Below are 54739 nucleotides of genomic sequence, written 5' to 3' on the forward strand. Positions count from 1 at the left end.
GGCGCTTTGTGGGTGAACTGAATTTTCAGGGTGAAAACCCGCGTCAGGTTTCCGTCAGGGGCAGGTTCAGGATGCAGGCTTGCGCGCCGCGAGGAGCGACAGGCGCACTCCCGACATCATGTGGCTCGGCACACCGTGCCGCATAAGCGGGCGCAAACGCCCCGGAACCATGTCCGGGGCGCGCAGAAAAGATCGGATCGGATGTCCGGATCAGATCGGGTCATACGGGAAGACGCTGGAGGTCGGACCCATGTCCGTGAAGTCGGCTTTCATGGCGGGCATGCACTGGTCGATCAGCGACTCCGGATCCCAGCCTTCGAGACGGGCGACGGATTTCACCGGGCGCGGCTGGTTGAACAGCACGACCTCATTGCCGCGCACGCCGAAGATCTGGCCGGACACGTCCTTTGCCCGGTCGGCACAGAGCGCGACGGCAAGCTGGGCGACCTGGTCGGCCCGCATGCCTTCCTTCATCCGGTTGACGCGCTGGGCGCCGGCTTCGTCCTTCACCGGGATGGAAGCGATCATGCGCGTCCAGGCGAACGGCGCGATGACGTTGGAGCGGACATTCTTGCGCTCGCCTTCCATGGCGATGATGCGCGACAGGCCGACAATGCCGAGCTTGGCCGCGGCATAGTTCGCCTGCCCGACATTGCCGATCAGGCCGGTGGTGGAGGTGAACAGCACGAAGGCGCCGTCCTCCTTCTCGCGGAACATTTCCACGGCGGCACGGGTGACGTTGAAGCTGCCGCGCAGGTGGACGTCGATCACCGCATCCCAGTCATCTTCGGACATTTTGTGAAACATCTTGTCCCGCAGAATACCGGCCGGGTTGATGACCGCGTTCAGGTCGCCGAACGTGTCCTTGGCCTGTTCGATCATGCCTTCGACGGCCTTCATGTCCGTCACGCTATCGGAGTTGGAGACGGCTTCGCCGCCCGCTGCACGGATCTCGGCCGCGACCTTTTCGGCCGGTCCGGCATCGCCCGGATCGTCGCCGGACAGGCTGCCGCCGAGGTCGTTCACCACGACTTTTGCGCCTTCCTTTGCGGCAAGCAGTGCCGTTTCCTTGCCGATCCCGTTACCGCCGCCGGTCACCAGGACCACTTTGCCCTCAAGCACGCCCATCTGTCGTTTCTCCTTCGATTGTCGTGACTATTCTCTGATCTGGCGCCACCCTAAGACCGGCCCGGCAATCTTCAAGGTTTGAAAGTTCCTTCCGGCGCGGCTAGACGTCTCGCATGACAAAGATTTTCAAGGCCGTAATCTGGGATTTCGGGGGCGTTTTTACCTCCTCACCCTTCGATGCTTTCGCCCGCTATGAAGCCGAGCAGGGACTCCCCAAAGACTTCATCCGCACCGTCAACGCCACCAATCCGCTGGACAATGCCTGGGCCAAGCTCGAGCAGAGCAAGGTCAGTGGCGAGGAGTTCGACGGCTTGTTCCGTGCAGAATCAAAAGCCCTCGGCCATGAAGTGCCGGGCGCCGACGTGCTGAAGCTGCTGTCCGGTTCGCTGCGCCCGCGCGTCGTGGAAGCGCTGAACGTGTGCAAGCAGCACGGCAAGGTCGGCTGTATCACCAACAATGCGCCCATCGGGAAGGGCGCCTCGATGACGAATGACGAGAAGAAGGCCGCAGAACTCGCGCATGTGTTCGACCAGTTCGACCATCTGATCGAAAGTTCTAAGATCGGCATCCGCAAGCCTGATCCGCGGATCTACGCCCTGATGTGCGAGGCGCTGGATGTCGACCCGGCCGACTGCGTCTATCTCGACGATCTCGGCATCAACCTGAAACCGGCCCGCGCCATGGGCATGACCACGATCAAGGTGCTGGGCGAAGACCAGCTGCTCGAAGATCTGAAATCGGCGACGGGATATGCAGTGGTCTAACGCGCGTAACGCGCTTCTGGCGGCTGGCCTGGCCGTGGGGTTTGCAGCGTGTTCGCCCGCCCCGGCAGAACCGGTCTATCCGCCGGAGTCGCTGTCGCAGGATCCGCAGGCGCCGGAGCCGGTGGTCATTCCGGACGCCGTGGCCGCGACGCGCGACGAGATGCTGAAATATGCACAGCGGGGCTCGCTGTCCGGCCTGTCGCGGCTGGCGCGGGAGAATCCGGGCTTTGTCTCGAACCTCGGCGGCGAGGGGCACCGCGAATACTGGGACCTGATGCGCCGGATCGGCGTGGACCCGAACCGCAAGCTGCGGGCGCTGATGGAGCTGCCGGTTGGCGTGCGTGAGGTCGATGGCGTGAAATGGTATGTCTGGCCGGACCTCGCCGCGAAGAATGCCGAGGACCTGATCCCGGAAAAGCTCTCTTTCCGGGACCGCAAGCGGCTGCAGGATCTCGTCGGCGAGGACGGGATCGCGGAGATCCGCGCAGGCAAGGGCTTTCCCGGCATGCGTACTGCGATCACCGAGGAGGGCGAGTGGGTGTATTTCGTGCTCGGCCAGGAAGCGGAGGAATAGATGATGACGAAGACGATCGGTGCCGACGCGGCCCTGGTGGCGCTCAAGGGCTGGACGAAAGGGGAGGGCGAGCGTGACGAGATCACCAAGACGTTCCGCTTCGACGATTTCAAGCAGGCCTTCGCCTTCATGACAGCTACCGCCCTGAAGGCCGAGCAGATGGATCACCATCCGGAATGGTTCAATGTCTACAACAAGGTTGAAGTCGTGCTGACGACGCATGACGCCGACGGCGTAACGACGCGCGACCTGGAACTTGCCGGCTATATGGACGCGCTGGCGGCGCGTTTCCGCTAGTCTTATCGCGACCTAACAAATTTTCATATTTTTCGGCCGCTGTTGCCACGCGGGGCGATTCGCGCCGCGGCAGCAGCTTCCCGTCAAGGTGAAGGTGGGTTTACTATCAAAAATTGCATATTTGTGCTATAATTTCTCTTGAGGAATAAGAGTTACGATAAATGTCCCTTGGTCAGGGGGCATACGGGAGCAGATCTGCCCGTTAGAGTTAAGTATGATTTGGGCACAGGCTTACGAAACCAATCTGGACCGCCTTCGCCGGTATGCAGCCTTCTCTTGCGGCAGCGAGGGGCTGGGCGACGGGGTCGTGTCCAAGGCGCTGTCCCATGTGCTGACGGATGTGTCGACTGCGGAAACCGAAAACCTCATCGCGCTGTTCCAGAAACTCGACGCGACGCTGCAGAAGTCGCCGCCCGCCACCGACTCCCTGTTCGCCGAACTCGGGCGCTGGCAGTCGCTGAGCCCGCTGCAGCGGCGGGTCATCCTGCTTTGCGTTGTCGAGCGCTTCAGCGCCCGCGAAGCGGCGCAGATCACCGGTCTCAGCCGGGGTGAGGTGAAGGCGATTCTGGCGCGGGCCCGCCTGGTCTATGCAGACCGGTTTCCGGCCCGGCTCGGCCTGATCGGCGGCGATGATCGCGTTTGCGGCGTGATCGAGACATCGCTGCTGTCTGTCGGCCACAGCCTGCGCTGGAGGATCGCGGCGGATGGGAAACATGATCCCGCCACGCTGCCGCCGGCAAGCCTGGTCGTGGTTGCGCATGAGGGCGCGAGCCTGCAGCAGGCGTTGGTGCTTTGCGGCGGCTATGCAGGCCCGGTGATCCTGGCCGATGATGGAGCCAGCGAGGACCGGCTGAGCCTGCGGCACTGGACCCTGCCGAAGGACTCGCTGTCAGACCAGACTTTGTTCAGCAGCATGCTGATCCGCGCGCTGCTTTTTTCCGACTGAGCCTACAGCTTTCCCTAAAGAGCATCTTGGCGGGGCCGCCCGCGACCTGTTAGCTGCAGCCATTGAAAAAACAGGAGGATACCGGCATGGGACGGGTTTCAGGCAAAATGGCGTTCATCACCGGCGGCGCGCAGGGGCTGGGCGAAGCGACCGCCCGCATGTTCGCGCGCGAAGGCGCCAAGGTCACTGTGACCGATATCAATGGCGCTGGCGCCGAGGCCGTCGCCGCCTCCATCAACGAAGCCCATGGCGCTGGCACGGCCTTCGCCTGGCAGCACGACGTGACCGATGGCGACCGCTGGCAGGAAGTGCTGAAATCCGCCCATGACGCGATGGGCGGCCTGAATGTGCTTGTCAACAATGCCGGTATCGGCTCGCTCGGCTCCGTCGAGGACGAGAATTATGAGACTTTCAAGCACGTCCAGACCGTGGACGTGGATTCGATCTTCCTTGGCTGCAAATATGCGATCCCGCTGATGCGCGATCACGGCCTCGGCTCGATCGTCAACATCTCGTCCATCGCGGGCATCATCGCCAGCGGGAACTATGTCTCCTACAACACGGCCAAGGCGGCGGTGCGGCACATTTCGAAATCGATCGCGCTGCACTGTGCCAAGACCGGCGGCCAGATCCGCTGCAATTCGGTGCACCCGGTCTTCATCAACACGCCGATCCTGGACCGCACCAAGGAAATGTTCGGCGAGGAAGAAGCCCTCGCGAAGCTCGGCCGCCAGATCCCGCTCGGCAAGGTCGGCGAGCCGGACGACATTGCCTATGCCGTGCTCTATCTCGCCTCGGACGAGTCGAAGCTCGTCACCGGCATCGAGCTGAAGGTGGATGGCGGCATCTCGGCTATGTAACGCGTCAGGTGCCCGCAGGCTCCCGGTGGCGCGCCATGCGCCGCTGGTGGCGTGCGCGCATCAGCGGCGCGATCTTCCACGACAGGGGAATGGCCGCCGCGATGCTGGCGGCGATGACGATTGGAATGGACAGGGCTGCATGGGCTTTCAGGACCGGAATGTAGACAACGGCCAGGATACCTGCGCCGAACAGGACGCCCTGCACCATCCCGTAAATCAGTAGGGAGATGGCTGTCCGATTGGTCATGGCGGTTTCCTTTCGGGTTGCTTCACATGAATCAATCCGTGAAACCTTCGCAGGTTCCGAAATAGCCGCTTCACGTTTTTTTGCGCTTGCCGAAAAAATTGTTCCCGTTATGTTCCGGCACTCAAACAAGGAGGCTGACTCATGATCGGATATGTAATGCTCGGCACGAAAGACCTCGCGCGCGGCGCGAAGTTCTATGATGCCATCGCGGAGGAACTGGGCGCCAAGCGGCTGATGGAAGACAAGCAGCTGATCGTCTGGGGCAAGCCGGGCAGCAAGGCCGATTTCAGCCTGACCTATCCATGGGATCAGGACCCGGCCTCGGTTGGCAACGGCACGATGGTGGCGATTGAAGCGGCCAGTAAGGAACAGGTCGACCGGATCTACGAGATCGCCATGGCCAATGGCGCGAGTGATGAAGGCGCCCCGGGCCAGCGGTTTGAGACTTTCTATGCCGGCTATTTCCGTGATCTCGATGGCAACAAGCTGAACGTCTACTATTCCAGCATGTCAGCCTGAGCCGAGCGGCTGCTTGCCGGTGACCAGCAGGGCATAGGCGCTCAGTATACAGAACACGGCAGCGGACGCCATGAAGGGCAAGCTGGGGTTGGTCATGTAGAGGACCGATCCGAGCAGGGGGCCGACGACAAATCCGGCTGGCGGGGCGGAGGCGAGCAAGGCCGCCGCGCCCGCCTGTTCGGATCGGCCCACGGACAGACTGCCCAGCGCATTGGCTGACGGCACGGCCAGCGCCGCGCCGATGCCGACGATCACGAAGCTGACCATCACCATCCAGAAGGGATGGAACAGGTCAGCGGAAAGATAACCAACAGCCAGCAGGCCAAGGCCGATCGGCAGGATGCGGCGCGGGTCCGGGCTGCGCCGGGAGACATAGCCGAACTGCACGATGATGATGGCGACCGAGGTGCAGGCCATGGTGAGGCCTGTATAGAGCACGACGGCCTGTTTGGCGGTCTGTGCGGCGGTGTCGGTAAACTCGTACCGGTCTGCGATGAACCAGCCGATGGTCTGCTGGATCATGCCGACGGCGACGAAATAGACGAACAGGAAGGCGAGGTGCGGGAAAACACGCGGATCGCGCATCGACAGCGGCGGCGGGCGCTTGTGATGGTGCGGCAGGGGCCGGGTCGGCGGCAGCGCCACCGCGATGAGGACCGCGACGGCGAGGTTGAAAACGATCGTGCCCCAGAGCGGGGCCAGCGCCCCGATCCGGGCGAGGACCGCGGCGCCTGCCGGGCCGAGGATTGAGCCGAGGCTCATCGCGGCGCCCAGCATGCCCAGGCCACCCGCGCGGGTCGCGGGCGTGGTGGCATCGGTCATGGCCGCCATTGCCGCAGGCTGCAGACCGGGGGCGAGAAAGCCGAACAGGGTGCGCACAAAGGCGAGCAGCAGGAAGGCGGCGATGCCTGTGACGAGCCCCGCCAGCGCTGCGCTCAGCGCAAAAAGGAAGGCCATGTTGGCGAGCCCCATGGCCGTCAGCGAGAAGATCATGACGCGCTTGCGTCCGACCCGGTCGGCGATGCGGCCCCAGATGGGCGTGAAGATCGTGTAGAGGACCGATGAAAAGGTCAGGATGCCCGCGATCTCGATTTCGGTGAGGCCGGCCTCGCGGGCGAGGGGGGCGACGACCACGAAATTGATCGTCATGCCCGCGCCCATCGACACGGTGCCCAGCGCAATCATCATTTTCTGGAACCGGGTCAGCGGCAACAGGGGGGTATCGGAGTCCATGCTTTCCGTCACCCGCTGCCACTGCCTCCCTTTGAACCGCACCCCAACCGGGCAACGCTAGAACGCTCCGCGCAGCTTGCCAAACCATTTCCCTGCGACAGGGAGCTGGCTTGCCGGGGTGGGGCACACCAGTTTAAGGACGAACAAACCCTGGCTGAAACCCCGGCTGAAACCACGGACCCCCGCGCATGCATTCCCTTCTTGTGGCGATCTACTCGTACTTCCTGAACCCGATCCTGACGCTGCTGCTGTTCCTGATCTTCGCCTATGTGATCATGAGCTGGCTGGTCGTCGGCGGCGTGCTGTCGATGCGGAACCCGACCGTGCGGCAGATCCAGTACGTGCTGGACAGTGTGATGCTGCCGCTGCTGCGCCCGATCCAGCGCTATGTGCCGCCGCTCGGCCAGCTGGACCTGTCGGTCTTCCTGCTCGCGCTTGGCATCCTGTTCACGCGCGACTGGCTGCTGCCGGTGATCATCGGCATGTTCCGGCCATCCCTCGGATACTGAGGCCGGGTTGCAGCATCGCCTCACCGTCCGCGTCCAGCCCAAGGCCTCGGCCGACCGGATCGAGGACTGGGGGCAAGATGATGCCGGGCGGAAATTCCTGAAAGTCAGAGTGCGCGCGGTGCCAGAGGACGGCAAGGCGAATAGCGCTGTCCAGAAATTGGTCGCCAAGTGGCTTGGCGTGCCCAAGTCTGCGGTCAGAGTCGTGACAGGCGGCAAGACTCGGCTAAAAGGCCTCGAAATCGATGGGCCGCCGGAGCTTGCGGCTCGCTTAAGCGGGGATGAGACATGACCGCCATCCGGATCAGTGGGAAAGACGTCGCCGCCGATGTGCGCGCAAAGGTGGCTGCCGAAGTGGCGAAGCTGCCGGTGAAGCCGTGTCTCGCGGTGATCCTGGTCGGCGAAGACCCGGCCAGCGAAGTCTATGTCCGCGGCAAGCTGAAGGATACCGAGGAGGCCGGCATGGTCTCCGTCCATCACCGCCTGCCGGCCACAGCGTCCCAGACGGAGGTCGAGGACCTGATCGCCGGCCTCAACGCGGATGATTCCGTCGACGGGATCCTGCTTCAGCTGCCGCTGCCGAAGGGGCTCGATGCAGACGCGGCGATCGAGCGGATCGACCCGTCCAAGGATGTCGACGGCCTGACCGAAGTCTCCGCCGGGCGCCTGTCGCTCGGCAAGCCGGGCCTGCGCTCGTGCACGCCGTCTGGCTGTGTCATCATGGCGAAGCGCGCGCTTGGCGACAACCTGTCCGGCAAACATGTCGTGGTGATCGGCCGCTCGATTCTGGTCGGCAAGCCTGCGGCGCTGCTGTTCCTGGCTGAGAACTGCACCGTCACCATCGCCCATTCGCGCACGAAGGACCTGGCTGCCGTCTGCCGCGAGGCCGACATTCTGGTGCCCGCCGTGGGCCGGCCGCAAATGGTCAAAGGCGACTGGCTGAAGCCCGGCGCCATGGTGATCGATGTCGGCATCAACCGGATCGACGCCCCGGAAAAGGGGGAGGGCAAGACCCGCCTCGTCGGCGATGCGGACTATGACAGCTGCGCCGAAGTCGCCGGTTACATCACGCCGGTGCCCGGCGGCGTGGGCCTGATGACGCGGGCCTGCCTGCTGGTGAACACGCTGCAGGCCGCCTGCGCACGCCGGGGTCTGCCGGTGCCGGTCGTCGGATGAGCCAGCCTTACGCCCCGACCGAGACACCCCTGTTCAAGGCCTTATGGGAAGCCCAGGACGGGCGCTGCGCGCTGTGCGGGGAGTCGATGCCGTCCAATCGGTTCGACGTCGCCCATTCGACGGTCTGGAAACACCAGCGGCCGACCTATGACCATATCATCGCCGTCGCCCGCGGCGGGCCGGATTCGGCCGAAAACCTTCAGCTGGCGCATGCGCGCTGCAACAAGGTGAAGGGCATGGGTAATGTCCGCCCGCCCCTCAGAAAAGATTAGGCCAGAGAGACAAGGACGGGGCGAGACGTCTAGGCGAGCCCGGCGTCTTTCGCGACGGTCTGATAGGTCCTCGACACTGGCACGTCGGTTCCGTTTTTCAGGACCAATACCAGCTTGCCATTGTCGCGCCGGGCATCGCTGATCCCCGCCTTCGCGACCCACCAGGACCGGTGCACCTGCACGCCGGGCGCGCCGTCCAGTTCCCGCACCGCATCGGCGAGGCGCATCAGGATCAGCTCCTCCCCGAGATTCGTGTAGACCCGCAGGTAATGGTCCTCCGATGAGATGGCCCAGAGTTCGGCGTGGCGGAACTTCACCGGCAGACGGCCCAGGAAACGCTGCGCCGCATCGGCCGGGACATGCCTGCTGCCCGTGTCAGCGCGTGCTCTCGCCCGGCTGATCAGGAGACCGCCCACGGTCAGCGTCAGGGAAATGGCGAAGACATAAAGATACTGCATCGGCAGCAGCGGCAGCGGTACCCAGGTCCCGTAGGCGCCCATATAGAGATAGAGCGACGCCAGCACCGGGACGGAAATGATCGCAGCGGTGGCGGCGGCCTGAACCGGCACCAGCTTGCCCACCAGTTCCCGATCGAAAATGGCCGGGATGACGAATGTCGATGTGGTGACGCCGACCGTGCAGGTGACGATCCACATCAGGAACCGGGCCCAGACGGGCGAGTCCTGGTCGTACACCCCGAAGAAGGTGAGCATTGCCGCGATACCAAGGATCACCGCCGCATCCCGCAGACGGTTCTTCAGGTAATCCGGCATGATCGCTCCTGTGCATTTCGCGCTTCGTGAACCGTTTTGGCCGTATTTCGCGAAGGATTCCAGCCTCCCGGCGTAGTTGGCGTGGCACGGGCCGGAAGGACTGCGCAATCTCTCCTCATCGAAAGCCGGACAGTCGGTCAGCGAGACCGGACCCGGCATCCAAACGAGGAGAAAAACATGAAACGCATTCTGAATTCCGTCATCGCCGCGGGCCTTGCGGCAGGCATCGTCGGACAGGCCGCCGCTGCGGACCTGACGGTTCGCATCGAGGGTGTGGAAGATGCCGCCGGCACATTCCATGTCGCTGTCTTCGATGCCGATGGCTGGCAAACGAATGATGACGTCGCCGGCGGGCTGCTGGCGGTGCAGGAGGGGACCGAGCTGACCTTCAGTGGTCTCGCGCCGGGCGCCTATGGCATCAAGATCTACCAGGACATCAATGACAATGGCGAGCTGAACCTCGGCCTGTTGGGCATCCCCAGCGAGCCCTTCGGCTTTTCCAATGATGCCTCGGCCCGCATGGGCCCGCCGAAGTTCAAACAGGCGCGTTTCGAGCTGACTGAAGCCGGCGCCGTTCAGACCATCACACTCCAGTAAGCCGTCCGTGCCACTCCTAACAATGGAACAAACGACCATGTCAGATCTTGCCCAGACGTTTCGCCGTAGCGGCCTGCCCAAGCGGATCAGCGGTAACACAGTCATGCTGATAATCGCGCCTGTCGCCTATGGGATCGTCAGCTGGCTTATTCTCCAATCCGCCGGCAATCCGCCGGTCCACTTCCGGATCAATGTCACGCCCTTCATCGAGGCCGCCTTCGTGGTGAAGCTTCACGTGCTGGGCGCGGTGATTGCCTTCATCGTCGGCATCGTGCTGCTGCGCGGGGTGAAAGGGTCGGGCTTGCATCGCAAGCTCGGCTATACCTGGGTGGCGGCGATGGCGCTGACGGCGATCAGCTCTTTCTTCATCACGGGGCTGAACGGCCATAATTTCAGCTTCATCCATGGCATTTCCGCCTGGACGGTCATTACCCTGCCGATGGCGGTCGCTGCCGCGCGGCGCCGTAACTTCCGCAAACACGCCAAAGGCATGACCAGTGCCTTTGTTGGAGGCTTGGTGATCGCAGGTTTGTTCACTTTCCTTCCGGGACGCATGCTGTGGTCGATTTTCTTTGCAGTGTGACGGTGTTGGCCCTTACCGCTTCGCCGAAAGGCCGCTACACGAAGGTGTAGCCAGAAAAGAGAGCGGGAGATGAAGAGGGCAGCCCTATTGGCATCATTGATCGGTCTCGCCGCCTGCCAGGCGCCGGGGCCGATTTCCATTCCGGGGATTACGCGGGCACCGCAGAGTGCCGAAGATGCGCTGGAGGCGTACTATCGCGGACTGCCGGATGACTATTACCCGGTCGCGCCGGAAGGCCTGCCGCTGCCACCTTCTAATACGGCTCTGACGCGTATCCTGGTCGGCTCCTGTCTCAATGAAGAGAAGGGCGACAACCAGACCCTTCGGTCCGTCGCCGCCATGCCAGCCGACCTGTTCCTGATGATCGGCGACAATGTCTATGGCGATACGGACGGCGATGCCTATCGCACCGGGGATGCTGACCTGACGGAGCTGCGCGAGAGCTTTTCAGACCTTGCAGCCCGCGGAGACTTCCAGGCCGTGCGCAAGGCGCACCCGATGATGGTGGCCTGGGACGATCATGATTACGGCCTGAATGATGGCGGCAAGCATTTCGCATTCCGGCGCCTGTCGGAGCGGATCCACGAACGCTTCTGGGGGCTCGCTGACAAGGATGTCGGTGCCTGGCCCGGCACATACTATTCCCGCAGCTTCGGCCCCGAAGGGCAGCGCACCCAGATCATCATGCTGGACACGCGTTTCTTCCGGTCTGACCTGACCGACACCGACGATGCCAGCGTGAAGGGCAAGGAACGCTACATGCCATCCAGCGATCCCAATCAGGACATGCTGGGCAATGACCAGTGGACCTGGCTGGAGAACGAGCTGCAGAAGCCGGCGGACCTGCGCCTGATCGTGTCGTCGATCCAGGTGATTTCGGATGCACATGGCTGGGAGGCGTGGTCGCGCCTGCCGGCGGAGCGCGCGCGGCTTTACAGCCTGATCAACGAGACCGGTGCAAACGGCGTCGTGTTCGTGTCCGGCGACCGGCATACGGGTTTCCTCTACAAGGCGGATGGCCTGCTGCCTTACCCGGCCTATGAGCTGACGGCGTCCTCGTTCAACAAATCCTACCGGGACACGACCGACGAAATGGATGCCAACCAAATCGGTGCGGGATATCCGAAAGAGAATTTCGGATCACTGGATATTAACTGGACCGAGGGTACGGTGACGCTCGCAATTCATGCCAGTGACGGCTCAACTGTCGAGGAAACAACCGACAAATTCAGGTAGGCAGAATGCCTCTCAGTCCCTCGATGTCCGACACGCGTAACGTGATTGTCCTCATCATCGCCGTGATGATCCTGCAGATCGCCGGCGGGTTGATCAGCGTGCTGACACCTCTTGGCCTCGAAGCGATGGGCACGCCGCCCCAGGCGATCGGCCTGATCGCGGCACTCTATGCAGCTGGCTTCATGCTCGGCGCCTGGCTTGCCCCACGCGCGCTGGCGACGTTCGGCCATATCCGCCTGTTCGCTGCGGCCTCTGCCATGAATGCGGTGAGCGTGCTGTCGCTGTCGCTGGTGCATGATGCGGTCTACTGGGCGCCGCTCCGCGTGATCATGGGCGTGACGCTCGCCTTCAGCTTCACCAGCATCGAAAGCTGGCTCGGCAGCGCGGTGCCGCAGAAGTCTCGCGGAAATGTGATGGGCATCTACCACACCGGGGCAAAGCTCTCGCTGATGATCGGTCCGTTCTTTGTGGCGGGCCTGTCGCCGCTGGACACGCGGGCCTACACCTGGGCGGCGCTGTTCCTGTCGCTGGCCCTCGTGCCGGTCTGCCTGACGCGCAAGGAACAGCCGCCTGTGCCAGAGCGCCGGTCCATGCCGCTGAAGGCGCTCTACCAGCTGGCACCTGCCGCTGTTCTGGGCGCGCTGATCGCTGGGACGGTGAACACAGGTACCCAGTCGCTTCTGCCGATCTATTTCGAAGGCTTCGAGATCGGGGGAGGGGGCACAGCCGCGGCCGCCATCGCCAGCGCCTCGGCGTGGGCCGGCGGCCTGCTGCTGCAATGGCCCGCCGGGCGCCTGTCTGACCGAATCGAACGCCGCCTCGTGATCGCGGGCCTTGGCGCCATGTCGGCAATGGCCGCCCTGTTCATTGCATTTTTCGGCACTCGCCTCAGCGAAATGTCCGTCATTATTGCCCTCGGCTTCTGGGGCGCCGGGGCGCTGTCCTTCTACAGCCTGTGCGTGGCGCACGCGATCGACCGGACGCCCAAGGTCCTGATTCCGCAGGTCATGTCCGGCCTGCTGTTCGTCTGGGCCGGAGGATCGATCATCGGGCCGCTCCTGTCAGGCTTTGCCATGCGGGCGGATGGCGAGTTCGGCCTGTTCGGCCTGGCGGGCCTGCTGCTGATCGTGCTGACGGTCGTGATGGTGATGCGCGTGCGCTCCAAACCGGTCGCAATCGAGGACAAGCTGGCGGAGTGGAGCCCCGTGCTGCCGACGCCTCTGGCCAGCGTCAAACTCGATCCGCGCATGTCTGAACGCACTCAGGAACCGGCCGGGGAGAGCGCAGAGGAAGACAGCTCGGAAGAAGCCCCGGAAGATGACCCGGATTCCCCGGCGGTCATTGAGGCGGACACTGAGTCCAAAGTTTAGTACCCAGCTGGTTGCGGCGACACTCAGGCCTGTTATATAGCGGCCCACCACGCTGGGGCAGTGACCCTGCCGGGGCGGACCAGGCAAACAAGGCAAGAGCAGAATGAACATCCACGAATACCAGGCCAAAGCCGTGCTGAAATCTTTCGGCGCGCCGGTCGCGGACGGCGTGCCCGTCCTGTCTCTGGACGATGTCCAGAAAGCTGTCGACTCACTTCCCGGACCGCTCTGGGTCGTTAAATCGCAGATCCACGCCGGCGGCCGCGGCAAAGGCAAGTTCGTGGAGCCGGAAGCCGGCGAAAAAGGCGGCGTCCGCCTCGCATTCAGCAAGGAAGACGTGAAGAAATTCGCCGAGCAGATGCTCGGCAAGCATCTCGTCACCGCGCAGACCGGGCCGGACGGCAAGCAGGTGAACCGTCTCTACATCGAAGATGGCGCCGACATCGATCGCGAACTCTATCTCTCCATGCTGGTTGACCGCAGCACCTCGCGCGTCGCCTTCATGGTCTCCACCGAAGGCGGCATGGACATCGAACAGGTGGCCCACGACACGCCGGAGAAGATCCTGACGCTCAGCATCGATCCGGAAACCGGCGTGACAGATGCAGACATTACCAAGCTCAACGAAGCGCTGAAGCTGGACGGCGCGGCCGCTGAAGACGGCAAGAAACTGTTCCCGATCCTCTACAAGGCGTTCACCGAGAAGGACATGAGCCTGCTCGAAGTGAACCCGCTGATCGTCATGGAAGACGGCCACCTGCGCGTCCTGGACGCCAAGGTCTCCTTCGACGGCAACGCCCTGTTCCGCCACCCGGACATCGTCGACCTCCGCGACAAGACCGAGGAAGACGAGAAGGAAATCGAAGCCTCCGAGTGGGACCTCGCCTACATCGCCCTCGACGGCACCATCGGCTGCATGGTCAACGGCGCAGGCCTCGCCATGGCGACGATGGACATCATCAAGCTGTACGGCGAAGAGCCGGCCAATTTCTGTGACGTCGGCGGCGGCGCCGGCAAGGAGAAAGTGGCTGCTGCCTTCAAGATTATCATGAAGGACCCGAACGTGAAGGGCATCCTCGTGAACATCTTCGGCGGCATCATGAAGTGCGACGTGATCGCCGAAGGCGTGATCGCAGCCGTGAAAGAAACCAATCTGGCGGTTCCGCTGGTCGTTCGCCTCGAAGGCACGAATGTCGACCTTGGCAAGAAGATCATCGCGGAGTCCGGCCTGAACGTCATTTCGGCCGACGACCTCGACGATGCCGCCCAGAAAATCGTGAACGCAGTTAAAGGCGCCTGAGACCAGATATGTCCATTCTCATCGACAAGAATACCAAGATCCTCACTCAGGGCATGACCGGCAACACCGGTTCGTTCCACACCAACCAGGCGCTGGCCTATTTCGGCACCCAGATGGTGGGTGGTATCCACCCGAAGAAGGGCGGCGAAATGTGGAAGGCCGACAATGGCCAGGAACTGCCGATCTTCTCGTCCGTTGCCGAAGGCAAGGAAAAGACCGGCGCTGACGCCTCCGTGGTCTACGTGCCGCCAGCCGGCGCAGCGGCTGCCATCGAAGAAGCCATCGACGCCGAAATCCCGCTGATCGTCTGCATCACGGAAGGCGTTCCGGTGCTCGACATGGTTCGCGTGAAGGCCAAACTGGAGAAATCCAAGTCGCGCCTGATCGGTCCGAACTGCCCGGGCCTCATCACCGCCAACGAGTGCAAGATCGGCATCATGCCGGGCTCCATCTTCAAGAAAGGCTCTGTCGGCGTCGTCTCGCGTTCGGGCACGCTGACCTATGAAGCCGTGTTCCAGACCACCCAGGTGGGCCTCGGACAGACATCCGCTGTCGGAATCGGCGGCGACCCGGTCAAAGGTACGGAATTTATCGATATCCTCGAAATGTTCCTTGCTGACGATGAAACCGAGTCCATCATCATGATTGGTGAGATCGGCGGCAGCGCGGAAGAAGAAGCCGCGCAGTTCCTGATCGACGAAGCCAAGAAAGGCCGCAAGAAGCCGATGGTCGGCTTTATTGCAGGCCGTACCGCGCCTCCGGGCCGGACGATGGGCCATGCCGGTGCCATCGTGTCGGGCGGCAAAGGCGATGCGGAGAGCAAGATTGCTGCAATGGAAGCAGCAGGAATCCGCGTCTCGCCGTCGCCGGCACGCCTCGGTACGACCATGGTCGAGGTACTGAAGGGCTAGAAAGCCCGGATAAATTAGCCAGGACGGCCCGCGGCGGGCCAGCTCTTGGCGTGGCCAGGATCTGACCCCGCCCAGGCCGTCCTCACTTATGCACCCGGTAGGTACCGGGAAACCATTACGTTCCTAAATAGTGGGGAACGGAAATGTCCCAGAGGACGGAATGGACATGGCAGACGACGGCAGCCCGATGAATGGTTCGCGCAGCAAAGGCAATTCGGCCTTGCTGGACACAGCCTTCCTGTATGGCGGCTCGGCCCAGTGGATCGAGCAGATGCAGGCGGCCTATGCGAAGAACCCCAGCTCAGTCCCTGAGAGCTGGCGGGCCTTCTTCGCAGACCTTGGCGACGACACATCGAGCGCCGAGCGCAATGCCGAAGGCGCGACCTGGAAACGCAGCGACTGGCCACGCCCGGCGCTGGACGAACAGGTTGCCGCCTTTGACGGCAACTGGGCGCTGCTGGAGCCGAAACTCGAAAAGAAGATCAAGGGCGCCAAACCGGCCGCTTCCGAAGCGGATGTGCACCGTGCGGTGAAGGATTCGATCCACGCGATCATGATGATCCGCGCATACCGTATGCGCGGTCACCTCGCGGCCCAGCTCGACCCGCTGCGCCTCGATTCGCCCGGCGCCCAGCCTGAACTCGATCCGGCGACCTATGGTTTCGGACCGGACGACATGGATCGCAAGATCTTCATCGACGGCTATCTCGGCCTCGAGACGGCGACCATTCCGGAAATGCTGGAGATCCTGCAGCGGACCTACTGTTCGACGATCGGCATCGAGTTCATGCACATCTCCGATCCGGAAGAGAAATCCTGGCTGCAGGAACGCATCGAAGGCCCGGACAAGGGCGTCGCCTTCACCAATGAAGGCAAGAAAGCGATCCTCGCCAAGCTGATTGAAGCGGAGACGTTCGAACGCTTCCTGCACAAGCGTTATCCGGGCACGAAGCGTTTCGGCCTTGATGGCGGCGAAGCGGCTGTGCCGGCGCTGGAACAGATCATCAAGCGTGGCGGCGCGCTCGGCGTGAAGGAAATCGTGGTTGGCATGCCCCACCGCGGACGCCTGAACATGCTGGCGGCCGTGATGGGCAAGCCCTACGAGCAGATCTTCCACGAATTCCAGGGCGGTAACACGCAAGGTGCCGATGCGTTCGGTTCCGGCGACGTGAAATACCACCTCGGTGCCTCGTCCGACCGTGAGTTCGACGGCAACAAGGTGCACCTGTCGATGAACGCCAACCCGTCTCACCTCGAGGCAGTGGATCCGGTCGTGCTCGGCAAGTCCCGCTCCAAGCAGGAAATGGCGCACCGCGAGACCGGCAAGCTGGACCGCTCGATTGTCCTGCCGCTGCTGCTGCACGGCGATGCCGCCTTTGCAGGGCAGGGCGTTGTCTCCGAATGTTTCGCGCTTTCGGGCCTTCAGGGCTACCGCACGGGCGGCACGATCCACTTCATCGTGAACAACCAGATCGGCTTCACGACCAGCCCGATGTATTCGCGCTCCTCTCCGTACCCGTCGGATGTGGCGCTGATGGTCCAGGCTCCGATCTTCCACGTCAATGGCGACGACCCGGAAGCGGTGACCTATGCCGCCAAGGTGGCGACCGAATATCGGCAGAAATTCCACAAGGACGTCGTCATCGACATGTTCTGCTACCGGCGCTTCGGGCACAATGAGGGCGACGAGCCCATGTTCACCCAGCCGGTGATGTACAAGAAGATCAAGGACCACGTCTCGACGCGTGAGATCTATGCGCAGCGCCTGGTCGATGAAGGTCTTTTGACGGCGGAGCAGGTGGAGCAGCAGGTCGCTGACTTCGAAACCTATCTCGACCGCGAATTTGACGCCGGCAAGAATTTCAAGGCGAAGAAGGCCGACTGGCTGGACGGCGAATGGAAAGGCCTCGGCCTGCCGCACGACGACGAGCGCCGCGGCAAGACGGGCGTCGCCAAGAAGCGCCTGCAGGCGCTTGGCCAGACCATCACGACCGTGCCGGAAGGTGTCGACATCCACCGCACGCTCGCCCGTGTCATCGACAACCGTGCACAGACGATTTCGAAGGGGCAGGGGCTCGACTGGGCCACGGCCGAACATCTCGCCTTTGCGACGCTGGTGGACGAGGGCTTCCCGGTGCGGCTCTCCGGCCAGGATTGCGGCCGCGGGACGTTCTCGCAGCGCCACAGCCACATTGTCGATCAGACGACCGGCGAGAAATACACGCCGCTGAACAATATCCGCGAAGGCCAGGCCCAGTATGAAGTGATCGACTCGCTGCTCTCGGAAGAGGCGGTGCTCGGTTATGAATACGGCTACTCGCTGGCTGACCCGAACACGCTGACCATGTGGGAAGCCCAGTTCGGCGACTTCTCGAATGGCGCGCAGGTCTTCTTCGACCAGTTCATCTCCTCGGCTGAGCGCAAATGGCTGCGGATGAGCGGCCTGACCATCCTTCTGCCGCACGGCTATGAAGGGCAGGGGCCGGAACACTCGTCCGCCCGCCTTGAGCGCTTCCTGCAGATGTGTGCCGAAGACAATTGGCAAGTCTGCAACCTGACGACGCCAGCGAACTATTTCCATGCCCTGCGCCGCCAGATCCACCGTGACTTCCGCAAGCCGCTGATCATCATGACGCCGAAGTCGCTTCTGCGTCACAAGCTGGCCACCTCCTCGCTGGACGATATGAGCTCGAAAACGAGCTTCCACCGCGTCCTCTGGGACGATGCGGAGACCGAAGGCCGCGAAGGCAAGGTCAAGCTGGTCAAGGACAACAAGATCCGCCGCGTCGTACTCTGCTCGGGCAAGGTCTATTACGACCTGTTCGAGAAGCGCGAGGAACTGGGCGTCGACGATGTCTACCTGATGCGGATCGAACAATTCTATCCGGTGCCGCGCAAATCCATGATGCAGGAAATGTCCCGCTTCAAGCAGGCCGAGTTCGTCTGGTGCCAGGAAGAGCCCCGCAATATGGGCGGCTGGACCTTCATCCGCGACGAGATCGAATGGTGTGCCACGCAGATCGGTGCCAAGATCCCGCGTCCGCGCTATGCGGGCCGCGCGCCTTCGGCGGCCACGGCCACCGGCCTCCTGTCGAAGCACAATGCAGAGCAGAACGCCCTCGTCACGACAGCCCTGTCACCCGATCCGGTCGATGACCGCATCGTTTCGCCCTGACTTTCAAAAACATAATAACGCACACGGATCATCTCATGACCGACATTACAGTCCCCACGCTTGGCGAAAGCATCACCGAGGCCACGGTTGGCCAGTGGCTGAAAGCCAAGGGCGATGCTGTGAAGAAAGACGACGTGCTCGTGGAGCTCGAGACCGACAAGGTTTCCGTCGAAGTGTCCGCCACCGAAGACGGCGTGCTGGGTGAAATCCTCGCGCAGCCGGGCGACACGGTTGAAATCGGTGCCCTGCTGGGCCGTCTCGAAGGCGGGGCAGGCGGGGCGAAACCCGCGCCTGCGGCTGCTGCTGCGCCTGCCAAGGAAGAGGCAAAGCCCGCTGCCGCGCCGGCTGCTTCCGGCGGCGGCTCAACCGATATCGTTGTGCCTGTGATGGGCGAGAGCGTCGCCGAAGGCACACTGTCCACCTTCCTCAAGCAGCCGGGCGATGCGGTGAAGAAAGACGAAACCATCGCAGAAATCGAAACTGACAAGGTGGCCCTCGAAGTGCCGGCCCCGGCCGATGGCGTGATTGCCGAATGGACGGTGGCTGAAGGCACGTCCGTGACGCCGGGTTCCGTGATCGGACGGGTCAGCGCGTCTGCAGGGGCTTCGGCTGCACCGGCTGCAGCTGCGCCGGCCCCGAAAGCGTCTGCGCCGTCAGCTGCCCCGGGTGACCGTCCGGTGGCTCCGTCGGTCCGCCGCATCTCGGCTGAGGCCGGGGTCGATCCTCAGAAAATTCCAGGCTCGGGCCGCGATGGCCGTGCCACAAAGGCTGATGCAATGGCATATGTGAATGCACCGAAAGCCCCGGCGGCAGCGCCGGCCCAGAGCGCTCCGCGCGAGACCGGTCCGCGGGAAGAGCGTGTGCGGATGACCCGCCTGCGCCAGACCATCGCGCGCCGCCTCAAAGAGGCTCAGGACACCGCCGCCATGCTGACGACGTTCAACGACGTCGACATGGGTGCCATCATGGACCTGCGGAAAAAGCATCAGGAAAGCTTCGTTGCCAAGCATGGCATCAAGCTGGGCTTCATGAGCTTCTTCGTAAAAGCCTGCGTCAACGCGCTGAAAGAGGTTCCGGCGGTCAATGCCGAGATCGATGGTCAGGACATCATCTACAAGAACTACTATGACATCGGCGTCGCGGTCGGCACGGAAAAAGGCCTCGTGGTGCCGGTCGTTCGCGACTCCGACGACATGTCCCTTGCCGGTATCGAGAAGGCGATTGCCAATCTCGGCAAGAAGGCCCGCGATGGCGAGCTGACCATTGGCGACATGCAGGGCGGCACGTTCACCATCTCGAACGGCGGCATCTATGGCTCGCTGATGTCGACGCCGATTCTGAACCCGCCGCAGTCCGGCGTGCTGGGCATGCACCGCATCGAACAGCGCCCGGTCGTCGTGAACGGCGAGATCAAGATCCGCCCCATGATGTATCTGGCGCTGTCCTACGACCACCGTATCGTCGACGGCAAGGAAGCAGTGACCTTCCTCGTCCGCGTCAAGGAAGCGCTGGAAGATCCGGAGCGCATGCTGCTGGAAGTCTGATCCGTCAGGCACAAGTTGATTTCAAAAAGCCCTCCTGCACCCCGGGAGGGCTTTTTTATTGTCAGGGGGTCTTCACGATAGGTTGAGCGGGTCTGATTGCGCGAGACCTTGCATTGCGCGGCGCGCGCCACAGCTTAAGCTGAACCAAAACGCAGGAAGGAACGCCATGACCGATCCCACTTACACGCCGCCGAAAGTCTGGACCTGGGACAAGGCCAGCGGCGGCCGCTTCGCGAATATCAACCGCCCCATCGCCGGACCGACGCATGACAAGGAGCTGCCGGTGGGCAAGCATCCTTTCCAGCTCTACTCGCTCGGTACGCCGAATGGCGTGAAAGTCACGATCATGTTCGAGGAGCTGCTCGAGGCTGGTCACAAGGACGCCGAGTATGATGCGTGGCTGATCAATATCGGGGAAGGGGACCAGTTCGGTTCCGGCTTTGTCGACATCAACCCGAACTCGAAGATCCCGGCGCTGATGGATCATTCCACCAACCCGCCGACGCGGCTGTTCGAATCCGGCTCCATGCTGGTTTACCTTGCCGAGAAGTTCGGCGCTTTCCTGCCAAAGGATCACAACAAGCGCGCTGAGACGATCAACTGGCTGATGTGGCAGATGGGATCTGCCCCGTTCCTGGGCGGTGGCTTCGGCCATTTCTATGCCTATGCGCCGGAGAAATACGAATACCCGATCAACCGCTACGCCATGGAAGTGAAGCGCCAGCTGGACGTGCTGAACCGGAACCTCAAGGACCGTGAGTACATGGCCGGTGACGAATACACGATCGCCGACATGGCGATCTGGCCCTGGTATGGCGCGCTGGTGACCGGCGCTGTCTATGATGCGGGCGAGTTCCTGCAGGTGCACGAATACACCAATGTCATCCGCTGGATGAAGCAGGTGGGGGAAAGACCCGCCGTGCGCCGCGGCCAGATGGTGAACCGGACTTTCGGCAAGCCGGAAAGCCAGCTGCGCGAACGTCACGATGCCAGCGATTTCGACACGAAGACGCAGGACAAGCTGGAAGCGGAAAAGGCGGGTGAATGAGTCTGTTCGGACTGTTCGGGAAGAAACAGCCCCCATTCGATCCAACCGAAGGTGATCCGAACGTCGCGCCCGGCCTTGGCCTGATACAGGCCGGAGACGGCGCGGCGCTCGGCGCCCTCTATGCGGGGCTGCCGCCGGCGGACCGTGTTCATTTTATTGATAGTGTCGGTCTCCTGTCGGAGATCGCGGCGCTCCTGCCGCCGCTGGACAGCCACCCGGCCATGCCCGCCATTCATGGCGGGCTTTGTTATGTCTGGGCCCATCGCCTGCGCGGCAATGCGACGGCTGACCTGACCAGCGACGGGCAGTTCATGGACATGGCAGAAATGGCCTTCCACGCGCAGGACCTGCTGGCCAGGGCCTCGCAGCAAACGCCCGGCGACAGCGCGCTGCATGCGTTCCGCATCCGGGCGATCATGCTGACAGGTGACGAAGACGGTGTGTTCGAGGAAATCTGCGCCGGCCTGAAGGCAACAGGGGAGGCGAACCTCCTCGCCGAAATGGCCCGCCTGAATTACCTGACCGCAAAGTGGCACGGCAGCCATGAAGAGATGTACGGCGTCGCCGATGCGGCGGCCGCGGATCCGGCGAATGCGGCCTTCCTGTCCCTGCAGGCGCGCGCGTGGATCGAGGAATGGCTGTACGAAACCGGCATGAATGATGTGCGGGAGGAACAAGAAGCGTTCCGGGCGCGCCGGTATTCGGAGGATTTCCGGGCCGAGATTGCCGCGCTGGATGATCGTTTCCACGCGCTGCTGGCTGACCTGCCGGCGCCCAGCCAAGTGGAGCGCCAGTTTGCCCACAACAGTTTTGCCATGCTTTTCCACCTGAACCGCGACAAGGCGCGCCTGAAAGCCCATCTCGAAGCCATTGGCAGCACGCCGACAGGCATGCCGTGGGGGTATATTTTTGGCGAAAATGTTCCGAAGAAGCTCAACAAGTTGCGCAAGTCTGTCGGACTGGCGCAATTCTGACCCCGCTGCTGCGGCACCGCACCTCGTTCCTTGCAGAGGCGCCGTCACCCATATAGGGCAGGACGATCAGACCTGAGAGGCCGCATGACGACCTACACTTCCGACCCTCGCCGGCACACTGCCGAGACCGCAGAGACGATGACCGATGTCCGCTACGAGGTGGACCGGATCGACCGTCTGCTGGTGGAAATCCTGGCTGAGCGCCAGTCCTTCATGGATGCTGCCGCCCGCATCAAGGGCGACCGGAACATCGTGCACGACCGCGCACGGATTGAGGATGTGGTATCGAAAGTGAAGGCGGCCTGCGAGGCGGCAGGCCTGTCACCGGCGATCGCGGAGCCCGTCTGGCGGACGCTGATCGACCGCTGCATCGCCTATGAATTCGAGAGCTACGACGCTTTGAGGGCGCCTTTGCCGGCAAGTTCGTGAGCGGCTTTCGCCACTTCTTCCATCGTCGCCGACAGGCAATCGCGCACATCGCCCAGCAGGACAGCAGCGGCGGTAATGCTCGGCGGTGTCTCTGAACGCCCGGCCTTTTCGGCCAGCTCGCAATAGCGGGCGAGGCGCAACGCACCGAGCGACAGGCAGGCACCTTTCAGCGTGTGGGCCGCATCGGCCCATTGTTTCGGCTCGGCCTTCGGATCCATCAGGCGCATCCACAGCCCGGTCTGCTCGCGGAAAATGTCGATCACTTCGAGCGCGAGATCCTTGTCTCCGCCGGTCATGGCCTTGAGGTGGTCGCGGTCGAGCAAGGCGAGGGTGGAAGACATGAGGTCATCTCCGGTTATCGCGGCAAGTATGACATGGCCTGCTTTGTGACGAGGTTAACGCGGTTAAAATGCGATGACTTATCGTTTGTCGGTGAAAGAATTCCGCGTTATACACCCGAAGCGTGAGGCAAAAATGCTTCCAATCCGAACATTTCTGACGTCATGGGGGCCGTTGTGGCTATCATCATTCTGATCCGGAATCTGGTCATTGCCGGCGTACTTGCCTGGCTTGGCATCGATTATGCTCCGGATGACAAATCGGATATGTCCGAGGCTGGCCCTCAAAGCGCCTTGATTCTCGGGCATTCTATCAAATAACGATCTGGCGGTTGGCCCTTTGCTGTTAAGCATTCCGGTCTCGCGCCGGAAGGTTTGACGCGGTATAAGGGTGGTATGAGCGAAAACACCGAAGCTCGGCCCTCTGGCCGGGATTTGCTGGCCAGGCAAGAGGCATCGGAATATTTCGAGCTGGCACAACATGGTGGCAGCTGGATGGTCGTGGGCGGATTCGTGGCTGCGTCCATGTGGATCGGTGCGGCTGCCGGTGTGATCCTCGGCTTCTATGGTGTCCCCGCGCTGATGGCGCTTAACCCGTTCGTCCTGGCAGGCGGGGCGATGGGCATTGCCGTGCCCGCGCTGTTGCTGGTCATGGCCGGGTATATGGGCCGAACCAACCGGCGTGCGAGTGCGGCGAACGCCCTCGTCATGTCGGCTGCGACCCGCTTGATGGCGCCCGCCCGCGAGGCCGGCACCGAGGGCATTACCTTTGCCGAGCAGATGAAACAGGCCGCTGCCGAGATCGATCATGCCATGGCGCATGCCCTGACGGCGATGAAGGCCATGTCGGGCGAGATCGGCGATGAGCGCATGCGTCTCGAATCCGTCGCTTATGCCAGCGCCGACAATGCCCGCGACCTGACCGAGCGCCTCTCTGCGGAACGCCAGGCGCTGGAAGGCCTTGCCCGTGACCTGCGCAGCCAGCTCAATCAGATGAACGACGCGATCCCGCGCCAGGCCGAGGCCATGGTCGCGGCGGCACGCGCGGCGACCACTGAAATCTCGCAGGCAGATGAGTTGCTGGACAACCAGCTTGAGGCCATGCGCTCGGCCAGTGAAGCGCTGGCCGCACGCCTGCTCGACCTCGATAATCTTGCCCGCGAAGCTGGCGCCCGCACCGAGACGCTGACCTTCGCGATCAGCCAGATCGAGGAGAAGCTCGACCAGTCCCGCCGTACGGTCGATACGGCCGTCCGGGCAGGGGAGATCGCTGCCGCTGCCGCCATGACGACCGGAGACGCGCTCAAGGACGCTGTCTCCTCCGCGATCGAAGGCGCGCGTCAGGCCAATCATGAAATCAACCAGTCGACCCGCGCCGCCGCGGAAGAAGCCGCCCAAGCGCTGGCCCGGCTGCGCCAGGCCGGCCAGGAAGCTGCGGCCTCGCTCCGCAGCACCGAGTTTGCGGCCCGCGCCGAAGTTGCCCGGATCGACCGCTCTGCCGTGCTGGAAGGCCAGAAACCGAAACCGCCGGCTAAAGACCCGCCGCCGGTTGTCCAGCAGGCGGCGCCTGCACCTGCACCGGAAAAGCCGGCTCCGCCGCCTACCGTGACGCCGCAGCCGCGCCCGGAGCCTGCACCAGCACCATCTTCCAGCCGCGAGCCGGTGAATGGTAGCCATATGAACGGCAAGAGCCACACAAATGGCTATTCGATCACCAATGGCCATTCCCTGAAGGACGAGGCGCCGAAACGCCCCGCGCCGCCACGCCGTGCCACCGATCCTGACGAAGACCTGTTCGATGCAGCCGCGGACCTGCTTGCCTCGGCCGGGCAGGAAAAGACGGAAGACAAGGCGCCGGAACCGGACGCAAAGGACGCACCGCTGGAGCTGGGCAAGACCGTCGATCCGAAGGATCCGAACCCGGTCACGCTGCGCCGCCGTTTCGACGATGTGAAGGAAGAGCCTGCCGCACCGCCGCACCCGCTGCGCCGTGCGACGGATTTCCTGCAAGCGGAAGCAGGGGCGGCAGCTGCAACCCCAGCGCCCGAAACAAAACCGGCTGCTGCGGAGCCCCCGCCGGCCGTCGTCACGCCGCCCGCCTCAAAGGCGGAACAGTCCGGCGAAATGGGCTGGCGCGATATCATTTCCGACATGAGCCGGGACGATCCGCTGCCGCGCGACCGCGAGGAAGTGGCCGACCGGCTGATCGCTCGCCTGCAATCGTCCGGCATCCAGCTGCCGGAGACCTTCAAGCCGAAGATGAAGCGCAAGATCGCCGAGGCGGCCCGGAAGGGGGAACAGCAGCGCAAGGCGGCGATCCTCGAACAGGCCGGCCGTCAGGTGGAGCGCATCACCCAGCGCCTGCGCAATGACGATGACCTGCGAGAACTGGCAGCGAACTTCGTTGAGATGGAGCAGGACGACGCGCTGAACGCGCTGGAGCAGACCCAGCGGACCAGCCGCAATGCCAGCCCGCGTCTCGCGGCTTACCTGCTGCTCGACGCGGCGCTCTAGCTCAGACGCCGACCACTTCCGTCTCGGCGGCTTCTGCCTTGATCCATTTGATGAATTCCCGAACGTCGGGGCTGAGGTGGCGCCCTTTCGGCCAGACCAGCCAGTAGCCGAAATCGATGCTTGTCGACCCGTCTGCAAATGGCGCGACGAGGCGGCCGGAGGCAAGGTCAGACGCTGCGATGGCTTGCTTGGCAAGGGCTACACCTCGCCCGGCGGCGGCGGCCTCGATCACGAGGATCGCCTGGTTGAAGCGCGGCCCACGGCTGGCGTCCACGCCCTCTACCTTGCGTGCCCGTAGCCAACTGGCCCAGTCCGGGCAGGAGGGGTCGACCTCCGTGCTCTCATCGTGGAGCAGGGTGTGGTTCTTCAGGTCTTCCGGGCGGCGGATCGCGTCCGGCCCGTCCAGCATGGCGGGTGAGCAGACCGGCAAAACGGTTTCATCGAGCAGTTTTTCCGATTTCAGCCCGTCATACACGCCCCGGCCGTAACGGATGGCGAAGTCTGCGTCGGCGGTAGTGAAGTCGGTCAGGCCCGTATCTGCGCTGATCCAGGCCTCGATTCCGCCGTGCTGCTGGTGGAATTTGTCGAGGCGGGGGGCGAGCCACTTGGCCGCAAAACTGGGGGCGCACGAGACCATGACCCGGCCCTTGCGGGCGGGGGATTGCATGATGCGGCCTGCTTCAGAAATTCTCTCGAAGGCTTCGCGCACCAGCGGCAGGCTCGCCTGCGCCGCATCTGTAAGCAAAACTGAACGACCCGTACGCTTGAACAGGGGCGTTCCGGCATAGTCTTCCAGCTGGCGGATCTGCTGGGAAATGGCCCCCGGGGTCACATTTAGTTCATCGGCTGCCTGTGTGAATGACAGGCGCCGGGCGGCTGCTTCGAAGGCACGAAGGGCGTTCAGCGGGGGCAAACGGTCAGTTGGTTCGGCCATAAATAGTTTCTCTAAAGCATCGCTGTAGGGGTTGCCAGTTGTCTCTCTCCCGTCAAGAGCCATTTTGGCAGCGTGTTGATCAGCTTTGCTAAATAGGGGCTCTGTGCGCATGCGCCAGTTTCCAGCGTTTTTTAATTTGCAGGACCAGCGGGTCGTCATCGTCGGAAGCGGCGAGGAAGCCCTGCGCAAGCTGCGCCTGTTCGCATCTGCTGGCGCCTTGCCCGTGATCATATCGGATCATGCCGGACCAGCGCATGATCATGCGGTGGCTTCGAAGGCGGCCACCATGACCATGGACGGCCTGGCTGAAGCGCTGGAGACCGCCCGGCTCGCCATCGTCGCCGAAGACAATCCGGACGCCATTGCCGTCATCCGCGCGGCCCGCGTGCCGCTGAACGTGGTCGACCGGCCGGAGCTCTGCGACTTCACCGTGCCCTCCATCCTGGACCGGGGCGACATTGTCGCCGCGATCGGATCGAACGGCACGGCGCCGGTGCTGGCAAAATCCATCCGTACAAAACTCGAAGCGCTGCTGCCCGCGCGCATCGGTGATCTCGCCGCGCTCGCTGGCCGCTTGCGCGACACGGTGAAAGCCGCGCTGCCGGATTTTTCCGCCCGCCGCAAATTCTGGGAACGCACGCTGACGGGGCGCGCCGCTGAGCTCGCCTATGCCGGAGACCTGACCGGCGCTGAAGCCGCGATGCGCGCCGAACTCTTCGCGCCTTCGGAAGCGGGCGTTGTGCACATTGTCGGCGCCGGCCCCGGCGATCCGGAACTCCTGACCCTGAAAGCCCTTCGTCTGATCCAGGAAGCGGACGTGGTCTACTACGACCGGCTCGTCTCGGATGGGATTCTCTCCCTCATCCGCCGCGATGCAGACCGCATCTCCGTGGGCAAGGCGAAGGGCAACCATTCCGTGCCGCAGGACCAGATCCACGAATTGCTGATCCAGTCCGCCCGCGAGGGCAAGCGCGTGGTGCGCCTGAAGGGCGGCGACCCCTTCATCTTCGGCCGGGGCGGGGAAGAGCTGGACGCCGTTGAGGCTGCAGGCATTTCCGCTTTCGTTGTGCCGGGCATTTCCTCCGCCCTCGGATGTGCGGCAAGCGCCGGCATTCCGCTGACCCACCGCGACCATGCCCAGGCCGTCACCTTCGTGACCGGCCATGCGAAAGCGGGCGGCGTGCCGGACCTCGACTGGGCATCGCTCGCCAGGCGTGAGCAGACCGTCAGCGTCTATATGGGCGTCGGCACCTCCGCCGCGATTGCCGAGAAAATGATCGAAGCCGGCCGCGCGCCGCAGACGCCGGTCGCCGTGATCGAGAACGGCACACGGCAAAATGAAGTCCGCGCCTATGGCATGCTGGAAGAACTGCCCCAGCTGATCGAGGCCCATGGCATCAAGGGCCCGGCGCTGCTGATCATCGGCGAAGTGGCGGGCCTGCGCGCCGGGCCTGTCGCCGCACCTGTTTCCACTGAAGCCTCCATTCCTACTCAGAAGGTTGTCTCCGCATGACGTCCGTCCGCCCGAAACTGAAGCCCGAGACTCCGAAAGCCGTGACGGCCTGGGAAACGGCGACCGGCAAATCCGTCTGGATGACGGAAGTCGGCACCTGGTCTGACGATGTCGGCAAGGCTGCCGCCTTCACCGGAGACATCGCCGAGGCCCGCCTCGCCGAAGCCCTGAAGCAGGAAGGCAAGGTGACCGATCCGTACTTCATGGAAGTGACCGAAACCGGCGGGATCACCGGCCGCGAAACCATTCGTGAAACCATCCGCGCCACCGGCCCGACCGTCGCCTATGGAGCCGATGCCTGATGCCGACCCGACCCATCACCCGCCTGACGCTTTATGGCGACTCCATTTCCGGCAACTGCCAGAAGCCGAAATGGACGGCCAATTATCTGGGCATTCCCTTCGACTGGGTCGAAGTGGATATCCTGAAAGGCGGTACGCAGACGGAAGACTTCCTGGCCGTGAACCCGGTAGGGCAGGTGCCGGTCGCCCGCTGGCCGGACGGTCGTACCCTGCCGCAATCTAATGCGATCATGCTCTACATTGCGGAAGAGGCAGGAAGCGACCTGATCCCGGCGGATGGCTTCAAGCGCGCCAAGATGATGAGCTGGCTGTTCTGGGAGCAATACTCTCACGAGACGGCCATCGCCGTGCGCCGGTTCCACAAGCATTACCTGAAGAAATCCGATGATGAGATCGATCCGAACCTGATGGCCAAGGGCCGCCGGGCCCTCGGCGTGATGGAGATGCAGCTGACCTTCACCGACTGGATTGTCGGCGAGGGTATGACGCTCGCGGACATTGCGCTCGTCGCCTATACGCGCCTCGCCCATGAGGGCGGTTTCGATCTTTCCGAGTTCCCGGCGGTCGAGCGCTGGGTCAGCCGCACCGAAGCGGCGCTCGGCATCCCGCACGCAAGAGAGGTTGCGGCCTAATGTACAGATATGACGAATTCGATGCCCGGATCGTGAAGGACCGCGTGGAACAGTTCCGCGGGCAGGTGAACCGCCGCCTGTCGGGCGAACTGTTGGAGGACGAGTTCAAGCCGCTGCGCCTGCAGAATGGCGTGTACCTGCAGCTGCACGCCTACATGCTGCGCGTCGCAATTCCTTATGGCCAGCTGAACGGCGCGAAACTGCGTCGCCTGGCGGAAGTGTCTACCAAATATGACCGTGGCTATGGCCATTTCACGACGCGCCAGAACATCCAGTACAACTGGGTGGCCCTGAAGGACATTCCGGATGCGCTGAATGACCTCGCCGAGGTCGAGATGCATGCCATCCAGACCTCCGGCAACTGTATCCGCAACGTGACGAGCGACCATTTCGCGGGTGCTGCGGCCGACGAAGTGATGGACCCGCGCCCCTGGTGCGAGATCATCCGCCAGTGGAGCACCTTCCATCCGGAATTCGCCTTCCTGCCGCGCAAGTTCAAGTTCGCGGTTACGGCGGCTGCGGCGGACCGGGCGGCGATTGCCGTGCACGACATTGGCCTGCGCATCGTGAAGCGCGGCGAGCAAGTCGGCTTCGAAGTCTATGTCGGCGGCGGGCAGGGGCGGACACCTCTGCTGGCCGCGCTAGTCAATGATTTTGTTCCGGAGGCGGAGCTTCTGGACTATGTCGAGGCAATCATGCGCGTCTACAACCGCTATGGCCGCCGGGACAACAAGTACAAGGCGCGGATCAAGATCCTCGTGGCCGAGCTTGGCCCGGAAGAGTTCACGCGCCAGGTGGAGGCCGAATACGCCGCCCAGCGCCCGCATGAGAAGATCGACCTGCCGCAGGCCGAGATCGACCGCATCCATGCCTATTTCGCCCCGCCGGCTTTCGACGCCGAAGATGGCACCGACGCGTTCGAGGCCGCCAAGGCCGCCGAGCCGGACTTTGCCCAGTGGGCGGAGGTAAACCTGCATCCGCACAAGCAGGCGGGCCATGCCTCCGTCACCGTCAGCCTGAAGCCGATCGGCGGCGCGGCGGGCGATGCGACGGATCTTCAGATGGAAATCGTTGCAGGTCTCGCCGAACGCTACGCCTATGACGACATTCGCGTCTCCCACGCGCAGAACCTCGTCCTGCCACATGTGCCGGTGAAGCATCTCTATGCGATCTGGCAGGCGCTCGATGCCGCCGGACTCGCGACGCCGAATGAGAGCCTGATCACTGACCTGATCGTCTGCCCGGGGCTCGATTACTGTAACCTCGCCAATGCGCGGTCGATTCCGATCGGGCAGGCAGTGCAGGAAGTCTTCGCCGATCCGAAATACCAGCGGGAGATCGGGCGGCTGCACATCAACATTTCCGGCTGCATCAATGCCTGTGGCCACCACCATGTCGGCCATATCGGCATTCTCGGCGTCGACCGGAAAGGCGAGGAGTTCTACCAGATCAGCCTCGGCGGCCGGGCGGACGAGAAAGCCGCCATCGGCGCCATCGCCGGGCCTGCCCTGAAAGGGGAGGACGTGCCCGGCGCCGTCAAGCGCATCATTGACGCCTATATGGCACTGCGCACATCTCCCGATGAGCTGTTCATCGACACGCTGGAGCGCGTCGGCGCCGACCCGTTCAAGGAGGCCCTCTATGCCACTGCTTAAGGATGGTGCAGAAATCGAGAATATCTGGCTGTTTGCCGGGCAGGAAGGTGAAGAAGATCTAAAGCCTGACCAGGCCGTGACCTTGCCGCTGGCCCGTTTCCTGGAACTGGCGGAAAGCCTCGCCGGGCGCAATGCGCCGGTCGGTGTACGCCTCGTTCCGGAAGACGATCCGGAGCTTCTGGAACCATTTCTTGAATGGATTCAATTGGTTGAGATCTCGTTCCCAAAATACACCGATGGCCGCGGCTACTCCCAGGCACAGCTGCTGCGCCGCCGTCATGGCTATACGGGAGAGCTGCGCGCGGTGGGACACGTACTGCGCGATCAGATTTTCTACATGAACCGTTCAGGCTTCGACGCTTATGAAACCGCCCGCGCTGAACTACCTAGTGTTCTGGAAGCCCTGAATGAATTCCGGGACACCTACCAGCCCGCGGCCGATGGCCGGGTCTCGGTGTTCCACGCAAGACACGGAACCTGACCTGATGCCCTATGGCGATATCAAACTCCGGCAGAAAGAGGATACCGAGACCCGTCTCGCCCGCCTGAACGGCGAGCTGCGCGAAGCCTCGGCCCAGACCATTCTGCGTGTCGCCATGGTGCGCGAATGGCCGGAACAACTGACCTATGTGTCGAGCTTCGGGGCAGAGAGCGTGGCCATGCTGTCACTGATCGCCGAAGTGGACCCGAGCCTGCCGGTGATCTTCCTCGATACGGGCATGCATTTCCCACAGACGCTGGACTATCGCGACGAAGTGATCGACCGCCTCGGCCTGACCGGTGTGCGCTCAATTCCGCCGAACGAGACCGAGCGCAAGGTGCTCGATCCGGACAACAAGCTCTGGAAGTCGGACTCCGATGCCTGCTGCGCCCTCCGCAAGGTGCGCCCGCTGGAACCGGCGCTGGAAGGCTTCAGCGCCTGGATCACCGGCCGCAAGCGTTTCCATGGCGGCGAGCGGATGAAGCTGCCCGTCTTCGAGTTTGCGAACGGCCGCTACAAGGTGAACCCGATGGCCGGCTGGACGGCCGACGACGTCGAACTGTTCATGAAGCAGCGCAACCTCCCGCGCCACCCGCTGGTCGATCAGGGCTACCCGTCCATCGGCTGCTGGCCGTGCACGCGACCGGCATCGGACCCGCTGGATCCGCGCTCCGGCCGCTGGGCAGGCCAGAACAAGACCGAGTGCGGTCTCCATCTCGACAAGGCGGAACGTCCACGCGTATTCTGAGGCTCTCTCGGGGCGGCTCTATCACACCAGGGGGTCCCCCATTCGCCCTTCCCGGCATAACCGGGGAGGGCGTTTTCTTGAGTCACCTCAGCCCGATTTCCCGAACACATGCGCCAGTGCGATCGCTCCGGCGGTTGCCACATTGATGCTGTCGAAGCCGTCCGACATGGGGATGCGCACGGGCGTAGCGGCCTTGATCAGAGCATCCGGCAAGCCTGGCCCCTCGGCGCCAAGCAGGATCGCGAGCCTGTCCGGCACGGGTAGGGATTGCATTGAGGCGGCTTCAGCCCGAGGTGACATGGCCCAGACGGTATAGCCCGCGTTTAAGACGGCATTTACCATGTCCAAGCCCGTCCCGCCTTGGGCATAGGGCAGGAATAGGCTCGCCCCGGACGAGACGCGAATGGCCTTGCGGTAGAGCGGATCGCAGCAGCGTTCGTCCAGCAGGACGCCGCCCGCGCCAAAGGCCGCGGCATTGCGGAAGCAGGCGCCCGTATTGTCGTGGTTCGAAATGTCGGAAAGGAGCAGGAGCGGCGAGGCGGGCGAGTGACTGGCAAGAAATTCGTCTGTCTGGGGAATATTGCCTTTCAGGCCACAGGCGAGCACGCCGCGGTGCATAGGGAAGCCGGCCACCTGATCCATCACCTCCTGCGGGGCGGTGTAGACCGCCACATCGGCAGGCACTTTTGCCAGCAGCTCTGCCAGCGGCTCCATCCGGGACTCGGCCAGGAACAGGCTCTCAATGGCAAAGCGCGAGCGCGTCAGCAACGTCTCCAGCGTCACCTTGCCCTCGACAATGAACCGCCCGCCATGGCCGGAGGTCAGGTCCTTCTCGCGGATGGAGGTGTAGGCCGCAACGCGGGGGTCGGCAGGGTCAGAAACAGGAAGAACGGGCATGGGGTTACCCATGCCCGCTCCGTCTGCTGCGATCAATCGCTGGGGTTTACGATCAGTCGAGCAGATCAATGATGGCATTGGCGACAAGGCCAGTTGTGACTTCCATCAGGTAGGCGTCCTGGTCGACCACGACCCAGCGATAGCCCGGAGGGGCCGGTTCCAGGTCATAGCGGCGCCAGTCCTCGAAATAGTGGCCGGTGCGATAGTCCGCGGGCAGGTATTCGCCCTTCTTCCACATTTTCTTGGCGTGGCCCGGCGGTATCTTGCCCTGCTTGGCCAGACCCGGCGGCAGGTCGCCCGGGCGGGATTGCGGCGGGTCGGCATAGGCCATCAGGCCTGCGCCCATGGCAGCGGCCAGCGCGGTGGTGACGAGTCTGAATTTCATTTCAAACCTCCTTTCGGGGCGTGTGGTCAGGTCTTGGGCGATAAACGGCTGAGAAGGCAGCCCGGTTCCCGGAAATAGACAGGGGCGCGGGCCGTCAACGTAATGTGTTGTTTGTGCTGAAGATTGCGGTAGGAGTAAGGCACTTCAGAAAGCGGAAGGGGAGATCCGCGCATGACCAAGACTCATGTTGGCAGCCGCATGGCAGTCACCATCCTGTTCAGCTTGCTATACCTCGCCTTCCTGCTGGAAACCGGCTTCCTGCTTGGGGAGTTCGGCGCTTCGGGCCTGGCCCTGCGGCTGGCCTCGCTGGATTCGCAGAATTTCATCTTCTTCCCTGTGGCTGGCCTGCTGGCGCTGGTCGCCTTCTGGCAGCCGGCCGTGTTGCTGGTCGATGCGATGTGGCGCGGCCAGCTTAAGTATGGGCGCATTGTGCTTGGGGCGAGCCTCCTGGTCGCATTGCTCGGGGCATGGCTGATTTCAGATGCGTTTGAGTCCTCGGAGGCCCGGTCCGTTTTCGAAATCGCGCCGAAAGCCCTGGCTGCGGATCGCGGCGTGCCCGCCTCAGAGCAGACGCCGCCGATTGCGCCGGTGAAGGAAGTGCTGGCCCGCATGCGCATCCTTTCGGGGGTTGACCGCGGCCTCGGCGAATACCAGGCCCAGTGCGATCAGGAATGGCTGCGCTATTCCGTGGCGGCTGATGCGGCGTTGCTCTGTTTCCCGGCAGGGGAGCGCATGTCGATCCGCGACTGCTGCACGGCCAAGGCGGAATTCCGCCAGCGTCTCAACAGGCTTGCTGCCCAATCCCCTTCGGTCACCGGGGCGGTGCACCGCTGGGTCATGCCGGTAAAAGTGTTCTTCCTGTTGCTGCTGCTCGGCATCGGCATCCTGCTAGTGCAATACCGCAAGGGGCTGGAGCGCCTGCACGGGGCGACGCCGTCCGGCATTTCCTTCGGTCTTGCGCTGGGTGGATCGGTAATGCTGATCTGGCCGCTGCTGAACGCGGCGTATTTGCAGACCATGGCGCTGCTGACCGGATCAGGCTCGGCGAGTGCCTATACGATTGTCGCGCCGCTTGTGGCGCTGGGCTTCGGGGTCTGGACGCTGCTGCTCGTCTTCTTCCACCTGCGCTCCTATCCCAGCCAGATCGAATATGCCGCCAAGATCGGCGGCTTCGTCGTCGCGGCCGTGGGCGTGTTCCGCTATGAGGAAATCACGAACTATCTCGCCCGCACGCTCGGCATCGGCGGCGGACTGGTCGCGATCATCGTGTTTGCGGTGGCCGTCGGCGCGCTGATCGTCTCCGTCGTGCTGGGTGTCGACCCAACGGACATCCTGGAAGATGAGGATGTGGAAGAGGCGGTGAAGAACGTGGTGGAGACCGCCGGCGGGGATTAATTCCCCGTCGGCAGGCCTTGTTCCTTGGCCATGCGCTTCATGGCCTTTTGCAGTTTCTCGAAGGCGCGGACCTCGATCTGGCGGATGCGCTCGCGGGAGACATTGTATTCTTCCGACAGCTCTTCCAGCGTTTTCGGGTCGTCCGTCAGGCGGCGCTCGGTCAGGATGTGGCGTTCGCGCTCGTTCAGGTCTTCCATGGCCGCGGAGAGGAGGTCCATCCGGGCATCGAATTCCTGCTGGTTGGCGAATTCCTCGGCCTGGCCTGGCTCGTCATCGGCCAGCCAGTCCTGCCATTCCATGTCGCCATCGGTGCCCATCGGCACGTTCAGCGAGGCATCGGAGCCGGACATGCGCCCGTTCATCGAATAGACTTCGCTTTCCGAGACATTGAGCTTCTCGGCGATCAGCCTGGCCTGTTCCGGCTTCAGGTCACCTTCCTCCAGCGCCTGCATCTCGCCTTTCAGGCGGCGCAGATTGAAGAACAGCTTCTTCTGGGCGGCCGTCGTGCCGAGCTTCACCAGGCTCCACGAGCGCAAGATGTATTCCTGGATCGCGGCGCGGATCCACCACATGGCATAGGTTGCCAGGCGGAAGCCCTTGTCCGGGTCGAATTTCTTCACGGCCTGCATCAGGCCGACATTACCCTCGGAGATCACTTCGGCCATCGGCAGGCCATAGCCGCGATAGCCCATGGCGATCTTGGCCACGAGGCGCAGGTGGGATGTCACCATCTTCTCGGCGGCTTCAGTGTCTTCCTGCTCGCGCCAGCGCCGGGCCAGCATGAACTCCTCGTTCTTTTCGAGCATCGGAAATTTGCGAATTTCGGTGAGATAACGGCTGAGGCCCTGTTCGGGGCTGAGCGTCATACTCGTACTGGCAGCAATCTTGTTTGCCATCTCTAAAATCCTCCTTCCGGAACCTATCCCGTGAAACCGGCGATGGTTCCAATTTGGAATGTCCGGAACTGTTTAGCCCCGTCTGGCGGCGACGTCTTGTACCGGAATGCGCATGAGTTTCATCGCGCTCAGGTATAGATAGGAATTGCGGCCTTCTTAGGGAAGAGGTGCAGCCATGGGGTTTTAGGTGGAATTTCGGGGGAATTCCGCGCAAAAAAAAAGCCCCGCGCCTGGAGAGAGGAGGCGCGGGGCGAAGGTCAGGAACGGGGGGGCTCTCCTGTTATTCGGCCGGTACGGGGGTCGGCTTCTCATCTAGGCGGGTGAGCGCCGCGGTGAGGGCGTCGCGGCGCTTGCCGAAACGCTTGTCCTCACTGCCCGGCACCTGGTCGGCGGCGAAGCGGTGGAGGACGGCTTCGACCTCCTCGCTCATGCCGGTGAAGTAGACATCCTTGCCGGCGTCGTGTGCGTCTTCGATGATCGTCTCGACCGCGCGGACGGCGGAGACGTCGATGAAGGGCACGCGGGCAAAGTCCAGCACGATGATCTCGACCTTGTCGCCAGCCCGGCTGCGGACATGGTGGCCAAGGTCAGCCGCTGCGCCGAAGCTGAGCGGGCCTCCGAAGTCGAACAGCATCACCCGGCCGCCACAGCGGGAGAGAAGGGTCACTTCCTCTTCGCTGGACTGGGGCGGGGCCTCGTGCTGCACGGAGGCGATCTGGTCGTCGGCCAGCTTCTTGATGAAGGCGAGGGCCGCGAGGACCACACCGACAGCCACAGCCGTGATCAGGTCGACGAAGACCGTCAGGCCAAGCACAAGCACCATCAGGGCGAGGTCCCAACGCGGGCCTTTGTGGGCACGCTTGATATAGGACATGTCGATCGTGTCGAAGCCGACCTTCACCAGGATACCGGCCAGAACGGCGTGCGGGATCTGCGAGGCGAGCGGGCCGAGGCTGAGCACGATGGCCAGCAGCACGAGCGCATGGGTTGCGCCTGAAATGCGGGTGCGGCCACCCGAACGGATGTTGATCACGGTCCGCATCGTGGCACCGGCACCCGGGATGGCGCCGAACATGCCGGCGATCGTGTTGCCGATACCCTGGCCGATCAGCTCCTTGTCGGAGTCGTGGCGCGTCCGGGTCATATTGTCTGCGACCAGCGAGGTCAGGAGGCTGTCGATGGAACCGAGCACCGCAAGGATGAAGGCAGCTTCAAGCACCACGAGGGCCGTGTCCGTGCTGAAGCTCGGCAGGACGAATTCCGGTAGGCCGGTCGGGATATCGCCCAGCACGGGCGCGCCCGGAATGAAGAGGCTGACCACTGTACCGATCACCAGCGCCGCGAGCGGGCCGGGGACGTAGGCGGCGAACTTCTTCGGCCAGGTGAAGACGATGAACAGCGTCATCGCGGCAATGCCGACGGCGATCAGGTTCGGGTCCATCACGGCGCCCGGCACCGCGGTGAAGGCCGGGATCGTGCCGCCGCCGTCAGGCTCGTGGCCGAACAGGCGGGAGAGCTGCAGCGCGATGATGATCACGCCGATGCCGCTCATGAAGCCGGAGATCACCGGGTAGGGGACCAGTTTCACATACTGGCCGAACTTCAGCACGCCGAAGCCGATCTGCAGGATACCGGCAAGAACAACGGCCGCGAAAACCAGCGTCGGGTTGCCGCCAAGCGCCGCATAGAGGCCGGCGAAGACGACGACCATCGGGCCGGTCGGGCCGGAGACCTGCGAGCCGGTGCCGCCGAACAGGGCAGCGAAGAAACCAACGAAAATGGCACCCCAGAGGCCGGCGATGGGGCCGGCGCCTGAGGCTTCACCGAAGGCAAGCGCCAGCGGCAAGGCGACGATGCCGGCGGTCAGGCCGCCGAACAGGTCGCCTCTCATGTTCGAGAGGTCAAAGAAGGGGCTGCGCCCGCCGGGCGCAGCTGTCTGGGAGGAAGACATATGGTTGGATCCGTTCGTTCAGGACCCGCTTCACGCCGCGCAGGTATGGTCGCCCGCGAGTTCGCGGATCTGGGCGGCGTAACGGGAGTCGATGGTGATGAATTTGCCTTCGGCCTCGTCCCAGGCTTCGACTTCGCCGGAGCGGATGTCGTAGACCCAGCCATGCAGCTCGGTCGTGCCTTTTGCGAGGGCGGCGGCAACGCTCGGATGGGTGCGCAGGTGCTGCAGCTGGAGCAGGACGTTCTGCTCGATCAGCATCTTCATGCGCTCTTCCGGGGAGGTTTCGTCTTCAGCGATGCTGTCGACAACATCCACGGCAGCCTTGGAATAGCCGAGCCATTTTGCGACGTGCGGCAGGCCCTCAAGGCCTTCCGGATTCATCGCGCCTTTCATGGCACCGCACTCGGTGTGGCCGCAGACCACAATGTGCGGAACTTTCAGGACAGCGACGGCGTATTCGATGGACGCCGTCATGCCGCCGGTGTTCTCCGTATGCGGTGGAACGATGTTACCTGCGTTACGGCAGATGAACAGTTCACCCGGCTCGGTCTGGGTGATCATGGCCGTTTCGACACGGGAGTCGGAACAGGCAATGAAAAGTGCTTCAGGGGACTGGCCCTTGCTGAGCTCTTCAAAAAGACCCTGTTTTTCAGGGTAGACATTGTTCTGGAAGCGGACAACGCCTGCAGCAAAGCGCGGCATGCGAAACTCCTTTCGATGCTGGGGGGGATACTGGATTGGAGGAGGGAGGAAACGTGCGCGGTGGGCGCTCAGTTTGTGGACGGTGGGTCCACAACAGACCGGGTCACTTCACTGTAGTGACGACACGCACTCAGATTAAATGCCATCAGTATGTACACAGAAAGCAGGCTCCTTGGGTCTGATCGCTGTAATCTGGCGTGGCGCAATAGATAGTTCCAATATAAAAACTCTCTTGTTTCAATAAGAAAAAACTATCAATAATGACCCGTTTCTGAACAGGGATTCCCCAATGCGCCCAACGCTTAGACAGCTGCAATACCTGGTCGCCGTGGCCGATACCGGAAAGTTCCATGAAGCGGCGCGCCGGCTGAACGTGTCGCAGCCGAGCCTGTCGGCCCAGATCGCTGAAGCCGAGCAGCAGCTGGGCGCCGTGCTCGTCGAGCGCGGCCGTCATGGCGCCTTCATGACCCCGCTGGGAGAGGAGGTCGTCCGCCGGGCCCGGGCCATCCTGATCCAGGTCGAGGACCTGAAGGCGTTCACCCTGCGGCCTGCAGGGGAAGTGGCCGGGCGCTACCGGCTGGGCACGGTCTCGACCATCGGGCCATACCTTCTGCCAGGCGCTGTCCGTGAACTTCACCGCCTGTTTCCGGAACTGCGCATGAGTGTGCATGAATCCCGGATGGCAGACCTCAATGAGCGCCTGAACGATGGCCGACTCGACATGATCATCTCGACACCGGAGGACCATGCCAGCAGCGCTTTCATGGAACTGTTCGAGGAGACGCTGTTTGTCTGCGCCGCGCAGGAAGATGAATTGTCCGCCCAAAACGGCCCGGTCGATGTGGAAGCCTTGCGCGGTCGGGAATTGCTGAGCCTTGGGCCCGGTCACCGGCTCAGCCTGATCATCCAGCAGCTGGCGGATGCCGCGGGCGCGCACATCAGTACCGAATATGAAGGCACGTCGCTGGACGCCGTGCGCCAGACCGCCAGCATGGGGGAGGGGGTGGCGATCCTGCCGAACCTCTATGCCGTGGTGGAGGCCCAGCGCGATCCGACCCAGGTCGTCCGGCCGATCCGGCACAAGCTCGCCCGCCGCAAGATCGGGCTGATCTGGCGCGAAGGCTCGCCGTTATCCGAACCGATGACCGAAATGGGAAAGGTCATGCGTGCTGTTGCTGAAGACCTGCTGAGCGGCGACGGCAAGGAGTCCAAGCGCCGTGTCAGTCGACGCTGATCTCGACGCGTTCCTCGGCGAGGTAGTCGGTTGAGCGCATCTCGTGCAGGCGGCTCACCGTCCGCTCGAATTCAAAGGCACCGTCCCCTTCCGGGTACAGCGTTTCCGGCTCTGCCGCTGCGCTCGCCACCAGTTTGATCTTTGCTTCGTAGAGTGCATCGATCAGGGCGACGAAACGCGCGGCTTCATTGCGCTTGTCGGCGCCGAGCTGCGGAATGCCTTGCAGGATGATCGTGTGGAAGTTCGCTGCGATGGTCAGGTAATCGCGCGAATAGAGCGGACGGGCGCAGAGTTCTTCAAATGTAAACCAGGCCACGCCGGCCGCCTCTCGGCTGACCTCCAGCTTGCGCCCTTTCACCGTCAGCGTGACATGCTGGGCATGCGCGCCGGAGGTGAGCCGGGTCCAGACCTCTTCCAGCGAAGCATCGGCCTCCGGCCCCAGCGGCGAATACCAGACCGGCGCGGCGATCAGCCGGTCCAGCCGGTAGTCGCGGTCCGAGGCCAGGTGGAAGATATCGCAACGCTCTTTCAGGTGCTGGATGAACGGCAGGAAGAGGGGGCGGTTGATGCCATCCTTATAAAGATCATCTGGCACGCGGTTGGAGGTCGCCACCATGGTCACACCGCGCGAGAACAACTGGTCGAACAGGCGCGCGAGGATCATCGCATCGGCGATCTGCGTCACCTGGAATTCGTCGAAACAGAGCAGCTGCGCCTCGGTGGCGACCTGCTTGGCGACCGGCGGGATCGGATCGTCGCCGGCGCTCTTCACGCGCCATGGCGAGCGCTTGCGGTCGTCCTCCGGCATCTTGCGCCAGGTATCCAGCCGGTCCTGGATCTCGGCCATGAACTCATGGAAGTGTACCCGGCGTTTCGCCTTCGGCGCGGCATCCTCGAAGAACAGATCCATCAGCATGGACTTGCCACGCCCGACCCCGCCCCAGAGGTAAAGTCCGCGCACGGGTTCCGGCTTCGAGAACCAGCCGCCCTTCGGCGGATTGGCGAGGCGCCGGGCGAGGTCGTCCAGTAATTCGGCCGCTTCTGCCTGTACGGGATCATTAGTCAGCAGACCTGCGTCCACACGTTCCCTGTACTGGCGGAGCACGTTTCCCATGAATGGTTCAGCCAAACTGCCGGGCGATCTGGTCCATCAGCCTGCCGAACGCGTCAGGTTTCAGGACCAGCGTCAGCACGATCCCGGCGACCGCGCCGCCAAGGTGAGCGCCGTGGGCGATCATCGTGTTCTCGCGCTGGGAATAGATGAAGCTGATGACGATGAAGAGCAGGGCATAGAGGCCGGCCCAGATCGGCAGGGCGAACATCAGGTAGATCGTCGCGAAGGGAAACAGGATGCCGACAGCCGACATCAGGCCTGAAATGGCGCCGGAGGCCCCGATCGCGCGATAATCCGGCTGGCGGCTTTTATCGATGATTTCCCAGAAGGATCCGCCCAGCAGGGAGCCGAAATAGAGGATCGCAAACCCGGTGCTGCCGAATACGCTCTCCAGTGGCGGACCGAAATAATAGAGCGTCAGCATGTTTACGAAGAGGTGCATGCCGTTCACGTGCAGGAAGCCGGAAGTGAGCACGCGGTGCCACTGGCGCTGTTCGCGGATCGGCTGGATCCAGAGCGAGTTCTGGTTGATGAAATCCGTCGCGCCGAAGCCGATCATGCTGGCGACAATATTGGCCAGCAGCAGGCTGGACGTGATCGGCGCTGAAGTGAAGAAATCCATGCCGAGGCTGTTTCCCGTCAGTGATAGGCGAAAGAAAACCGCCCGGAAGTGGTTCCGAGCGGCTTAGCAAGCTCTGGCCCCGAAGGGCAAGCATAAGGGATCAGGCAGCGCGCACGCGCATGGCCGGCGTGTCGGCGGCCGTTGGCATCAGGTCCATGAGGAAATCCTCGAAACTGTCCGGCCTCTGGATGAAGCGGTTGAACGGCAGGCCGGCCTTGAAAATGGCTTCCGGGTGGATGTTGGCGCCGCAACGCAGGGCCGCTTCAACGGCCTGATCGCGCGTATCCATCGAGGAAACGACGGCGATCCGGTATTTGCCCATATTGGCTATGCGGGCGATCGTCATGTCCGGATCGATGGAGTCCGGCAGGCCGAGGTCTAGGACGACAAGGTCGAAACGCTCAAGACGCAGGCGCGATTCCGCAGCCATCAGCGTCGGCGCCAAGACGAGGTCGACCTGCACGCGCGAGCGGGCAGCCTTGTCCGCAGCGATGGCCAGCATGTCGCGCACCGGCGCGTGATCTTCAACCCAGAGAACTTTCATAAAATCTACCCCGATGCCTTTCCTTTGTGGCTGGTCCTTAACCTGCCCCCGATGTGCGTTCACTTTGCCACGCGCAGCTTACGGCTTAGTAAAGCGTTCCTTTCAGAAGTGTTGAAAACTCAATGAATTGCGATTGCCGGGGCAACGCGCAAACGGGGTCGGAAATGGCCTGAATCCCCTTGTAAAAAGGGGCTGTTTGCGGCGCTTCCGCAGGTTTCCGGCTTGGCTTATGCTGGTTTTCTGGAGAAACGCCCGAAAATGAGTGACGAAACACTCCCGCAAAAAAATCTGGCGCCGCGGAAGTCGGCCTTCCTGGATGTCGACACGCCAGATGACCTGCACATCGTGGATGTGCTGATCGAGGAGCGCTGCCCGAAATTGCGGGCGAGCCCGGCCTGGCCGCTGGTGCGCCCGGTGCTCTATTCCATGCTCGGCTACGACAAGGCCCGGCGCATGGCCGACGAGATTGTCGCGCTGAATGGCCGCGAATCCTTTGACCGGCTGTCCCGCCAGCTCGCCTTTGACCTGACTGTTGAAGGCATCGAACGGATGCCGCGCGAAGGCCGGCTGATCGTCGCCGCGAACCATCCGACCGGGCTCGCCGACGGGGTCGCCGTCTGGGACCTGCTGAAGCGGGTGCGCGACGACATCATCTTTTTTGCGAATGCGGATGCGATCCGCGTCAATCCGAAGTTCGAGGATGTGATCATCCCGGTCGAATGGGTGATGGAGAAACGCTCCCCCGCCAAGGCGCGCGAAACGCTGAAACGGGCAGGGGAAGCCTTCTCGGAAGAGAAGTGCGTCGTCATCTTCCCGTCCGGGCGCCTCGCGCGGAAAGAAGGCGACCGGTTGATTGAGAAGGACTGGTTCTCCACCGTCATCGGCCTTGCGAAAAAGCAGAAAGCGCCGATCCTGCCGCTGAACCTCGATGCGTGGAATTCGCGGCTCTATTACCTGCTCTGCAATCTCAGCGGCGAGCTGCGCGACATAACCCTGTTCCACGAGCTGCTGAACAAGCAGGGCTCGAAAATGCGGATGACCTTCGGCCAGATGATCGATCCGGAGACGCTGCAGGGCGACGCAGTTTCGCTCACCGAAAAGCTGAAGGCGCATGTCGCCTATGAATTGCTGGAAGACCCGGCGGCCGTGTTCCGGCCCTGAGGGTCAGCGCACCGCGACGCGGTCGAGACGGGCAGGTGTTTCCGGACAGGCTGCAGGCGGGCCGAGCGCGACCGGATGGCCGCTCCCATGCCGGGCAGTCCAGGCAGCGGCAGTTGACAGAGTGCGGGCATCTTCGAACAGGCTCATGAGACCATTCAGGGCTTCGGCCGAGGCGCGCGCCGACCGGGCGCCTTCCAGCGCCTCAAGTTCGATCTCGGCCTCCTCGCCAAGGCTGCGGAAACTGCATCCTATCGCCGCCGGCACACCGGCCTGCACCGTCCAGTTACCCAGCCTCGCGGCATTAAAGGCGAACCGCTCCACCTCGATCACATAATCTTCGTCGAGCACCGGCAGGCGGCCTTGCCGGGCCGTGTCCAGCAGCGGTGCGGACTCCCCGGCGAGGGCAGCGGCTTTCGCGCCCCAGAGTTCGGCCAGTTCCGGGCTGGCGGAGGCGGACCCGGCCATGAGCGCGAGTGCGGAAGCGAGACTGATCTGTTTCAACATGGGCCGTCCTGTCCCTTTTTGGGACATTCGGCGCAAAAGCCGTGCCGGATATGCCCCGAGGGCCGGACTTGCCAGATGAGGAGCCCCGTCCCAGAATTCAAAAAAAGGAAAGAAATGAATGAGCGGGGAGAGCAAAGGCATCGTCAGGGACCAGCCGCCGGAGATTCCTTCGGAGGGCGGGCCGCTGGCCGAGTTCAAGGGCGCGGTGCCGCCTGCGCCGGAATGGTTCCGCAAGGCGGTCGCCACGCCTTATGAAACGGGCTCGGTGGAGGTTAAGGGCGCGAACGTCACGTATCAGCGCTGGGGTAAGCGTGGCGCGCCTGGCCTCCTGCTGGTCCACGGCAATGGCGCCCATGCCCACTGGTGGGATTTCATCGCGCCTTACTTTGCCGAGGAATACAACGTCGCCGCGATCACTTTCGCCGGCATGGGCGACAGCGATTTCCGCGACAGCTACGACATGGCGACATTCGCGGAAGAGGAAGTCGCCGTGGCCGAGGCCGCCGGCCTGTTCGACGGGCCGACCAAGCCGATCATTGTGGCACACTCTTTTGGCGGTTTCGTCACGCTGGTGACCGGCGCGAAATATGGCGACCGGTTTGACGGCATGGTGATCGTCGACAGCCCGGTAAATCCGCCGGAGCGGCCGCACCGCGGGCCGGACCGCAAGGGCCGCCCGAACCGGGTCTATCCCGACCTCGCCTCGGCACTCAGCCGCTTCCGGCTCGCGCCGCCGCAACTGTGCGAGAACCTCTATGCCGTCGACTATATTGCCCGCTGGAGCCTCCGGAAGGCGGACGAGGGCGGCTGGACCTGGAAATTCGATCCCATGATCTGGACGCATTTCGATCCCGGCAAAGACCCCGGCGCCCTGCTTCAGGCCGCGCGTTGCCGGGTAGCGATCATCCGGGGAGAGACCAGTTCGCTGATGCCGGACGATGTGCGCGAATACATGCGCAAGCTGCTCGGCTATCAGGTGCCGTTCATTTCCATTCCGCATGCAGATCATCATGTCATGCTGGACCAGCCCATCGCCTTCATCGCGGCGCTGCGCACCATGCTGGCGGAGTGGAACCACTCCGACCCGCACCGGACAGTTACTGAGGCGCCGTCTCAGGCATGAACCGGCCGGCGGTGCCCAGCCACTGAACGATCCTGAGCGCTGACTGCCAGAGCGGGGCGTCGGGCGAGCCGATGGATTCCGCTTCGGCGGCCTGTTCGGACAGGACCAGCGCGGACTCTTCCATGCCGACACGGCGCATCGTGGTCATGGCGGTGGAGAAGGCCTGCTGGCCGCAGAACTCCGTGCGCGGCGTGCCCAGCACCCAGGCGACTGCATTGCCTTCCTCACGCCGGCCGAGCAGGCAGCGCTGGTCCGGTTCGAGGCTCAGCCACAGGATGGCCTGGAAGTCCGTAAAAGCGGCGCCAAAAATGTCTGAATGGCCTAGCCCGCCATCGGAGACCGCGGACGTATCGATCGTGTTCAGCACGGGCAACAGAACCGGTTCAGCAGAATCCCCAGCGCGGCGGCCTGTGCCGTTGAAGCGCCGGGAGGCCTGAAGCGCGCGGTCTTTGGAACTGGCGTACAGTGTGAAATCGTCGGCGAGGCTGTCGATGGCGGAGACGCGCTCGATAAAGTCATCCGCATCGACATCGGGGGAGGCGAAGACGACTTCATTGAACAGTTTTTCGCCGGGCCGGTCGCGCGTCATCTGTTCGAGGGCGAGCGTCAGGAACTCGTTGCCCATGGAGTGCGCGACAACACTGATGCGTTCGGCCCCGGTCTTGTCCGCCAGAACGAGCAGGAAGTCTTCAAGGTCCTCCACGGCCGCTTCGGTGATCTGGGACCGGTCCGCCTTGTAGCCGAAGAGGCTGCCGGCTGACGGCCATGAATAGAAGACGGTCGAACCGTCAATTTCGAGGTCGACGGAAAGCTGCGCCGCGCGTTCGATCCCGGCGTCAAACTTGGTGTTGTAGCCATGGATGAACACAAAAATCTCGCGGCGCTTGGACTTGGCGAGTTCCAGCTTGATCTCGCGGACAAAGGCTTCCATGTCCGGATGGATCTTCATGTCGCCGACAATCACATGACGTGCCGGGTCCGGGCGTACGTCGAAGCGCAGCACGCTGGGCTTCGGGATCTCGCCAAGCGCGCGGTTGCGCGGCACCGAGACGATCACCGTGCCGGTCTCCAGCTTTCCGCGCTCTGCGCCGTAATAGGTGCGTGCGTCCAGGACCGGTTCGCCATCGACGACCAGCATCTGGCCGGGGTCTGGCGCGCGGTCGGTACCGTAGAAGACCTTCACGAGGTCGAAGTCCGGCTCTTCCCCGAACACGCGCGGGGCCAGGCGGCGGCCTGTCGGCATGGCTGCGCCGGTATCGCGGCTGCGCTCGATGGCGTCCGTGAGGGCGAGTTCCATCTCTTCCAGCGTCGCGAAGCCGCCGGTCATGGCGATGGCGATCATGTCCAGTTCATTGGCTTTCGCGAAAGCGAGCAGGGGCGCCATGCGGGGATGATCGACGCCGAGATGATCTGCCACGAGGCCGACGGCCCGGCCGGCATGCGCTGTCGCGGTGGCGGTGTCGCCTGCGGCGGCGGCGATCTCGGCCATCCTGGCTTCGAGATTGATGAGGCGCGCCCAGTCCGGTTCCGGCGCGGCGGTTTCTGCATTGGCCAGTTGCTCATAGGCGGCGAGGGCGCCGGCCGTGTCTCCTTCGCGGGCCATCAGGTCTGCGAGGTCTTGCTGAAGCGCCATGTCGGTGGATGGGTCCGCCATCAGTTCCGCGGCGAGCGTCAGCATGGCATCCCGGTCACCCACAGCTTCGGCATCGCCTAGTTCGACCAGCAGGTCACGGGGCGGCTGGACTTGTGGAGGCGCTTCCGGCGGCGGGGTGGCACAGGCCGCAAGGATTGCCAGCAATGTGGCCATGGCAACGGCGCGTATGCGGGTCATGCGGTATCCTCCTCCAGGATGAGGTGAATACTAGGAAGCGCGCGCCCTGCCTGCAACAGGGCGGAATGTCAGCGGCGTTTCTTCCAGTTCACCGAATAGAGGTCGAACCGGCGGTCCTTCAGGTTCTGCACGGCGCCGGACTGGCGGGCGGTCAGCAGATCCGAAAGGGAGAGATCGGCCAGCGCGATGGTCTCGGTATTCGGCGCTGTGTCGGCGGCGACGCCATCGCGGGCGAAGGGGAAGTCCGACGGGGTCAGGATGCAGCTTTCCGCATAGTGGATGTCCATGTTCTCCACATTCGGCAGGTTTCCCACCACGCCGGAGAGGGCGACATAGCACTGGTTTTCGACCGCGCGGGCCTGACAGCAATAGCGCACGCGCAGGTATCCGCGCCGTTCGTCGGTGCAGAAGGGGACGAACAGCATCAGCGCGCCCTGGTCGACCAGGTGGCGGGCAAGTTCCGGGAATTCGGAATCATAGCAGATCATCACGCCGATCGGGCCACAATCGGTCTGGATGGCGAGGGCGCCCTTGCCGCCCTTGATATTCCACCACATCCGCTCTGACGGAGTGGGGTGCAGCTTCTGCTGGGTATGGACCGAGCCGTCGCGGAGGAAGACATAGGAGATGTTCAAGATATCCCCGTTCTCCATCATGCTCGGATGCGTCCCGCCGATGATGTTGACGTTGTAGGAGACGGCCAGCTTCTCCATGAACTCGATAAAGCGGGGCGTGTACTCGCTGATCTTCTCGATCGCCTCGACCGGGCCGAGCGGCCGGTGTTCCAGCGACAGGAGCTGCAGCGTGAAGAGTTCCGGGAAGACGACAAAGTCCGATTTGTAGTCGGATGCGATGTCGGTGAAATACTCGATCTGCTGCTCGAATTCGTCGATGGAGTTGATCTTGCGCATCTGGAACTGGACGGTGGCGATGCGCACCCGTTCGGGCAGGGACGTGTCGCCAAGTCCCGGCTTCGCCTTGATCTTATCCTGCTCCAGCGGGTTTTCCCACAACATGTGCGTCGCGCAATCCTTCGACTGCGCGTCCCCCAGCAGGTAGTTCCTCAGCACGCCGATTGGCTTGAAGCCCTGGCGCAGCTGGAAATTGATGACCGGATCCTTCAGCTTCTGATCCACCACCGCAGCAACATAATCTTTCGGGTTCGGATATTCCTTCGCGTGGCGGGCATAGCCGGGCATGCGGCCGCCGAAGACGATGCCCTTCAGCTCCAGCCACTGGCAGAGTTCTCTCCGTACCCGGTAGAAGCGTTCGCCGATGCGCAGGCGCCGGTAGTCCGGATGAACCATCACGTCCATGCCGTACAGCATGTCGCCTTCCGGGTCGTGCCGGGCGGCGAAGCCCACGCCGGTTATCTCGTTCCAGGTATGCGGTTTCAGCGCGACATCGCTCGAGATCATGAAGGTCGCGCAATAGCCGACGATGACGCCTTCATACTCGGCCACGAACTGGCCATCCGGGAACCGGTTCAGCTGGCCGATCAGCTCGCTTCGCGCATACCCCATGCCGGGGCCGTAAACGCGTTCGGACACCTCCATAATGCCGGGGATGTCGCGGACTTCGGCGTTCCGGACGATAAGTTTGGCGGGTTTGTCGGCCATGTCTGTTTACCTGATCGGGTTTCCGCTCTGTCTGCCACAAGCGGATTGAGAGAGTATCAATGTGGCAGGCGAAGGCTGGCGCGCAAGCCGCCAAGCGCACTTTCGGACAGGCGAAGGTCTCCGCCATGGGCCCGCGCGGTGTCGCGGGCCAGCGTCAGACCGAGGCCGATGCCGGACGTATTCTGCGTGCGCGCCTCGTCCAGCCGGGAGAAGGGGCGGAAGGCGTCCTCGTGCTGTTCCTTCGGGATGCCGGGGCCATCATCGTCGATATGGACTTCAGCTGCGTGCGGGCCGTCCACCATCGTCACCTGCACAGTGTCGCCGAATTTCAGGGCATTGGAGATGAGATTGGTCAGTGCCCGCTTGATGGCGAGGCGCCGGCCCTTGACCGGGATCGTTTCCGGGCCGGTGACGGGAACGTCTTCGCTGAAGCCGGCCGCTGCTTCGCGGACCAGGTCTGCAAAGTTGAACTCGACCGGCTCGTCACCTTCCTCGCCCTTGGCGAAGGCGAGATAGCCTTCGAGCATCATGCCCATATCGTCGAGGTCCGCCTTCATGGCGCGGATCTCGTCGGTCTCGTCCATCATGGCGAGGGAGAGTTTCAGGCGGGTCAGCGGCGTACGCAGATCATGGCTGACACCGGCGAGCATGGCGGTGCGCTGCTCTGTAAAGGCGGTCAGACGGTTCTTCATGTCGATCACGGCGCGGGCCGCCTCACGTACTTCGTTTGCGCCGGAGGGACGGAAATCCGGCACGTCCCGACCTCGGCCGAAGGCGCGGGCCGCCTTGGACAGGCTGAGGATAGAGCGCACCTGCTGGTTCAGGAAGGCGACGGCCAGTGCAATCATCAGAAGGCTGAAGATGATGACCCAGACAATGAAAAAGTGCGAGGTGATCGTCACGGCGCGTTTGCGCTCGATCAACACTTCCACGGTCCGGCTGGCGGCGGGGAAGCGGATATGGATGAGGGAGTCGTTCGGGCTGAGGCCGACGAGGACCGGCACGCCAAGGCGTGTGCGTAATTCCTGCCGCAGGACATTGCGATAGGAGAAGGCTTCGAGGAAGCCTTCCGCTTCCGGTGTGGCATCCGGGGCATCGCAGCTGAAGGTCAGGTCCAGCCGGCTGGCAATGACGTCCCGCGCAATCGGCGAGGCAGACCGCCGCTCGCAATAATCCTGCACGACACTGACATCCCGCGCGATGGACTGGCCGAGCTTCCGGTTCACCTCGGCGATATGGCTGTCGTAATAATACCAGGTCGTCACGGTCAGGATCAGCACGACCGGCAGCACCACCATGAGCAGGCTGCGGGCATAGAGGCCGCGGGGGGTGATGTCGCGCAGGCGGAACATGGGTCCCTCAGTCCGGCATCAGGCGGTAGCCGATACCGCGCACTGTCTGGATATGGATCGGCTCTTTCGGGTTCGGCTCGATTTTGCGGCGCAGGCGCGTGACCTGCACATCTACCGAGCGTTCCATGCCCGCAGACGTGATCTGGGCGAGTTCCTCACGGCTGACCGGCTCACCCGCCCGGGCGGCGAGGGCGGTCAGCAATTGCAGTTCGGCATCGGTGAGGCGGACGCGATCGTCGCCGGATTTCAGTTCCCCGCGCGCCGCATTGAAAACGAGGCCCGACATCTCAACCTCTTCCGGAGGCGTTTCCTTGTGGGACCGGCGCAGGATCGCCGCACAGCGCAGGGACAATTCTTCCGGCTCAAACGGCTTTGCGAGATAATCGTCGGCGCCGCGCTTCAGTCCCTCGATCCGGTCGCTGGCCTCGCCCCGCGCCGTCAGCAACAGGACAGGCGTTTCCCGCGAGACGCCGTCGCGGATGCCTGAGAGGAGGGACAAGCCGTCTTCGCCGGGCATCATTACGTCGAGGATTGCCATGTCGAACGCCATGGTCCCCATCAGGCGGCGAGCCGACTCTGCATCCGATGCCGCTGTCACGCGGTAGCCTTCGCGGCTGAGAAAACGTTTCAGCAACTCGCGGATACGGTCGTCGTCATCGACGACAAGGATATGAGCGGCTTCAGGCATCAGCGCACCAGGGCGTCGAGCACGCGGCGGTTGCCTTCCACGGCGTCCGGTCCGGCACTGCGATAGGCAAGGCGCAGACGCTCGCGCAGCACAATTGTCAGCTGCGTCGTCAGTGTCACGCCGGCGTCCGACAGGGTCAGCTTGCGCTGGCGGGCATCCTGGCTGCCGACTTCCTTTTCGATCAAATTCCGTTGATCCAGCTGGCCAAGGATACGGGCAAAGGTCGGCACGGTCATGCCCAGAGAGTCCCGCAGGTCCGAGACAGTCTGGCCGGGCCAGTAGCGGATCGTCATGAGAATTTGCATCTCTGGCTTGCTCAGGCCTGCCTTGTGCCGAGCGGCTTCGGCGGCTCTGGTAAGCTCGGATGCTCCGGCCAGCAGGAGGCCGACGCCGCGATCCAGCTCCTGATCCATCAGGAAGAGGCGGGGGTCGAACGGGCGGTTCAGGTTGACGTCAGGGGCCATCCGGTGAAATGAACGCGAAATTCAGAGAAGTGCAAGCGAGGAGCGCTGACAGACCATGGCCGCAACCCCATACGACGACCGCGATGGCTACATCTGGATGGACGGCGAGTTTGTGCCGTGGCGTGATACCAAGGTACACGTCCTGACGCATGCGCTGCACTATGCCTCCGCGGTATTCGAGGGTGAGCGCGCCTATAATGGCAAGATCTTCCGCTCGCTGGACCATTCCAAGCGCCTGCACAATTCGGCCCGGATCATGGGCTTCGACATCCCGTTCAGCGTTGAGCAGATCGAGGAAGTGAAGCGCGAGGCGTTGGCCAAGTCCGGACTCGACAGCGCCTATGTGCGTGCCATCGCCTGGCGCGGGTCGGAAATGATGGGCGTGTCGGCCCAGCAGAACTCCATCCACCTGGCCGTCGCCGTGTGGCACTGGGGCGACTATTTTGCCGACAAGATGAAGGGCATCCGCATGACGCATGCCCAGTGGCGCCGACCGGCACCGGACACCGCGCCCTGCCATGCGAAGGCATCGGGCCTCTACATGATCTGCACGCTATCCAAGCATGCGGCCGAACGGGACGGCTATGCCGACGCGCTGATGCTGGACTATCGCGGCCAGGTGGCCGAGGCGACCGGCGCGAACATCTTCTTCGTGCGCGACGGCGCGCTGCACACGCCGACGCCGGACTGCTTCCTCAACGGCCTGACGCGCCAGACGGCGATCAAGCTGGCGAAGGAACGCCAGATCGAAGTGATCGAACGGGCCATCATGCCGGATGAGCTGCCGACCTTTTCGGAATGCTTCATCACCGGCTCGGCCGCCGAGATCACCCCGGTCGCCGAAATCGGCGAGTACACCTACAAGCCGGGCCAGATCTCCGAATCGCTGGTCAACGACTATTCGGCGCTGGTCAACGGCAAGATCGAGGTGGCGCTCTAGGCGCAGTCCGTATCCGGAAGACATGAAAAAGGCGGCCCGCGGGCCGCCTTTTTTGCTTATTTGTTCGGCTGGGGCGTGTAGCGCAGATAGGGCTTCACGGTCTTGAAGCCTTTCGGGAACAGTTTCCCGGCTTCCTCGTCCGACAGGCTCGGCACGACGATCACGTCTTCGCCATCGATCCAGTTCACCGGCGTTGCCACCTTGTGGCCGTCGGTCAGCTGCAGGCTGTCGATCAGGCGCAGCACCTCATCGAAGTTCCGTCCGGCGCTGGGCGGATAGATGATGGAGGCGCGGATCTTTTTGTTCGGGTCGATCACATAGACGGCCCGCACGGTCACCTTCGGGTCGGCGTTCGGGTGGATCATGTTGTAGAGCGTCGCCACCTTGCGACCGGGGTCGGCAATGATCGGGAATTCGACGCTGGCGCCCTGCGTCTCTTCGATATCCTCGATCCAGCGCTTGTGATCCTCCACACTGTCGACGGAGATGACGAGCGCCTTGGCGCCCCGGCGGGCGAATTCGTCTTTCAGGCGAGCTGTATAACCGAGCTCTGTCGTGCAGACGGGGGTGAAGTCAGCCGGGTGGGAAAAAAACACCACCCAGTCATCCCCGGCCCATTCATGGAACCGGATCGGGCCTTCTGTCGTATCCGCTTCAAAGTCGGGCGCAACGTCGCCGATCAGCAAGCTCATTTAAACCGTCTCCTGTGACTTGATTTCGAGGGCGAAAATGGTGCCTAAGAGAGACTGAGCCAATGAGCGGTGCCTGAAGGTGTCGATCAGAATTTCTAATCTCCGGACCTGCCGATGAAGCGCCTGATCCTGATGCGTCATGCCAAGACCGAACCCTTCGGGGAAGGCATCGACGATTTTGGCCGCGCGCTGACCGATCAGGGGCACAGTGATGCCAAGCGGATCGCCGAGGAAATCGTCGCGCTGGGCTGGAGCCCGGAACGGATCCTCGTCTCCACGGCGCGCCGGGCACGCGAAACCTGCTCGGAAGCGGCACGCGTGTTCGAAGGCGAGAAGGTGCGTCCGATGGAGTCGCTCTATTTGTGCGGCGCGCGGGGCCTTGCCGAAGCGGTGAAGCAGAATGATGGCGCTGGCACGCTGATGGTCATTGGCCACAATCCCGGCATGCATGATTTCGCGCTCGATATCCTGCGCGACGGCGGCAGCCTCGACCACTATGCCTCCCAGCGCCTGGCCGAGAAATTCCCGACCAGCTGTGTCGCCATGTTCGAACGGGAAGATGAAGGCAGCTTCGTGCCTGTGCTTTTCCGCCTGTCGAACGTGCTCCGCGCCAAGGACTACCGCACGGCCACGGCCTGACCTTCCTGCACAAAAAAGCCCCGCCCGGGAGAAACGGGCAGGGCGGGAGAGCGCGGGATACCGGGTTATGGAGAGGCAGGGGGCGCCCGCGAACTTGGTGGCCGCTTATTTGGAGAGCGACGCTGTGTAGGCGGCCGTCAGGTTGTCATTGTCGATGGCTCGGACAGCGCTCTTCACGGTACGGCGCTCACAATAATCCGTTGCGAATTCGACGCCGAACTTCATGTCGCTGCTTTCGGCAACACAACGTTCGCGGATGTCCTGCTTGAGCTTCGCGAAGGCCTGCTCGGCGCCTTCAACGGTCTCCAGGGCGCTGCGATTGATGTCCACGTCCATCTGGAACTGGTCGGACGTGCTGGCGAGGGCCGGCATGGCGGCGATGGAAAGGGCGGTGGCGGCGATAAGGGTGCGGATCATGACGAGAGAGTCCTTCTTGAGAGTTCTGGCTTGAGGGGTGTGAGGAGGGTGGACGGCGCTGCGAGCCAAGAGGGGGGCAAGGCTTTTGTGTGCAGCGCCGTCCTGGCGGCTTAGTGCGTGTCCCGGCGCAGGGAACGACGGCGGCGGCGGACCAGGAGGTTCGGGCGGCCCCGGTCGGCCACATCGTTTGCCGGTCGGGACAGCAGCGTCGGGCTGCCGGTGAAGATGGCGCTTGCCATCGGCGCGGCGGTCGCGGCGATCTCGTGGTCATACTGACGGGCGCGGGGGGTCATATTCGAAAGTCCTTCTTGGTTGTTGTCTTGGCGGGACCATCCCGCCGCCGACATCCTCAAGATAGGACAGGTCTTATCGAAAATCAATACTAAATTATCGAAAAACAATAATTACGAAGAATTTCAAGGTCTTTCGTCTTGTCGAATATCGATATGGTACGCCAAACGGGCCCTTCAAGACCAATTAATTGCGGTTCATGAAAGCCTTTTTGCCGGGAATCGGCGCCAAAACCGGCAAGAACCGGAAAGATTCGGGGGGTGCCAGGCCAGGCTGGCGCTTGAAAGGCCTGCCTGGGCGGACCGTCTAGGCGGACTGGCTTTCCGACGTGGACGGCGGCTGACCGAGATCGAAGCTCAGCTGAACCGGACCCCTGGCGGGTTGGCGGAGTCTGCCAGGCCGCGGCGCCCGGAACGGGAGATCCGCCTGCTTCAGGGCCGTCTGGACCGGTTCAGGCCGGCCGGGATGGCGTACGCTGGCAATCCGCGCGCGGGCTTCACGCGCGGCGGCGACGTGATCGACCATGCGCATCGGATAACTCTGGCCGAAGATCACGCCGGCCCGGGCGAGCTCTGCCTTCGGTGCCTCCCAGGGGGCATGAAGGTAATTGTCAGGCAGGGCCGCCAGTTCCGGCACCCAGCGCCGGATAAAGGCGCCATCCGGGTCGAGCTGCAGCGAGAGCCGGACCGGGTTGTGAACCATCGGCAGGCGCCGGCCGCGCAGGCCAGCCTGGGCAATAATTTGCGGATAATGAATGCCCGGCTCGAAATCGGTGAACAGTGCCGCGAGTTTTTCCGCCGGCAGGCGCCAGTCCATCCAGATCTGGCAGGCGGCGAACCCAATCAGCATGGCCCGCATGCGGAAATTCAGCCAGCCGGTCTCGCGCAAGGCGCGCATGCTGGCATCGATCAGCGGGAAGCCGGTCCGCCCTTCGATCCATGCAGCAAGACGTGGATCGTCTGCTGCGGCTTCCGGGCGGAGGTCTTCGCCGCTGCCAGTCCGGGGCAGGGGACGGTCTTCGAAGGCCTGGATCGACCGGGCGCGCCATTCGAGCCGCTCCAGGAATTCGGCGAGCGAGGCGGCGTAGGTCGTGTCACCATCCTGCAGGAAGGCCGCGCGGGCGCGGGCCGCAGCCTGCCAGGCCTCGCGGACGGACACGGTGCCGAAAGCGAGGTGCGGCGACAGGCGCGAGCCTGCGGTCTCTGCCGTGGCTGGCCGGTCGGCATCCTGCTGGTAGCGGCGTCCGCGTCCGGCGAGGAAGCTCCTCAGCAATTCCACGCCTGCGGTGCGTCCGCCTTTCTGGCGGCCGGCACAGTCATCGGGGCCAAGGCAGAAGTCTTCCGCGATTGGCCATGGGCCCGCAGCCTGTGTCGCCGCGTGGATCGTGTCCGGCGCCTTTATGCGCGGGGCGTTCAGCGTTTCGGTCCAGCGCGCCGTCCAGTCATCATGTTCCTTGAGGCCGCGAAGCACGCCGGGCTGTGACTGCTCGCGCAGCGAGATCCCGGCCTGCACGGCCCAGCGGCGAACGGCCCGGTCCCGTGCCCGCGTCCAGGGCAGGCCGCTTTCCTCATACATGTGAATCGCCTCGATTCCGTGCCGGCGGTGAAGGTCTGCCAGAATGTCCTGCGCGTTACCCCGGCGCACGATCAGCCGGGCACCGCGTTCGGTCAGGGCTTCGTCCAGCTCTGTCAGGGAATCC

58 protein-coding genes (1 of these 58 cut by a window edge) are annotated in these 54739 nt (G+C 63.2%); 34 read left to right on the forward strand and 24 right to left on the reverse strand.

The features are described 5' to 3' along the window. Window positions 1–210: 210 nt before the first annotated feature. Window positions 211–1128 carry an SDR family NAD(P)-dependent oxidoreductase gene (locus HY26_RS05630; protein WP_034769509.1) on the reverse strand — a complete coding sequence of 306 codons (918 nt, stop codon included), beginning with the start codon at window positions 1126–1128 and terminating at the stop codon, window positions 211–213. Between the two features lie 113 nt (window positions 1129–1241). Between HY26_RS05630 and HY26_RS05635 the strand changes: the two genes are divergently transcribed. The 5 genes from HY26_RS05635 (at window position 1242) to HY26_RS05655 (ending at window position 4569) form a co-directional block, all read left to right on the forward strand. Continuing rightward, window positions 1242–1892, forward strand: coding sequence for an HAD-IA family hydrolase (locus HY26_RS05635; RefSeq protein ID WP_065383139.1), 651 nt, complete (start codon window positions 1242–1244; stop codon window positions 1890–1892). Further along, window positions 1879–2466, forward strand: a complete 588-nt coding sequence (locus HY26_RS05640; protein ID WP_065383140.1) for a hypothetical protein — start codon at window positions 1879–1881, stop codon at window positions 2464–2466. Before HY26_RS05635 ends, HY26_RS05640 begins: the two co-directional genes overlap by 14 nt. Beyond that, complete coding sequence (locus HY26_RS05645) at window positions 2467–2763, forward strand: 4a-hydroxytetrahydrobiopterin dehydratase (protein WP_255342780.1); 297 nt, start codon at window positions 2467–2469, stop codon at window positions 2761–2763. Between the two features lie 214 nt (window positions 2764–2977). Beyond that, on the forward strand, window positions 2978–3709 hold the full coding sequence (locus tag HY26_RS05650) for a sigma factor-like helix-turn-helix DNA-binding protein (protein ID WP_065383141.1): 732 nt from the start codon (window positions 2978–2980) through the stop codon (window positions 3707–3709). Between the two features lie 86 nt (window positions 3710–3795). Next, a complete protein-coding gene (locus tag HY26_RS05655) occupies window positions 3796–4569 on the forward strand; it encodes an SDR family oxidoreductase (RefSeq protein ID WP_034769505.1) in 774 nt (257 codons plus the stop codon). Between the two features lie 4 nt (window positions 4570–4573). Here HY26_RS05655 and HY26_RS05660 read toward each other — a convergent pair whose 3' ends face one another. Continuing rightward, window positions 4574–4816 (reverse strand): hypothetical protein, encoded by a 243-nt coding sequence (locus HY26_RS05660; RefSeq protein ID WP_034769504.1) that lies wholly within the window; start codon window positions 4814–4816, stop codon window positions 4574–4576. A 141-nt stretch (window positions 4817–4957) separates the two neighbouring features. Between HY26_RS05660 and HY26_RS05665 the strand changes: the two genes are divergently transcribed. Then, a complete protein-coding gene (locus tag HY26_RS05665; RefSeq protein WP_034769503.1) occupies window positions 4958–5335 on the forward strand; it encodes a VOC family protein in 378 nt (125 codons plus the stop codon). On the opposite strand, the gene HY26_RS05670 is transcribed toward HY26_RS05665, so the two are convergent. Continuing rightward, window positions 5327–6568 (reverse strand): MFS transporter, encoded by a 1242-nt coding sequence (locus tag HY26_RS05670; protein WP_233348870.1) that lies wholly within the window; start codon window positions 6566–6568, stop codon window positions 5327–5329. The genes HY26_RS05665 and HY26_RS05670 overlap by 9 nt on opposite strands. 188 nt (window positions 6569–6756) lie before the next feature. Here HY26_RS05670 and HY26_RS05675 point away from each other — a divergent pair, with 188 nt between their 5' ends. The 4 genes from HY26_RS05675 to HY26_RS05690 are packed head-to-tail and all read left to right on the forward strand — an operon-like array spanning window position 6757 to window position 8522. Next, the gene (locus tag HY26_RS05675; RefSeq protein WP_034769501.1) at window positions 6757–7077 is read left to right on the forward strand and encodes a YggT family protein; all 321 of its coding nucleotides are present in this window, start codon (window positions 6757–6759) and stop codon (window positions 7075–7077) included. Window positions 7078–7084: 7 nt separating this feature from the next. Beyond that, complete coding sequence (locus HY26_RS05680; RefSeq protein WP_034769499.1) at window positions 7085–7366, forward strand: DUF167 family protein; 282 nt, start codon at window positions 7085–7087, stop codon at window positions 7364–7366. Beyond that, window positions 7363–8250, forward strand: a complete 888-nt coding sequence (gene folD / locus HY26_RS05685) for a bifunctional methylenetetrahydrofolate dehydrogenase/methenyltetrahydrofolate cyclohydrolase FolD (protein WP_034769497.1) — start codon at window positions 7363–7365, stop codon at window positions 8248–8250. Before HY26_RS05680 ends, folD begins: the two co-directional genes overlap by 4 nt. Further along, complete coding sequence (locus HY26_RS05690; protein ID WP_051600321.1) at window positions 8247–8522, forward strand: HNH endonuclease; 276 nt, start codon at window positions 8247–8249, stop codon at window positions 8520–8522. The genes folD and HY26_RS05690 overlap by 4 nt, the downstream gene beginning before the upstream one ends. Window positions 8523–8551: 29 nt before the next feature. On the opposite strand, the gene HY26_RS05695 is transcribed toward HY26_RS05690, so the two are convergent. After that, window positions 8552–9295 (reverse strand): LytTR family DNA-binding domain-containing protein, encoded by a 744-nt coding sequence (locus tag HY26_RS05695; protein ID WP_065382820.1) that lies wholly within the window; start codon window positions 9293–9295, stop codon window positions 8552–8554. A gap of 177 nt (window positions 9296–9472) precedes the next feature. On the opposite strand from HY26_RS05695, the gene HY26_RS05700 reads away from it, so the two are divergent. The 11 genes from HY26_RS05700 (at window position 9473) to HY26_RS05750 (ending at window position 22462) form a co-directional block, all read left to right on the forward strand. After that, window positions 9473–9892 carry a DUF2141 domain-containing protein gene (locus HY26_RS05700; RefSeq protein ID WP_065382821.1) on the forward strand — a complete coding sequence of 140 codons (420 nt, stop codon included), beginning with the start codon at window positions 9473–9475 and terminating at the stop codon, window positions 9890–9892. 37 nt (window positions 9893–9929) lie between these two features. Continuing rightward, window positions 9930–10475 carry a DUF2306 domain-containing protein gene (locus HY26_RS05705; protein WP_233350890.1) on the forward strand — a complete coding sequence of 182 codons (546 nt, stop codon included), beginning with the start codon at window positions 9930–9932 and terminating at the stop codon, window positions 10473–10475. A gap of 69 nt (window positions 10476–10544) precedes the next feature. Then, window positions 10545–11711, forward strand: coding sequence for an alkaline phosphatase D family protein (locus tag HY26_RS05710; RefSeq protein ID WP_065382822.1), 1167 nt, complete (start codon window positions 10545–10547; stop codon window positions 11709–11711). A gap of 5 nt (window positions 11712–11716) precedes the next feature. Further along, window positions 11717–13081, forward strand: a complete 1365-nt coding sequence (locus HY26_RS05715) for an MFS transporter (protein ID WP_081813230.1) — start codon at window positions 11717–11719, stop codon at window positions 13079–13081. A gap of 103 nt (window positions 13082–13184) precedes the next feature. Beyond that, entirely contained in the window at window positions 13185–14381 is a 1197-nt protein-coding gene (gene sucC / locus HY26_RS05720) for an ADP-forming succinate--CoA ligase subunit beta (protein WP_034769490.1), read from the forward strand. A gap of 8 nt (window positions 14382–14389) precedes the next feature. After that, on the forward strand, window positions 14390–15292 hold the full coding sequence (gene sucD / locus HY26_RS05725; RefSeq protein ID WP_034769488.1) for a succinate--CoA ligase subunit alpha: 903 nt from the start codon (window positions 14390–14392) through the stop codon (window positions 15290–15292). Window positions 15293–15458: 166 nt separating this feature from the next. Then, entirely contained in the window at window positions 15459–18467 is a 3009-nt protein-coding gene (locus HY26_RS05730) for a 2-oxoglutarate dehydrogenase E1 component (protein WP_034769725.1), read from the forward strand. A gap of 35 nt (window positions 18468–18502) precedes the next feature. Continuing rightward, the gene (gene odhB / locus HY26_RS05735) at window positions 18503–20011 is read left to right on the forward strand and encodes a 2-oxoglutarate dehydrogenase complex dihydrolipoyllysine-residue succinyltransferase (RefSeq protein ID WP_051600318.1); all 1509 of its coding nucleotides are present in this window, start codon (window positions 18503–18505) and stop codon (window positions 20009–20011) included. A 166-nt stretch (window positions 20012–20177) separates the two neighbouring features. Further along, window positions 20178–21059, forward strand: a complete 882-nt coding sequence (gene yghU / locus HY26_RS05740) for a glutathione-dependent disulfide-bond oxidoreductase (protein WP_065383136.1) — start codon at window positions 20178–20180, stop codon at window positions 21057–21059. Next, window positions 21056–22033 carry a hypothetical protein gene (locus HY26_RS05745; RefSeq protein WP_112073095.1) on the forward strand — a complete coding sequence of 326 codons (978 nt, stop codon included), beginning with the start codon at window positions 21056–21058 and terminating at the stop codon, window positions 22031–22033. Before yghU ends, HY26_RS05745 begins: the two co-directional genes overlap by 4 nt. Window positions 22034–22117: 84 nt before the next feature. Next, window positions 22118–22462, forward strand: coding sequence for a chorismate mutase (locus tag HY26_RS05750; protein WP_051600317.1), 345 nt, complete (start codon window positions 22118–22120; stop codon window positions 22460–22462). Here the strand turns inward: HY26_RS05750 and HY26_RS05755 are convergent. Continuing rightward, window positions 22423–22803 (reverse strand): Hpt domain-containing protein, encoded by a 381-nt coding sequence (locus tag HY26_RS05755; protein ID WP_034769472.1) that lies wholly within the window; start codon window positions 22801–22803, stop codon window positions 22423–22425. The two genes, HY26_RS05750 and HY26_RS05755, sit on opposite strands and share 40 nt — an antisense overlap. Before the next feature lie 393 nt (window positions 22804–23196). Here HY26_RS05755 and HY26_RS05760 point away from each other — a divergent pair, with 393 nt between their 5' ends. After that, a complete protein-coding gene (locus HY26_RS05760) occupies window positions 23197–25314 on the forward strand; it encodes a hypothetical protein (RefSeq protein WP_112073096.1) in 2118 nt (705 codons plus the stop codon). A gap of 1 nt (window position 25315) precedes the next feature. Here the strand turns inward: HY26_RS05760 and gcvA are convergent, their stop codons facing one another. Next, window positions 25316–26248: a transcriptional regulator GcvA gene (gene gcvA / locus HY26_RS05765; protein WP_034769465.1), complete on the reverse strand. Its 933-nt coding sequence runs from the start codon at window positions 26246–26248 to the stop codon at window positions 25316–25318. A 109-nt stretch (window positions 26249–26357) separates the two neighbouring features. On the opposite strand from gcvA, the gene cysG reads away from it, so the two are divergent. From cysG to HY26_RS05795, 6 genes are read left to right on the forward strand one after another with little or no spacing between them, the layout of a single operon-like run. Beyond that, window positions 26358–27761 (forward strand): siroheme synthase CysG, encoded by a 1404-nt coding sequence (gene cysG / locus HY26_RS05770; RefSeq protein WP_065383125.1) that lies wholly within the window; start codon window positions 26358–26360, stop codon window positions 27759–27761. Next, a complete protein-coding gene (locus HY26_RS05775) occupies window positions 27758–28063 on the forward strand; it encodes a DUF2849 domain-containing protein (RefSeq protein ID WP_034769457.1) in 306 nt (101 codons plus the stop codon). Before cysG ends, HY26_RS05775 begins: the two co-directional genes overlap by 4 nt. Further along, window positions 28063–28695 (forward strand): glutathione S-transferase family protein, encoded by a 633-nt coding sequence (locus tag HY26_RS05780; protein WP_112073097.1) that lies wholly within the window; start codon window positions 28063–28065, stop codon window positions 28693–28695. The genes HY26_RS05775 and HY26_RS05780 overlap by 1 nt, the downstream gene beginning before the upstream one ends. Beyond that, window positions 28695–30350: a nitrite/sulfite reductase gene (locus HY26_RS05785; RefSeq protein WP_034769454.1), complete on the forward strand. Its 1656-nt coding sequence runs from the start codon at window positions 28695–28697 to the stop codon at window positions 30348–30350. Before HY26_RS05780 ends, HY26_RS05785 begins: the two co-directional genes overlap by 1 nt. Continuing rightward, window positions 30337–30831 carry a DUF934 domain-containing protein gene (locus tag HY26_RS05790; RefSeq protein ID WP_065383124.1) on the forward strand — a complete coding sequence of 165 codons (495 nt, stop codon included), beginning with the start codon at window positions 30337–30339 and terminating at the stop codon, window positions 30829–30831. The genes HY26_RS05785 and HY26_RS05790 overlap by 14 nt, the downstream gene beginning before the upstream one ends. A gap of 4 nt (window positions 30832–30835) precedes the next feature. Beyond that, a complete protein-coding gene (locus HY26_RS05795; RefSeq protein ID WP_034769448.1) occupies window positions 30836–31579 on the forward strand; it encodes a phosphoadenylyl-sulfate reductase in 744 nt (247 codons plus the stop codon). A gap of 87 nt (window positions 31580–31666) precedes the next feature. On the opposite strand, the gene HY26_RS05800 is transcribed toward HY26_RS05795, so the two are convergent. Continuing rightward, entirely contained in the window at window positions 31667–32476 is an 810-nt protein-coding gene (locus HY26_RS05800; RefSeq protein ID WP_034769447.1) for an RNA methyltransferase, read from the reverse strand. A gap of 52 nt (window positions 32477–32528) precedes the next feature. Beyond that, window positions 32529–32861, reverse strand: a complete 333-nt coding sequence (locus HY26_RS05805) for an RcnB family protein (protein WP_051600316.1) — start codon at window positions 32859–32861, stop codon at window positions 32529–32531. 171 nt (window positions 32862–33032) lie between these two features. On the opposite strand from HY26_RS05805, the gene HY26_RS05810 reads away from it, so the two are divergent. Further along, complete coding sequence (locus HY26_RS05810; protein WP_065383123.1) at window positions 33033–34256, forward strand: hypothetical protein; 1224 nt, start codon at window positions 33033–33035, stop codon at window positions 34254–34256. Here HY26_RS05810 and rpoH read toward each other — a convergent pair. From rpoH to HY26_RS05825, 3 genes are all read right to left on the reverse strand, one after another. Continuing rightward, complete coding sequence (gene rpoH / locus HY26_RS05815; RefSeq protein WP_034769445.1) at window positions 34253–35152, reverse strand: RNA polymerase sigma factor RpoH; 900 nt, start codon at window positions 35150–35152, stop codon at window positions 34253–34255. The genes HY26_RS05810 and rpoH overlap by 4 nt on opposite strands. Window positions 35153–35432: 280 nt before the next feature. Beyond that, complete coding sequence (locus HY26_RS05820; protein ID WP_051600315.1) at window positions 35433–37103, reverse strand: SulP family inorganic anion transporter; 1671 nt, start codon at window positions 37101–37103, stop codon at window positions 35433–35435. A gap of 30 nt (window positions 37104–37133) precedes the next feature. Next, window positions 37134–37805 (reverse strand): carbonic anhydrase, encoded by a 672-nt coding sequence (locus HY26_RS05825; RefSeq protein WP_034769442.1) that lies wholly within the window; start codon window positions 37803–37805, stop codon window positions 37134–37136. 289 nt (window positions 37806–38094) lie between these two features. On the opposite strand from HY26_RS05825, the gene HY26_RS05830 reads away from it, so the two are divergent. Further along, the gene (locus HY26_RS05830) at window positions 38095–39039 is read left to right on the forward strand and encodes a LysR substrate-binding domain-containing protein (RefSeq protein WP_051600314.1); all 945 of its coding nucleotides are present in this window, start codon (window positions 38095–38097) and stop codon (window positions 39037–39039) included. Here the strand turns inward: HY26_RS05830 and zapE are convergent. From zapE to HY26_RS05845, 3 genes are all read right to left on the reverse strand, one after another. Continuing rightward, complete coding sequence (zapE, locus tag HY26_RS05835) at window positions 39026–40153, reverse strand: cell division protein ZapE (protein ID WP_065383122.1); 1128 nt, start codon at window positions 40151–40153, stop codon at window positions 39026–39028. The two genes, HY26_RS05830 and zapE, sit on opposite strands and share 14 nt — an antisense overlap. A gap of 7 nt (window positions 40154–40160) precedes the next feature. Further along, complete coding sequence (locus HY26_RS05840; RefSeq protein WP_034769437.1) at window positions 40161–40775, reverse strand: rhomboid family intramembrane serine protease; 615 nt, start codon at window positions 40773–40775, stop codon at window positions 40161–40163. 100 nt (window positions 40776–40875) lie between these two features. Further along, a complete protein-coding gene (locus tag HY26_RS05845) occupies window positions 40876–41319 on the reverse strand; it encodes a response regulator transcription factor (RefSeq protein ID WP_034769435.1) in 444 nt (147 codons plus the stop codon). Between the two features lie 258 nt (window positions 41320–41577). Between HY26_RS05845 and HY26_RS05850 the strand changes: the two genes are divergently transcribed. Further along, window positions 41578–42480, forward strand: a complete 903-nt coding sequence (locus tag HY26_RS05850) for a GNAT family N-acetyltransferase (RefSeq protein ID WP_081813229.1) — start codon at window positions 41578–41580, stop codon at window positions 42478–42480. 3 nt (window positions 42481–42483) lie between these two features. On the opposite strand, the gene HY26_RS05855 is transcribed toward HY26_RS05850, so the two are convergent. Further along, on the reverse strand, window positions 42484–42984 hold the full coding sequence (locus HY26_RS05855; RefSeq protein WP_034769432.1) for a hypothetical protein: 501 nt from the start codon (window positions 42982–42984) through the stop codon (window positions 42484–42486). Window positions 42985–43102: 118 nt separating this feature from the next. Here HY26_RS05855 and HY26_RS05860 point away from each other — a divergent pair, with 118 nt between their 5' ends. Continuing rightward, window positions 43103–44107: an alpha/beta fold hydrolase gene (locus HY26_RS05860; protein ID WP_081813228.1), complete on the forward strand. Its 1005-nt coding sequence runs from the start codon at window positions 43103–43105 to the stop codon at window positions 44105–44107. Here HY26_RS05860 and HY26_RS05865 read toward each other — a convergent pair. From HY26_RS05865 to HY26_RS05885, 5 genes are all read right to left on the reverse strand, one after another. Further along, on the reverse strand, window positions 44082–45938 hold the full coding sequence (locus HY26_RS05865) for an alpha/beta hydrolase (RefSeq protein ID WP_051600313.1): 1857 nt from the start codon (window positions 45936–45938) through the stop codon (window positions 44082–44084). The genes HY26_RS05860 and HY26_RS05865 overlap by 26 nt on opposite strands. A 68-nt stretch (window positions 45939–46006) precedes the next feature. Next, the gene (locus HY26_RS05870; RefSeq protein ID WP_034769424.1) at window positions 46007–47557 is read right to left on the reverse strand and encodes a bifunctional GNAT family N-acetyltransferase/carbon-nitrogen hydrolase family protein; all 1551 of its coding nucleotides are present in this window, start codon (window positions 47555–47557) and stop codon (window positions 46007–46009) included. Window positions 47558–47613: 56 nt separating this feature from the next. After that, complete coding sequence (locus HY26_RS05875) at window positions 47614–48909, reverse strand: ATP-binding protein (RefSeq protein ID WP_034769422.1); 1296 nt, start codon at window positions 48907–48909, stop codon at window positions 47614–47616. Window positions 48910–48916: 7 nt separating this feature from the next. Continuing rightward, the gene (locus HY26_RS05880; RefSeq protein WP_034769420.1) at window positions 48917–49597 is read right to left on the reverse strand and encodes a response regulator; all 681 of its coding nucleotides are present in this window, start codon (window positions 49595–49597) and stop codon (window positions 48917–48919) included. Continuing rightward, window positions 49597–50061 carry a MarR family winged helix-turn-helix transcriptional regulator gene (locus HY26_RS05885; protein WP_051600312.1) on the reverse strand — a complete coding sequence of 155 codons (465 nt, stop codon included), beginning with the start codon at window positions 50059–50061 and terminating at the stop codon, window positions 49597–49599. Before HY26_RS05885 ends, HY26_RS05880 begins: the two co-directional genes overlap by 1 nt. A gap of 55 nt (window positions 50062–50116) precedes the next feature. Between HY26_RS05885 and HY26_RS05890 the strand changes: the two genes are divergently transcribed. Further along, the gene (locus tag HY26_RS05890; RefSeq protein WP_034769417.1) at window positions 50117–51001 is read left to right on the forward strand and encodes a branched-chain amino acid aminotransferase; all 885 of its coding nucleotides are present in this window, start codon (window positions 50117–50119) and stop codon (window positions 50999–51001) included. Window positions 51002–51057: 56 nt separating this feature from the next. On the opposite strand, the gene HY26_RS05895 is transcribed toward HY26_RS05890, so the two are convergent. Beyond that, window positions 51058–51693 carry a peroxiredoxin gene (locus HY26_RS05895; RefSeq protein WP_034769410.1) on the reverse strand — a complete coding sequence of 212 codons (636 nt, stop codon included), beginning with the start codon at window positions 51691–51693 and terminating at the stop codon, window positions 51058–51060. 114 nt (window positions 51694–51807) lie between these two features. Between HY26_RS05895 and HY26_RS05900 the strand changes: the two genes are divergently transcribed. After that, on the forward strand, window positions 51808–52332 hold the full coding sequence (locus tag HY26_RS05900; RefSeq protein WP_051600311.1) for a histidine phosphatase family protein: 525 nt from the start codon (window positions 51808–51810) through the stop codon (window positions 52330–52332). A 105-nt stretch (window positions 52333–52437) separates the two neighbouring features. Here HY26_RS05900 and HY26_RS05905 read toward each other — a convergent pair whose 3' ends face one another. From HY26_RS05905 to HY26_RS05915, 3 genes are all read right to left on the reverse strand, one after another. Continuing rightward, entirely contained in the window at window positions 52438–52749 is a 312-nt protein-coding gene (locus HY26_RS05905) for a UrcA family protein (protein WP_034769407.1), read from the reverse strand. Between the two features lie 110 nt (window positions 52750–52859). Beyond that, window positions 52860–53042, reverse strand: coding sequence for a hypothetical protein (locus HY26_RS05910; RefSeq protein WP_146740183.1), 183 nt, complete (start codon window positions 53040–53042; stop codon window positions 52860–52862). 304 nt (window positions 53043–53346) lie between these two features. Then, window positions 53347–54739 carry the 3' portion of an FAD-binding domain-containing protein gene (locus HY26_RS05915; RefSeq protein WP_233350932.1) on the reverse strand. It continues 167 nt past the right edge of the window, so 1393 of the gene's 1560 nt are visible here — the last part of the coding sequence; the start codon falls outside the window, past its right edge — the gene reads right to left on this strand; it ends in the stop codon at window positions 53347–53349.

It is taken from the genome of Hyphomonas sp. GM-8P, from assembly GCF_003263315.1.
Lineage (GTDB): Bacteria > Pseudomonadota > Alphaproteobacteria > Caulobacterales > Hyphomonadaceae > Hyphomonas.

Excerpts from the sequence above, each read along its gene's own strand:
- HY26_RS05810 (WP_065383123.1), top strand. The coding sequence starts at position 33,033 with ATGACCAAGACTCATGTTGGCAGCCGCATGGCAGTCACCATCCTGTTC.
- HY26_RS05675 (WP_034769501.1), top strand. The coding sequence starts at position 6,757 with ATGCATTCCCTTCTTGTGGCGATCTACTCGTACTTCCTGAACCCGATC.
- HY26_RS05900 (WP_051600311.1), top strand. The coding sequence starts at position 51,808 with ATGAAGCGCCTGATCCTGATGCGTCATGCCAAGACCGAACCCTTCGGG.
- HY26_RS05645 (WP_255342780.1), top strand. The coding sequence starts at position 2,467 with ATGATGACGAAGACGATCGGTGCCGACGCGGCCCTGGTGGCGCTCAAG.
- HY26_RS05660 (WP_034769504.1), bottom strand. The coding sequence starts at position 4,816 with ATGACCAATCGGACAGCCATCTCCCTACTGATTTACGGGATGGTGCAG.
- HY26_RS05650 (WP_065383141.1), top strand. The coding sequence starts at position 2,978 with ATGATTTGGGCACAGGCTTACGAAACCAATCTGGACCGCCTTCGCCGG.
- zapE (WP_065383122.1), bottom strand. The coding sequence starts at position 40,153 with ATGGGAAACGTGCTCCGCCAGTACAGGGAACGTGTGGACGCAGGTCTG.
- HY26_RS05870 (WP_034769424.1), bottom strand. The coding sequence starts at position 47,557 with ATGGCCGACAAACCCGCCAAACTTATCGTCCGGAACGCCGAAGTCCGC.
- HY26_RS05790 (WP_065383124.1), top strand. The coding sequence starts at position 30,337 with ATGCCACTGCTTAAGGATGGTGCAGAAATCGAGAATATCTGGCTGTTT.
- HY26_RS05730 (WP_034769725.1), top strand. The coding sequence starts at position 15,459 with ATGGCAGACGACGGCAGCCCGATGAATGGTTCGCGCAGCAAAGGCAAT.
- sucC (WP_034769490.1), top strand. The coding sequence starts at position 13,185 with ATGAACATCCACGAATACCAGGCCAAAGCCGTGCTGAAATCTTTCGGC.
- HY26_RS05760 (WP_112073096.1), top strand. The coding sequence starts at position 23,197 with ATGAGCGAAAACACCGAAGCTCGGCCCTCTGGCCGGGATTTGCTGGCC.
- HY26_RS05635 (WP_065383139.1), top strand. The coding sequence starts at position 1,242 with ATGACAAAGATTTTCAAGGCCGTAATCTGGGATTTCGGGGGCGTTTTT.
- HY26_RS05860 (WP_081813228.1), top strand. The coding sequence starts at position 43,103 with ATGAGCGGGGAGAGCAAAGGCATCGTCAGGGACCAGCCGCCGGAGATT.
- HY26_RS05640 (WP_065383140.1), top strand. The coding sequence starts at position 1,879 with ATGCAGTGGTCTAACGCGCGTAACGCGCTTCTGGCGGCTGGCCTGGCC.
- HY26_RS05830 (WP_051600314.1), top strand. The coding sequence starts at position 38,095 with ATGCGCCCAACGCTTAGACAGCTGCAATACCTGGTCGCCGTGGCCGAT.
- HY26_RS05875 (WP_034769422.1), bottom strand. The coding sequence starts at position 48,909 with ATGTTCCGCCTGCGCGACATCACCCCCCGCGGCCTCTATGCCCGCAGC.
- HY26_RS05705 (WP_233350890.1), top strand. The coding sequence starts at position 9,930 with ATGTCAGATCTTGCCCAGACGTTTCGCCGTAGCGGCCTGCCCAAGCGG.
- HY26_RS05850 (WP_081813229.1), top strand. The coding sequence starts at position 41,578 with ATGAGTGACGAAACACTCCCGCAAAAAAATCTGGCGCCGCGGAAGTCG.
- odhB (WP_051600318.1), top strand. The coding sequence starts at position 18,503 with ATGACCGACATTACAGTCCCCACGCTTGGCGAAAGCATCACCGAGGCC.
- HY26_RS05715 (WP_081813230.1), top strand. The coding sequence starts at position 11,717 with ATGCCTCTCAGTCCCTCGATGTCCGACACGCGTAACGTGATTGTCCTC.
- HY26_RS05700 (WP_065382821.1), top strand. The coding sequence starts at position 9,473 with ATGAAACGCATTCTGAATTCCGTCATCGCCGCGGGCCTTGCGGCAGGC.
- HY26_RS05795 (WP_034769448.1), top strand. The coding sequence starts at position 30,836 with ATGCCCTATGGCGATATCAAACTCCGGCAGAAAGAGGATACCGAGACC.
- HY26_RS05670 (WP_233348870.1), bottom strand. The coding sequence starts at position 6,568 with ATGGACTCCGATACCCCCCTGTTGCCGCTGACCCGGTTCCAGAAAATG.
- HY26_RS05880 (WP_034769420.1), bottom strand. The coding sequence starts at position 49,597 with ATGCCTGAAGCCGCTCATATCCTTGTCGTCGATGACGACGACCGTATC.
- HY26_RS05780 (WP_112073097.1), top strand. The coding sequence starts at position 28,063 with ATGCCGACCCGACCCATCACCCGCCTGACGCTTTATGGCGACTCCATT.
- HY26_RS05630 (WP_034769509.1), bottom strand. The coding sequence starts at position 1,128 with ATGGGCGTGCTTGAGGGCAAAGTGGTCCTGGTGACCGGCGGCGGTAAC.
- sucD (WP_034769488.1), top strand. The coding sequence starts at position 14,390 with ATGTCCATTCTCATCGACAAGAATACCAAGATCCTCACTCAGGGCATG.
- HY26_RS05840 (WP_034769437.1), bottom strand. The coding sequence starts at position 40,775 with ATGGATTTCTTCACTTCAGCGCCGATCACGTCCAGCCTGCTGCTGGCC.
- HY26_RS05855 (WP_034769432.1), bottom strand. The coding sequence starts at position 42,984 with ATGTTGAAACAGATCAGTCTCGCTTCCGCACTCGCGCTCATGGCCGGG.
- HY26_RS05820 (WP_051600315.1), bottom strand. The coding sequence starts at position 37,103 with ATGTCTTCCTCCCAGACAGCTGCGCCCGGCGGGCGCAGCCCCTTCTTT.
- folD (WP_034769497.1), top strand. The coding sequence starts at position 7,363 with ATGACCGCCATCCGGATCAGTGGGAAAGACGTCGCCGCCGATGTGCGC.
- HY26_RS05665 (WP_034769503.1), top strand. The coding sequence starts at position 4,958 with ATGATCGGATATGTAATGCTCGGCACGAAAGACCTCGCGCGCGGCGCG.
- HY26_RS05655 (WP_034769505.1), top strand. The coding sequence starts at position 3,796 with ATGGGACGGGTTTCAGGCAAAATGGCGTTCATCACCGGCGGCGCGCAG.
- HY26_RS05690 (WP_051600321.1), top strand. The coding sequence starts at position 8,247 with ATGAGCCAGCCTTACGCCCCGACCGAGACACCCCTGTTCAAGGCCTTA.
- HY26_RS05755 (WP_034769472.1), bottom strand. The coding sequence starts at position 22,803 with ATGTCTTCCACCCTCGCCTTGCTCGACCGCGACCACCTCAAGGCCATG.
- cysG (WP_065383125.1), top strand. The coding sequence starts at position 26,358 with ATGCGCCAGTTTCCAGCGTTTTTTAATTTGCAGGACCAGCGGGTCGTC.
- HY26_RS05885 (WP_051600312.1), bottom strand. The coding sequence starts at position 50,061 with ATGGCCCCTGACGTCAACCTGAACCGCCCGTTCGACCCCCGCCTCTTC.
- HY26_RS05695 (WP_065382820.1), bottom strand. The coding sequence starts at position 9,295 with ATGCCGGATTACCTGAAGAACCGTCTGCGGGATGCGGCGGTGATCCTT.
- HY26_RS05825 (WP_034769442.1), bottom strand. The coding sequence starts at position 37,805 with ATGCCGCGCTTTGCTGCAGGCGTTGTCCGCTTCCAGAACAATGTCTAC.
- HY26_RS05710 (WP_065382822.1), top strand. The coding sequence starts at position 10,545 with ATGAAGAGGGCAGCCCTATTGGCATCATTGATCGGTCTCGCCGCCTGC.
- HY26_RS05895 (WP_034769410.1), bottom strand. The coding sequence starts at position 51,693 with ATGAGCTTGCTGATCGGCGACGTTGCGCCCGACTTTGAAGCGGATACG.
- HY26_RS05905 (WP_034769407.1), bottom strand. The coding sequence starts at position 52,749 with ATGATCCGCACCCTTATCGCCGCCACCGCCCTTTCCATCGCCGCCATG.
- HY26_RS05775 (WP_034769457.1), top strand. The coding sequence starts at position 27,758 with ATGACGTCCGTCCGCCCGAAACTGAAGCCCGAGACTCCGAAAGCCGTG.
- yghU (WP_065383136.1), top strand. The coding sequence starts at position 20,178 with ATGACCGATCCCACTTACACGCCGCCGAAAGTCTGGACCTGGGACAAG.
- HY26_RS05785 (WP_034769454.1), top strand. The coding sequence starts at position 28,695 with ATGTACAGATATGACGAATTCGATGCCCGGATCGTGAAGGACCGCGTG.
- HY26_RS05805 (WP_051600316.1), bottom strand. The coding sequence starts at position 32,861 with ATGAAATTCAGACTCGTCACCACCGCGCTGGCCGCTGCCATGGGCGCA.
- HY26_RS05750 (WP_051600317.1), top strand. The coding sequence starts at position 22,118 with ATGACGACCTACACTTCCGACCCTCGCCGGCACACTGCCGAGACCGCA.
- HY26_RS05845 (WP_034769435.1), bottom strand. The coding sequence starts at position 41,319 with ATGAAAGTTCTCTGGGTTGAAGATCACGCGCCGGTGCGCGACATGCTG.
- HY26_RS05800 (WP_034769447.1), bottom strand. The coding sequence starts at position 32,476 with ATGCCCGTTCTTCCTGTTTCTGACCCTGCCGACCCCCGCGTTGCGGCC.
- gcvA (WP_034769465.1), bottom strand. The coding sequence starts at position 26,248 with ATGGCCGAACCAACTGACCGTTTGCCCCCGCTGAACGCCCTTCGTGCC.
- HY26_RS05745 (WP_112073095.1), top strand. The coding sequence starts at position 21,056 with ATGAGTCTGTTCGGACTGTTCGGGAAGAAACAGCCCCCATTCGATCCA.
- rpoH (WP_034769445.1), bottom strand. The coding sequence starts at position 35,152 with ATGGCAAACAAGATTGCTGCCAGTACGAGTATGACGCTCAGCCCCGAA.
- HY26_RS05890 (WP_034769417.1), top strand. The coding sequence starts at position 50,117 with ATGGCCGCAACCCCATACGACGACCGCGATGGCTACATCTGGATGGAC.
- HY26_RS05865 (WP_051600313.1), bottom strand. The coding sequence starts at position 45,938 with ATGACCCGCATACGCGCCGTTGCCATGGCCACATTGCTGGCAATCCTT.
- HY26_RS05910 (WP_146740183.1), bottom strand. The coding sequence starts at position 53,042 with ATGACCCCCCGCGCCCGTCAGTATGACCACGAGATCGCCGCGACCGCC.